Source organism: Glycomyces tritici, from assembly GCF_030403505.1.
The window spans coordinates 889966-947636 of record NZ_JAUEMJ010000001.1 but is presented as its reverse complement, the minus strand read 5'-3'; the positions used below and the strand labels follow the sequence as shown (position 1 = coordinate 947636).

The 57671-nt window shown below is 68.6% G+C and carries 53 protein-coding genes (2 of these 53 only partly in view); 44 read left to right on the top strand and 9 right to left on the bottom strand.

Annotated elements, in window-relative coordinates:
• The 3 genes from QWI33_RS04350 to QWI33_RS04340 all read right to left on the bottom strand — a co-directional run.
• Positions 1-2578: the 5' portion of an ATP-dependent DNA helicase gene (locus tag QWI33_RS04350; protein ID WP_289955271.1), read on the bottom strand. It extends 515 nt beyond the left edge of the window; only the first 2578 of its 3093 coding nucleotides appear in the window; it begins with the start codon at positions 2576-2578; the stop codon falls past the left edge of the window.
• Positions 2579-3038: 460 nt separating this feature from the next.
• Positions 3039-4676 carry an ABC transporter permease gene (locus QWI33_RS04345; protein WP_289955268.1) on the bottom strand — a complete coding sequence of 546 codons (1638 nt, stop codon included), beginning with the start codon at positions 4674-4676 and terminating at the stop codon, positions 3039-3041.
• Positions 4673-5593, bottom strand: a complete 921-nt coding sequence (locus QWI33_RS04340) for an ABC transporter ATP-binding protein (RefSeq protein ID WP_289955266.1) — start codon at positions 5591-5593, stop codon at positions 4673-4675. Before QWI33_RS04340 ends, QWI33_RS04345 begins: the two co-directional genes overlap by 4 nt.
• A 93-nt stretch (positions 5594-5686) precedes the next feature.
• Here QWI33_RS04340 and QWI33_RS04335 point away from each other — a divergent pair, with 93 nt between their 5' ends.
• From QWI33_RS04335 to QWI33_RS04160, 36 genes are all read left to right on the top strand, one after another.
• Complete coding sequence (locus QWI33_RS04335; protein ID WP_289955264.1) at positions 5687-6205, top strand: GbsR/MarR family transcriptional regulator; 519 nt, start codon at positions 5687-5689, stop codon at positions 6203-6205.
• A 72-nt stretch (positions 6206-6277) separates the two neighbouring features.
• Entirely contained in the window at positions 6278-6565 is a 288-nt protein-coding gene (secE, locus tag QWI33_RS04330; protein WP_289955262.1) for a preprotein translocase subunit SecE, read from the top strand.
• Between the two features lie 266 nt (positions 6566-6831).
• The gene (gene nusG, locus QWI33_RS04325; protein WP_289955260.1) at positions 6832-7560 is read left to right on the top strand and encodes a transcription termination/antitermination protein NusG; all 729 of its coding nucleotides are present in this window, start codon (positions 6832-6834) and stop codon (positions 7558-7560) included.
• A 147-nt stretch (positions 7561-7707) separates the two neighbouring features.
• On the top strand, positions 7708-8136 hold the full coding sequence (rplK, locus tag QWI33_RS04320) for a 50S ribosomal protein L11 (RefSeq protein ID WP_136528430.1): 429 nt from the start codon (positions 7708-7710) through the stop codon (positions 8134-8136).
• A 104-nt stretch (positions 8137-8240) separates the two neighbouring features.
• The gene (rplA, locus tag QWI33_RS04315; RefSeq protein ID WP_289955256.1) at positions 8241-8936 is read left to right on the top strand and encodes a 50S ribosomal protein L1; all 696 of its coding nucleotides are present in this window, start codon (positions 8241-8243) and stop codon (positions 8934-8936) included.
• Positions 8937-9218: 282 nt separating this feature from the next.
• Positions 9219-9755: a 50S ribosomal protein L10 gene (rplJ, locus tag QWI33_RS04310; protein ID WP_289955255.1), complete on the top strand. Its 537-nt coding sequence runs from the start codon at positions 9219-9221 to the stop codon at positions 9753-9755.
• Positions 9756-9791: 36 nt separating this feature from the next.
• Positions 9792-10169 carry a 50S ribosomal protein L7/L12 gene (gene rplL, locus QWI33_RS04305; RefSeq protein WP_270115001.1) on the top strand — a complete coding sequence of 126 codons (378 nt, stop codon included), beginning with the start codon at positions 9792-9794 and terminating at the stop codon, positions 10167-10169.
• Positions 10170-10366: 197 nt separating this feature from the next.
• Positions 10367-11650: a hypothetical protein gene (locus QWI33_RS04300; protein WP_289955249.1), complete on the top strand. Its 1284-nt coding sequence runs from the start codon at positions 10367-10369 to the stop codon at positions 11648-11650.
• Positions 11651-12960: 1310 nt separating this feature from the next.
• Positions 12961-16395: a DNA-directed RNA polymerase subunit beta gene (gene rpoB / locus QWI33_RS04295; protein WP_289955247.1), complete on the top strand. Its 3435-nt coding sequence runs from the start codon at positions 12961-12963 to the stop codon at positions 16393-16395.
• 95 nt (positions 16396-16490) lie between these two features.
• Positions 16491-20381: a DNA-directed RNA polymerase subunit beta' gene (locus tag QWI33_RS04290; protein WP_289955246.1), complete on the top strand. Its 3891-nt coding sequence runs from the start codon at positions 16491-16493 to the stop codon at positions 20379-20381.
• 200 nt (positions 20382-20581) lie between these two features.
• Positions 20582-20749, top strand: coding sequence for a hypothetical protein (locus QWI33_RS04285; RefSeq protein ID WP_289955243.1), 168 nt, complete (start codon positions 20582-20584; stop codon positions 20747-20749).
• Positions 20750-20970: 221 nt separating this feature from the next.
• On the top strand, positions 20971-21333 hold the full coding sequence (locus QWI33_RS04280) for a hypothetical protein (protein ID WP_289955241.1): 363 nt from the start codon (positions 20971-20973) through the stop codon (positions 21331-21333).
• A 699-nt stretch (positions 21334-22032) separates the two neighbouring features.
• A complete protein-coding gene (gene rpsL, locus QWI33_RS04275; protein WP_270114993.1) occupies positions 22033-22404 on the top strand; it encodes a 30S ribosomal protein S12 in 372 nt (123 codons plus the stop codon).
• Between the two features lie 3 nt (positions 22405-22407).
• On the top strand, positions 22408-22878 hold the full coding sequence (gene rpsG / locus QWI33_RS04270; RefSeq protein WP_030155149.1) for a 30S ribosomal protein S7: 471 nt from the start codon (positions 22408-22410) through the stop codon (positions 22876-22878).
• 21 nt (positions 22879-22899) lie between these two features.
• Positions 22900-25005 carry an elongation factor G gene (fusA, locus tag QWI33_RS04265; protein WP_289955235.1) on the top strand — a complete coding sequence of 702 codons (2106 nt, stop codon included), beginning with the start codon at positions 22900-22902 and terminating at the stop codon, positions 25003-25005.
• Positions 25006-25133: 128 nt separating this feature from the next.
• Positions 25134-26327, top strand: coding sequence for an elongation factor Tu (tuf, locus tag QWI33_RS04260; protein WP_270109021.1), 1194 nt, complete (start codon positions 25134-25136; stop codon positions 26325-26327).
• A gap of 463 nt (positions 26328-26790) precedes the next feature.
• Positions 26791-27099, top strand: coding sequence for a 30S ribosomal protein S10 (gene rpsJ, locus QWI33_RS04255; protein WP_026922761.1), 309 nt, complete (start codon positions 26791-26793; stop codon positions 27097-27099).
• Between the two features lie 7 nt (positions 27100-27106).
• Positions 27107-27754, top strand: a complete 648-nt coding sequence (gene rplC / locus QWI33_RS04250) for a 50S ribosomal protein L3 (protein WP_289955228.1) — start codon at positions 27107-27109, stop codon at positions 27752-27754.
• Positions 27755-27756: 2 nt separating this feature from the next.
• Entirely contained in the window at positions 27757-28407 is a 651-nt protein-coding gene (rplD, locus tag QWI33_RS04245; RefSeq protein WP_289955226.1) for a 50S ribosomal protein L4, read from the top strand.
• On the top strand, positions 28404-28718 hold the full coding sequence (gene rplW, locus QWI33_RS04240; RefSeq protein ID WP_030155137.1) for a 50S ribosomal protein L23: 315 nt from the start codon (positions 28404-28406) through the stop codon (positions 28716-28718). Before rplD ends, rplW begins: the two co-directional genes overlap by 4 nt.
• A 12-nt stretch (positions 28719-28730) precedes the next feature.
• Positions 28731-29573 carry a 50S ribosomal protein L2 gene (gene rplB / locus QWI33_RS04235; RefSeq protein WP_228094838.1) on the top strand — a complete coding sequence of 281 codons (843 nt, stop codon included), beginning with the start codon at positions 28731-28733 and terminating at the stop codon, positions 29571-29573.
• 3 nt (positions 29574-29576) lie between these two features.
• Positions 29577-29858: a 30S ribosomal protein S19 gene (gene rpsS / locus QWI33_RS04230; RefSeq protein ID WP_208496280.1), complete on the top strand. Its 282-nt coding sequence runs from the start codon at positions 29577-29579 to the stop codon at positions 29856-29858.
• Between the two features lie 38 nt (positions 29859-29896).
• A complete protein-coding gene (rplV, locus tag QWI33_RS04225; protein WP_205326518.1) occupies positions 29897-30361 on the top strand; it encodes a 50S ribosomal protein L22 in 465 nt (154 codons plus the stop codon).
• Positions 30361-31170, top strand: coding sequence for a 30S ribosomal protein S3 (rpsC, locus tag QWI33_RS04220; RefSeq protein ID WP_289955211.1), 810 nt, complete (start codon positions 30361-30363; stop codon positions 31168-31170). The genes rplV and rpsC overlap by 1 nt, the downstream gene beginning before the upstream one ends.
• 5 nt (positions 31171-31175) lie before the next feature.
• On the top strand, positions 31176-31601 hold the full coding sequence (gene rplP / locus QWI33_RS04215; protein ID WP_136528409.1) for a 50S ribosomal protein L16: 426 nt from the start codon (positions 31176-31178) through the stop codon (positions 31599-31601).
• A gap of 2 nt (positions 31602-31603) precedes the next feature.
• Entirely contained in the window at positions 31604-31837 is a 234-nt protein-coding gene (gene rpmC / locus QWI33_RS04210; protein WP_205326516.1) for a 50S ribosomal protein L29, read from the top strand.
• Positions 31834-32103 carry a 30S ribosomal protein S17 gene (gene rpsQ / locus QWI33_RS04205; RefSeq protein WP_289955202.1) on the top strand — a complete coding sequence of 90 codons (270 nt, stop codon included), beginning with the start codon at positions 31834-31836 and terminating at the stop codon, positions 32101-32103. Before rpmC ends, rpsQ begins: the two co-directional genes overlap by 4 nt.
• Before the next feature lie 12 nt (positions 32104-32115).
• Positions 32116-32481, top strand: coding sequence for a 50S ribosomal protein L14 (gene rplN / locus QWI33_RS04200; RefSeq protein ID WP_270114987.1), 366 nt, complete (start codon positions 32116-32118; stop codon positions 32479-32481).
• 3 nt (positions 32482-32484) lie between these two features.
• Positions 32485-32799, top strand: coding sequence for a 50S ribosomal protein L24 (rplX, locus tag QWI33_RS04195; RefSeq protein ID WP_289955198.1), 315 nt, complete (start codon positions 32485-32487; stop codon positions 32797-32799).
• On the top strand, positions 32799-33374 hold the full coding sequence (gene rplE / locus QWI33_RS04190; RefSeq protein WP_289955196.1) for a 50S ribosomal protein L5: 576 nt from the start codon (positions 32799-32801) through the stop codon (positions 33372-33374). Before rplX ends, rplE begins: the two co-directional genes overlap by 1 nt.
• On the top strand, positions 33367-33552 hold the full coding sequence (locus tag QWI33_RS04185) for a type Z 30S ribosomal protein S14 (protein WP_030155111.1): 186 nt from the start codon (positions 33367-33369) through the stop codon (positions 33550-33552). Before rplE ends, QWI33_RS04185 begins: the two co-directional genes overlap by 8 nt.
• An 85-nt stretch (positions 33553-33637) precedes the next feature.
• On the top strand, positions 33638-34045 hold the full coding sequence (gene rpsH / locus QWI33_RS04180) for a 30S ribosomal protein S8 (protein ID WP_270114982.1): 408 nt from the start codon (positions 33638-33640) through the stop codon (positions 34043-34045).
• Positions 34046-34060: 15 nt separating this feature from the next.
• Positions 34061-34600, top strand: coding sequence for a 50S ribosomal protein L6 (gene rplF / locus QWI33_RS04175; RefSeq protein WP_289955182.1), 540 nt, complete (start codon positions 34061-34063; stop codon positions 34598-34600).
• Complete coding sequence (gene rplR / locus QWI33_RS04170) at positions 34600-34995, top strand: 50S ribosomal protein L18 (protein ID WP_289955180.1); 396 nt, start codon at positions 34600-34602, stop codon at positions 34993-34995. Before rplF ends, rplR begins: the two co-directional genes overlap by 1 nt.
• Before the next feature lie 133 nt (positions 34996-35128).
• Positions 35129-36925, top strand: coding sequence for a glycoside hydrolase family 3 protein (locus tag QWI33_RS04165; protein WP_289955179.1), 1797 nt, complete (start codon positions 35129-35131; stop codon positions 36923-36925).
• 254 nt (positions 36926-37179) lie between these two features.
• Positions 37180-37860 (top strand): GH25 family lysozyme, encoded by a 681-nt coding sequence (locus tag QWI33_RS04160; RefSeq protein WP_353895391.1) that lies wholly within the window; start codon positions 37180-37182, stop codon positions 37858-37860.
• Positions 37861-37910: 50 nt separating this feature from the next.
• On the opposite strand, the gene QWI33_RS04155 is transcribed toward QWI33_RS04160, so the two are convergent.
• Complete coding sequence (locus QWI33_RS04155; protein WP_289955175.1) at positions 37911-38792, bottom strand: MurR/RpiR family transcriptional regulator; 882 nt, start codon at positions 38790-38792, stop codon at positions 37911-37913.
• A gap of 102 nt (positions 38793-38894) precedes the next feature.
• On the opposite strand from QWI33_RS04155, the gene murQ reads away from it, so the two are divergent.
• Entirely contained in the window at positions 38895-39824 is a 930-nt protein-coding gene (gene murQ / locus QWI33_RS04150) for an N-acetylmuramic acid 6-phosphate etherase (protein WP_289955174.1), read from the top strand.
• 207 nt (positions 39825-40031) lie between these two features.
• Here murQ and QWI33_RS04145 read toward each other — a convergent pair whose 3' ends face one another.
• Positions 40032-40985, bottom strand: coding sequence for an N-acetylglucosamine kinase (locus QWI33_RS04145; protein ID WP_289955171.1), 954 nt, complete (start codon positions 40983-40985; stop codon positions 40032-40034).
• 136 nt (positions 40986-41121) lie between these two features.
• On the opposite strand from QWI33_RS04145, the gene QWI33_RS04140 reads away from it, so the two are divergent.
• The 5 genes from QWI33_RS04140 to QWI33_RS04120 all read left to right on the top strand — a co-directional run bounded on the left by QWI33_RS04140 (position 41122) and on the right by QWI33_RS04120 (position 46932).
• Positions 41122-42051, top strand: a complete 930-nt coding sequence (locus tag QWI33_RS04140; RefSeq protein ID WP_289955169.1) for a MurR/RpiR family transcriptional regulator — start codon at positions 41122-41124, stop codon at positions 42049-42051.
• A gap of 58 nt (positions 42052-42109) precedes the next feature.
• Complete coding sequence (gene ngcE, locus QWI33_RS04135; protein ID WP_289955167.1) at positions 42110-43516, top strand: N-acetylglucosamine/diacetylchitobiose ABC transporter substrate-binding protein; 1407 nt, start codon at positions 42110-42112, stop codon at positions 43514-43516.
• Between the two features lie 30 nt (positions 43517-43546).
• Positions 43547-44470: a carbohydrate ABC transporter permease gene (locus tag QWI33_RS04130; protein ID WP_289955165.1), complete on the top strand. Its 924-nt coding sequence runs from the start codon at positions 43547-43549 to the stop codon at positions 44468-44470.
• An 8-nt stretch (positions 44471-44478) separates the two neighbouring features.
• A complete protein-coding gene (locus QWI33_RS04125; RefSeq protein ID WP_289955163.1) occupies positions 44479-45390 on the top strand; it encodes a carbohydrate ABC transporter permease in 912 nt (303 codons plus the stop codon).
• 66 nt (positions 45391-45456) lie between these two features.
• Entirely contained in the window at positions 45457-46932 is a 1476-nt protein-coding gene (locus QWI33_RS04120; protein ID WP_289955161.1) for an AAA family ATPase, read from the top strand.
• Between the two features lie 182 nt (positions 46933-47114).
• Here the strand turns inward: QWI33_RS04120 and QWI33_RS04115 are convergent, their stop codons facing one another.
• Genes QWI33_RS04115 through QWI33_RS04100 form a run of 4 tightly spaced genes read right to left on the bottom strand, consistent with a single transcriptional unit; the run spans position 47115 to position 54846 of the window.
• On the bottom strand, positions 47115-50621 hold the full coding sequence (locus tag QWI33_RS04115) for a PQQ-dependent sugar dehydrogenase (protein ID WP_289955159.1): 3507 nt from the start codon (positions 50619-50621) through the stop codon (positions 47115-47117).
• Positions 50622-50634: 13 nt separating this feature from the next.
• Positions 50635-52074 (bottom strand): glycosyltransferase family 2 protein, encoded by a 1440-nt coding sequence (locus QWI33_RS04110; RefSeq protein WP_289955157.1) that lies wholly within the window; start codon positions 52072-52074, stop codon positions 50635-50637.
• Positions 52071-54410, bottom strand: a complete 2340-nt coding sequence (locus QWI33_RS04105; RefSeq protein ID WP_289955155.1) for a glycosyltransferase — start codon at positions 54408-54410, stop codon at positions 52071-52073. The genes QWI33_RS04110 and QWI33_RS04105 overlap by 4 nt, the downstream gene beginning before the upstream one ends.
• Positions 54346-54846: a GtrA family protein gene (locus QWI33_RS04100; protein ID WP_289955153.1), complete on the bottom strand. Its 501-nt coding sequence runs from the start codon at positions 54844-54846 to the stop codon at positions 54346-54348. The genes QWI33_RS04105 and QWI33_RS04100 overlap by 65 nt, the downstream gene beginning before the upstream one ends.
• 524 nt (positions 54847-55370) lie before the next feature.
• Between QWI33_RS04100 and QWI33_RS04095 the strand changes: the two genes are divergently transcribed.
• Positions 55371-56828, top strand: a complete 1458-nt coding sequence (locus QWI33_RS04095) for an RICIN domain-containing protein (RefSeq protein WP_289955150.1) — start codon at positions 55371-55373, stop codon at positions 56826-56828.
• A gap of 255 nt (positions 56829-57083) precedes the next feature.
• Positions 57084-57671 carry the 5' portion of a 30S ribosomal protein S5 gene (gene rpsE / locus QWI33_RS04090; protein ID WP_353895352.1) on the top strand. The gene runs 75 nt beyond the window's last position, so 588 of the gene's 663 nt are visible here — the first part of the coding sequence; its start codon is at positions 57084-57086; its stop codon lies beyond the right edge, outside the window.

The following is a 57671-nucleotide window of genomic DNA, read 5'->3' as shown; positions in this document are numbered from 1 at the left end:
CGCCGGAGACGCGCTGGCGCTGCTGCTCGGCGTGCCACGGCGCTTCGAACGGGAGCCGGTCGAAGTGCTCGCCCACGACCTGCTCCATCACCGTCTTCGGGTCGGCGGCGGGGTCGACGGTGACGGCTTCGGCGGCGGCGTGCAGGAGGGTGCCGAGGTGGCGGGGGAGGAGGTCGCCGGAGTCGCCGCCGTGGGCCTCGAGGACCCACCGCAGCCCGCACTGCTGCGTCTTCTCCACTTGGGACGGTGAGATGCGGATCGTCTCACCGGCGAGCGCGAGGGCCCGTTCGTCGGAGACCTCCGCGAGCCCCCACCACTTCGCCGGGTCGGCGCCCGGCACGTCGGAGGCGGCCAGGCGCCGCAGGGCCGCGGCGGCGGCGTCGCGTTCGGCATGGCCGGAGTCGACCACGGCCTCGCGCAGGCGCGCAGTGAGCGCGGCGAGGCTCAGCGGCCGCCCGCGGCGGGGCGCGGTGACCGGTTCGACGCCGAGTTCGGCGCTGAACCGGCTCGGTTGCGCCTCTTCGGAGTCCACGGCGGTCACGAGCAGCCGCACCCGCGCGCGGGTGCACGCGCTGTAGAACAGGCGCCGCTCCTCGTCGAGGAGCTGCGCCACCTGGTCAACGTCGGCGCGCCCGTCGATCACGTCGACGAGCGCTTCGGCCCCGAGGAGGGACCCGCGCGGCCGCAGGTTCGGCCAGGCACCCTCCTGCGCGCCCGCGACGACCACGAACTCCCAGCGGCGCCCGTGCGCGGCGTGCGCGGTCGCGAGGGTGACCGCGTCGCCCAGTTCCGCACGCGCGGAGAGGAAGTCGCCGGGGAGCTGCTGGTGGAGCACGTGCTCGCAGAAGACCTCGACGCCCGCGCCGGGCTGCTTCTTCTCGTAGTCGGCGGCCAGGTCGAACAGGGCGATCACCGCGTCCAGCTCGGCGTCGGCGCGCTGCGCCCGCCGGTCGCCCGAGAGCGCGCGCCGCCGCAGCCGCTCGCTCATCGAGGAGGCCTCCCAGACCGCCCACAGGGTGCCGCTCAGGCCGGTGCCCTCCTTGGCGGCCTTGAAGAGCGCGCCGAGACGCCGCGCGGGCTCGGCCCAGTCCTCGTCGGGCAGCGCGGCGGTGCGCTCGGGGTCGCGCAGGGTCTCCACGAGGAGGTCCGCGCCGGGGGAGAAGTTGTCGGCGGCGACCGCGAGCCGCCGCAGCTCCTGGCGCAGGCGGCGCTCCTCGAACGGGTCCGCGCCGCCGTACGCCGAGTGCAGGAGCCCGGCCGCGTTCGACTCGTCGAGCCGTTCGCGCCCGCGCCCGACCAGGACGAGGTGCAGGAGGTTGCGCACGGTGGGGTGCGCGGGCAGCGGCACGTCGTCGGCGGCCTGGCGGGTCGGGACGCCCGCGTGCTGCATGGCCCGGCGCAGGCGCGGGATCTCCGAAGCCGATTTGACCACGACCGCCATGTCCCCGTAGGGAATCCCGTCGAGCAGGTGCGCGCGGCGCGCGACGTCGGCGAGGTACACGGCCTCGCGGGTCGGCGACGGCAGGTAGACCACGTCGACGCGGCCCTGCTCCTCGGAGGCGGTGCCGCGCTTGCGGTCGCGGTCGTGCCCGCGCAGCCGCCGCGAGAGCGCGGTGGTGGCGTTGAGCGGTGCGAGCGCGACGTCGTGCGTGTCGTCCAGCTGCACCACGGGCGCTTCGGCGCCGCCGCGCCCGGTGAAGCGGAACGGGAAGTCCCGCACCGATTCGGGGTCGCCGCCCTGGTAGCCGAACACGGCCGCGTCCGGCGTGCCGGCGGCGACGAGGTTCGCGCCGTCCCCGGCGAGCAGGTCGAGGAGCCGCAGGTGCGCGGGCGTGGCGTCCTGGAGGTCGTCCACGAACACCCAGGCGGGCCTGGGGAACAGCGTGGGGTCGCGGCGCAGCGCGGCACCGGCGGCGCGGACGATCTCGGCCGAGTCGTACAGGGCGCTCGACATCGACTGGAGCGCGAGGGTGGTCACGTACCGGTCGTAGAACCGCGCCGCCGAGATCCACTCGGGACGGTCGTGCTCGCGGCCGAGGCGGGTCAGCTCGGGCGCGGACAGGCCCCGCTCGCCGCAGCGGAGCACGAGGTCGCGCAGCTGCTGCGCGAACGCGTAGGTGCGCACGGCCTCGTCGAAGCCGGGGGGCCAGGCGAAGTCCTCGCCTTCGAGCATGGAACGGATGAGCGCGTCCGCTTCGGGGCCGGTGAGCAGGCGCGGCTCGTCGCGGCCCGCGGCCACCGCCGAGGCGCGCAGCAGCGCGAACGCGAACGCCGCGAACGTGTAGACGCCGACCTCGGCGGACGAGAACCCGGCGGTGGCCGTGTTCAGTCGCGAGCGGAGGTGGGCGGTGTCCTGGCGGCGCAGGCCGAACACGAGGATCGAGGCCGGGTCGACCCCGGCCTCGACTTTCGCGGTGACCGCGCGCAGCAGCGCCTCGGTCTTGCCGGTGCCGGGGCCGCCGCGCACGAGCAGCGGTCCGGAGGCGTGCTCGACCACCGCCCGCTGCCGGGCGTCGAGGTCGAAACCCGGCTCGGCCGCGGCGGGCGGATCCGTGAGCTCATACCGAAGGTCGGACACGCACCCTATGGAACCACGGCCCCACGACAATTCGAATCGGCACGGCGAGTCGGGCGCCCTCGGCGGTTCGCCGCGCCCCGCGGCGCCGTCCCGCGCCCGGCCCGCCGGCGGTCTGAGCGGCGCCGATTGCGCCACCGCGGTGCGCCGCCGGTCGACCGTGCCCGGCGTTCACGCTTTCGAGTGAACTCGGGCGCCGTGACGACTCGTAACCCGATTTCTTGTCGGACCCCGCGGCGACGATTGAGGCAGGCTGGTCGGCCCCCAGGGTGGGTGGGGTGGGTTCAGTGAGTTCAGCGAGATCAGTGAGTTCAGCGCGTGTGGGCCCCAGGCCCCCGCGGACTCGCGCGCGCCGCCGGCCGACCCGGACAACATCGAGGTTTCCGATGGTCTTCGCGGACTCGCGCGCAGCGCCGCCGGGCCCGATCGGGCCCGGCGGCGCTCGGTTTCCTTGGTGTCGAAGCTAACTGAAATGCAGGTCCCGGCGGCGCGCTCCCGCGTAGCCGAGCGCCGTCAAGGCCCCGGCCGCCGCGGTCACCAGGGCCGCCGCGAGCCAGTCGACGTCGTTCGCCGGGTACTTCGCCAGGTGCTCGAACGGCGAGACCGCCCGCGCCCACTCCGGTAGGTCCAGGAGGTTCGCGAAGTACAGCACCACGAACAGCCACACCCACGCGAGCCAGCGCAGCCAGCCCAGCCGCGGCAGCCACGTGTACGCCGCGAACGCGAACGCCGTGAGCGCCCACACCGCCGGCAGCTGCAGGAGCGAGGCCCACAGTGCCGTCCGGAAGTACGACCAGTCGTCGAGCGAGGCCGAACCGGACAGGGCCAGGAACACCCCGGCCGTCACGGTCGCGATCGTCACGGTCCACAGGGCCGCGGGCAGGTACGAGCCCGGCCAGCCCGAGCGGGAGACCGCGGAGGCGGCGATGAGTTCGCCGCGGCCCTGGGTCTCCTCCTTGCCGGCACGGCCCACGACCAGCAGCCCGAACAGGCCCGCGAACAGGCCGTTCAGCGCCACGAACGTCGCGGTGATGTTCTCCTCGATGCTCGCGCCGCCTTGGTCGAGCACGGCCCGCTCGGTCTCCGAGAGGCCTTCGAGCATCTCGTCGGCTCCGCCCATGAGCGAGCCGTACGCGGCGCCGAGCAGCAGCATCGTGATGACCCCGGCCAGGGTCATGCCGCGCGTCAACCGGAACGTCAGGGCGGTGGCGCTGTCGAGGCCCGGCTTCGCCTCGCCGCGCCCGAGCCGCCCGGCGAGCATCCCGATCCCGAAGTCGCGCCGAGTGACCAGCGCGAACGCCAGCCCGACCGCGAGGACCGCGACCCCCGCGCTCATGACGAGCGGCCACCACCGCTGCTCGGGGGTGTACACGAAGGTCAGCTGCGACCAGCCGATCGGCGAGAGCCAGGTCGCCCAGTTCTCCTGGGCGTTGCCGATGCCGGCGGTCAGGGCCGACCAGCCCAGGACCATGAACGCGAGCCCGTTCGCGCTCGAAGCGAAGCCGGCGAGCTGGGCCGTCACCGCCGCGACGGCGGCGAAGACCATGGCGATCGCGGTGTGCGCGAGTCCGAAGAGGAGCGCGCTCGCGCCCTGGTCGCCCGGGAGCGCGGCGACCGCGGCCGCCATGAGCGCGCCGAGCACCACGGCCGCGATCCCGGCGAGCGACAGCGCCGCGGCGAGGTCGGCGCGGCGGCCGATCGGGTTGGAGCGGAACACCTCCGAGCGGGAGGTCTCCTCGTCGGCGCGGGTGAGCCGCACGATGAGCAGCAGGAACATGACGGCGGTGAGCGCCCCGGTCCACAGGATCATCTGGTGGGCGAACATCGCGCCGGTGCTCTCGCCGTAGGCCTGGATGTACTCGACGGGCCCGGTCATGGAGCGCATCGCGGGCGTGTTCACGGTGACGCCGTAGGCGACGCGGCCCTCGGCGTCCGGGTAGAGGCCGGGGAAGGAGGCGGCGACCATCCAGGTGCCCCCGGCGAGGCCGGCGAGCCAGCCCAGGAGGTACAGGCGCGAGCGGCGGGCCTGGAAGCGCAGGAGTTTGCCGGTGCCGGCGAGCGTGCCCAGGCCGTCTTCGAGCTCGGCGACCGCGGTGGTCATTTCGACTCCCCGTTGGCGACGCCCTTGGCGGCGAGCTCGTCGCCGTAGAAGCGCAGGAAGATCTCCTCGAGCGACGGCGGCTCGCAGGTGAGGCCGGCGACGCCGGCGACGGCGAGCTGGGCCAGCACGTCGTCGAGGGCGGCGGTGTCGATGCTGCACTCGATGTCGAGGCCGTCGGTCTTGAGGTCGTGAACGCCTTCGTGGTCTTCGAGGCCGCGCACGGGGTTCTTGAGGGTGGCGCGCAGGCGGGAGCGCGAGAAGTGGCGCATCTCGGCGAGGGTGCCGGTCTCGACGATGACGCCCTTGCGGATGATGCTCACCCGCTCGCACAATGCCTCGACCTCGCTCATGATGTGGCTGGAGAGGAGCACGGTGCGCCCGGCGGCCGAGGCCTCCTTGACGCATTCGTTGAAGACGGCGCCCATGAGCGGGTCGAGTCCGGAGGTGGGCTCGTCGAGCAGGAGCAGGTCGACGTCGGCGGCGAACGCGGCGACGAGCGCGACCTTCTGCCGGTTGCCCTTGGAGTAGGAGCGGCCCTTCTTGCGCGGGTCGAGGTCGAAGCGCTCGAGCAGCTCGTCGCGTTTGGCCTTGTCGACGCCGCCGCGCAGGCGGCCGAGGAGGTCGATGGTCTCGCCGCCGGTGAGGCCGGGCCAGAGGGCGACGTCGCCGGGGACGTAGGCGAGGCGCTTGTGGAGGGTGGCGGCGTCCTTCCAGGGGTCGGCGCCGAAGAGTTCGGCGCGGCCCTCGTCGGAGCGGAGCATCCCGAGGAGGACGCGGATGGCGGTGGACTTGCCTGCGCCGTTCGGGCCGAGGAAGCCGTGCGTCTCCCCTTGGGCCACTTCGAGGTCGAGGCGGTCGAGGGCGGTCACGTGGCCGAAGCGCTTGACCAGTCCTTCAGTGCGGATCACTGCGTTCATGCGCTCAAGCTATCATAGTTTTCATGAATTTGTGAAATCTATAGCGTGTCAAGATAACATCAAGACCTGATCGGCGGACCGCGAAGGGGAACGATGGAAGAGCACACCGAACAGTGCAAGGCCCTGCTGGAGTACGTGGAGCGGTTCGCCGGGCTCCTCATCGCCAGCGGCCTCCAGCGCATGTCGGCGCGGATCTTCTCGTACATCCTGGTCGACGACGCCGACACGTACACCGCCGCGGAGGTCGCCGAAGGACTCGGCATCAGCCTCGCCGCCGTCTCCGGCGCCGTCCGCGAACTGACCACGGCCGGACTCCTCATCAAGGGCCGCCGCACCTCCACCCGCGCCGACGTGTACCGCCTCAACGACGACGACATCTGGGGCTCGATCATGCTCGACCGCGGCCCGATCATCGACCGCTACCGCGAGCTCGCGATCGTCGGCATCGACACGATGCCGGAGGGCCCCGGCCGCGACCGGCTCATCCAGACCGCCGCGTTCATGGAGTTCGTCGACCACGAGATGGCCGCCATGCGCGCACGCTGGAACGAGTGCCGCGGCGAACTCGTCGCCGCGTACGCCGAGCGACGCCGAACCATGCCGCCGCGATAGTGACGAGCCATACCGTTCCGGTATGCTGCTAGCCTGACCGCCCCGATCAGAAGAACCCTGGAGGAAGCCGACGTGGCCGACGACACCAGCAGCTCCGATGCGGATGCGACCGCTGAAAAGGGTCGTCCCACTCGCAAGCAGGGCGAGAAGACCGCGTCGCGCAACCCCGTGAAGCGGCTCGGCCGCTTCCTCAAAGAGGTCGTCGAGCAGCTGCGCAAGGTGGTCTACCCGACCCGGCGCCAGCTCATCACCTACTCCGTCGTCGTCCTGGTCTTCGTCGGCATCATGATGGCCTACATCGGCGGCCTCGACCTGCTCTTCGGCGACCTCGTCCGCCGGGCCTTCGGCGCCGGCTCCTAGCCCCCCGTTCCATTCGCCCCGCCCACCGGGCCCGCGGGCGGATTGCGTGACCTGCGCCGGTTCGCCGGTGCCTGAGGCGCGCCGCCGTCCCGAGCGGCTACCCTAGGGGGTATGACGCGCGCCGGTTCCGCCGGCGCGCGACTTCACAGGCGGGGATCGCCGCATCCGAGAAGCCGGTCGCGAAACCGGTCCGGAGCGTGCACCATCGCAGAGAATCAGTCGCAGTACCTCGCCGTTGCGAGGTCGAGCCGGAATGAGAGTTGAGCGTGTCTGAGTTCGACGAGGCCCTGAAGGTCGAGGTCGCGGCGCAGGCTGCTGCGGCGCAGGTCGCGGACGTCGAAGCGGAGCCGGAGATCGACGAGGACGCCGTTCCCGGCGAGCCCGAGGTCGACCCGGCAGAGGCGCTCCGCGCCAAGCTGCGCTTCGCGCCGGGCGAGTGGTACGTGCTGCACTCCTACGCCGGCTTCGAGAACCGCGTGCGCTCCAACCTGGAGAACCGGATCCAGTCCTTCGACATGGAGGACTACATCTACCAGATCGAGGTCCCCACCCACACCGAGGTGGAGATCAAGAACGGCAAGCGCTCGAAGGTGGAGGCCAAGGTCTTCCCCAGCTACGTGCTCGTCCGCATGGAGATGACCCCCGAGTCGTACTCGGTCGTGCGCAACACGCCCGGCGTGACCGGCTTCGTGGGCGTGGTCGACCGCACCGACCGCCCGAGCCCGCTCCCGCTCGACGAGGTCATCCAGTGGCTGCTCCCTCCGGAGCAGAAGCCCAAGGAAGAGGGCCAGGCCGACTCCGGCGGCGGCGACATCGACATCAAGGTCGACTTCACCGAGGGCGAGTCCGTCACCGTCGTGGACGGCGCGTTCGCCTCCATGCCGGCCACCATCGCCGAGATCAACGCCGAGCAGCAGAAGCTCAAGGTGCTCGTCTCGATCTTCGGCCGCGAGACCCCGGTGGAGCTCAACTTCAACCAGGTCTCGAAGCTGTAGCACGAGCTACAGCTCACATACCTCCTTCAGAGTGCCCGCCACCTGGGCGAGTACCCTGGATGAGTTGCGCGCAGGCCGCTGGCGTGCGCGCGCATGGAAGGCGGGGGCGCAAGCCTCCGCATAGCCCAGGATCAAGAGAAGGACACGATGGCTCCCAACAAGAAGGCCGTTGTGACGTTCAAGCTGGAGCTCGCGGGTGGCCAGGCCACCCCGGCCCCGCCGGTGGGTCCCGCCCTCGGCCAGCACGGCGTCAACATCATGGAGTTCTGCAAGGCCTACAACGCGGCCACCGAATCCCAGCGCGGCGAAGTCCTCCCCGCTGAGATCACGGTGTACGAGGACCGTTCGTTCACGTTCGTCCTCAAGACCCCGCCGGCCGCCAAGCTCCTGCTCAAGGCCGCCGGTGTCGCGAAGGGCTCTGGCGAGCCCCACCGCGTCAAGGTCGGCAAGGTGACCCAGGCCCAGGTGCGCGAGATCGCGGAGAAGAAGCTCCCCGACCTCAACGCCAACGACCTCGACGCCGCGTCGCTCATCGTCGCGGGCACCGCCCGCTCCATGGGCATCACGGTCGAATAGGCACCGTCGAGTAATCGTCGGGCCGCCGAGCACTCGGCAGTCACCAGACCAACCCAGTGGAAGGGCGCGCGCCCGCCCTCACCACGACATCCGAAGGATGGAACATGAAGCGCAGCAAGAAGTACACCGACCTCGCCAAGAAGGTCGACCGCAACCAGCTCTACGCGCCCTCCGAGGCGACCGGGCTGGCGAAGGAGACCTCGCCGACCACGTTCGACGCCACCGTCGAGCTGTCGATCCGACTCGGCGTCGACCCGCGCCAGGCCGACCAGCTGGTCCGCGGCACCGTCGCCCTGCCCCACGGCACGGGCAAGACCGTCCGTGTCATCGTCTTCGCCGAGGGTGACAAGGCCGAGGCCGCCGTCAACGCCGGCGCCGACGAGGTCGGCTCCGACGAGCTCGTCAAGCGCATCTCCGAAGGCTGGCTCGACTTCGACGCCGCCGTCGCCACGCCCGACCAGATGGCCAAGATCGGCCGGATCGCGCGCATCCTGGGCCCGCGCGGTCTCATGCCGAACCCGAAGACCGGCACCGTCACGCCGGACGTCGCCAAGGCCGTCACGGAGATCAAGGCCGGCAAGATCTCGTTCCGCGTCGACAAGCACGCGAACCTGAACCTGCCGATCGGCAAGACCAGCTTCACCGCTGAGCAGCTCACCGAGAACTACAACGCCGCCCTCGAAGAGGTGCAGCGCTTGAAGCCCGCCAGCTCCAAGGGCGTGTACCTCAAGAAGACGGTCATCTCCACCACGATGGGCCCCGGTATCCCGGTCGACCCGTCGGCGGTCAAGATCAAGTAATCACCGCAAGGTGTGACGTGGCCCCAGTGCGGACTCCTGCGCTGGGGCCACGCTCATGCCCCGTGCTAATTTAGAGGCCACAACCCAAAGACCGTTCGGTTACCGCCTTGTGCGGTTGTAAACCACCCGGAACCGACGTAGGGCGACTACTCGAAGCGACCATGGTGTGGGCCAACTCAGTTGGCCTCAGGTCCCAGTGATGAGGCGTCCCGCAGGGGCGCCTTTTTTGTTTGTCGCCTCCGCGAACGGTTGAGGATTGATCAGCCGAGAAAGGAGGGAATTATGGCTGAACGGGAATACCCGGCGGGTAAGCAGACCGCCATCGCCGAACTCGCCCAGGACTTCTCCAACGCGAACGCCACGGTGCTCACCGAGTACCGCGGCCTCACTGTTGCGGAAATGCGCGAGCTGCGGCGTTCCCTCGGCGAGGGGACGCACTACCGCGTCGCGAAGAACACCCTTGCCAAGCGCGCTGCCAACCAGGCCGGCGTCAACGGCCTGGACGAGCTGTTCGTCGGCCCCACCGCGATCACCTTCATCGAAGGCGACCCGGTGGAAGCCGCGAAGAGCCTCCGCGCCTTCGCCAAGACGCACGAAGCCCTGGTGATCAAGGGCGGTTACATGGAGGGCAAGCCCCTCACCGTCGAAGAGATCACCAAGCTCGCCGACCTCGAGTCGCGCGAAGTGCTGCTGGCCAAGCTGGCCGGCGCGATGAAGGCCACCGCGCAGAAGACCGCCTCCGTGCTCGCCGCCCCTGCCTCGCAGGTGGCCCGGCTCGGTGCAGCGCTGCAGGACAAGAAGGCGGCCAGTGGGGAGTAACCCCACTAGCCCGAGACTTTAAAGAAAGGACACACCATGGCTAAGCTTTCCACCACTGAACTGCTCGACGCGTTCAAGGAGATGACCCTCCTCGAGGTCTCCGAGTTCGTCAAGGCGTTCGAGGAAGAGTTCGACGTCACCGCCGCCGCTCCGGTCGCCGTTGCCGCCGCTGCCGGCCCGGCCGCCGAAGCCGCTGTCGAGAAGGACACGTTCGACGTCGTTCTCGAGTCTGCAGGCGAGTCGAAGATCAAGGTCATCAAGGAAGTTCGCGGCCTCACCGGCCTCGGCCTCAAGGAAGCCAAGGAGCTCGTCGAGAGCGCCCCCAAGGCTGTCGTTGAAGGCGCGAAGAAGGAAGACGCGGAGAAGGCCAAGGAGGCCCTCGAGGGCGCCGGCGCCACCGTCACCCTGAAGTAATCGCGACTGCCGTGATTTGAAAGAGGGGCCTCCCAGCCCTTGTACGTGGACCGGGTCCGCACGCCGTCAGGCGGTGCGGGCCCGGTCTTCTGCTTTTCCGGAGAATTCTTGGAAGAATTCGCACCGGGCGCAACGAAATCCGCCCACGCCCGCGTCTTTGCGAGTAGACACACCCCACGCACTCAAGGAGATGGACGATGTCCGCAAGGAGATGGGCTGCCGGGCTCGGCGGAGCGACAGTGCTCGCGCTGACCGCCGGCTGCGGGATGCTCGGTATCGGCGGCGGCGAGGACGAGAAGTCCGATGAGGACCGCCTGCTCACGATCCTCAACGAGAGCAGCCGCATCGAGTCCGAGCTCGTCACTGCCGAGAACCGCATCGTCCAGAACTGCCTGGAGGAGGCCGGGTTCACCGTCCACGAGCCCTACTCCTTCCAGGACTGGGGGGTGTACGAGCAGGACACGCTCGCGGGAGGCTACCCCCACGAGGAATTCCTGATCGACCCTGAAGAGGCCAAGGAGTACGGCTTCGGCGCCTGGGCGGACAGCCCCGAGGCCCAGGAGAACGGCGAAGCCGAGGACTACTGGGCCGCCCAAGAGGAGAAGTGGGAAGAGGAAGAGGGCGGCGACGACGAGTGGGTCGAGCCCGACACCACCGACTGGGATGCCCTCGAGCCCGGTGAGCAGTACGACTGGTACGTCGCCTACCAGGGCGCCGAGTACACCGAGAACATGAACGGCACGCGCGACCAGTACATCTCGTCGATGTCCGAGGAGGAGCTCACCGAAGAGGAGTGGGAAGCCCTCGAAGGCGAAGAGGGCGCCGAAGAGGAGATCGTCGACGAAGGCGAGATCAACGTCGACGAGGAGGCGTACGTCGAGCCCAAGCCCGGCGGCTGCCAGCTCGAGATGATCGAGGCCCTCTACGGCGAGCCCACCCTGGTCGAGGAGCACTACGAGGAGGACGAGGGCGGCGACTACTCCTACTGGACGTACCGCCCCGAGAACCCCACGTACGGCTCCGGTGAAGAGGACACGATGTGGGACGCCATCTCGGCCGACTACGCCGCCGCCATCGGAGACCTCCAGGGCAAGTACCTCGACTGCCTCACCGAGCGCGGCTACCCCGACTTCTCGTTCGACGAGTACAACAGCGTGCAGGTGCGCGCCTGGCTGTACGAGATCTACTACGACGGCGTTCCCGAAGAGGAGCGCATGGTCTCCTACGGCGACGAGGACATGGACCTCCCGCCGCTCCCCGACGACATGCCCGCCGACTACGAGGCCAAGAAGGCCTTCGAGATCCAGACCGCGGTCGAATTCGCCGAATGCGGCGAGGAGACCGGGTTCGCCGAGGCCTCCGAGAAGGCCTACGACGAGGCGACCGTCAAGGCCTACGTCGCCGTTGAAGAGGACCTCTACGGCTGGCAGCAGGAAATGCAGGACGCGCTGACCAAGGCCCAGGAGATGCTCGACAAGTAACAAGCCACCTCTCTATCGGGGAAGAAAGGCCCGGGCCGCGCAGATGGGGCGCAGCCCGGGCCGCCCTGTATCCGCTCGCCTTCACGGGCGCACTACCGGCCGGCACGGCAGTGGGGCACCCTGTTGCCCACGCCCCCAACGGGTCTGCCGGCCCTCCTCGCCTCGGTCGCGGCCGCCGACCGCCGGGTCCGGCTTCTTGCCCTCCCTGAACGAGGAGCGGTACGCCTGCCAGGACGACCTGCCCGCCGCCATCGGGGACCCCTGGGAGGCCTCTCGGTCCACCATCGCGATGAGCCCGCGTCACCTTCGGGGCGCGGGCTCGTTGTACACGTCGAGGCGGTCGGCCCGTTCGCGGACCTGCCGCCCCGAAGGTGCGAGGCCGGGACGCCGCATTGCGGCCGGGCGCCGGGACGCGCGAGCGATCCGGCACCGGCGGCAGGCGACGCAAAGGCGTCCCGTGCCCGCACCGAATCCGAATCGCCCCGCGCTCGCCGCGGCGCTCGGACACCGGGCGCTCCGCCGGCACCGCCCGCCGGGCCCGCGCCGCGCGGAAGCCGCACCGGATTCGGCTCCGCAGACGCGACGCCGCGTCCGCTGCCGCGAGTACGACGGCCATCGCCGTCACCCCGGCCTCGGCGCGACACGCCCGGGCTCCGAAGCTTGTGCGGCCCTTCGCAACGGCCGCGCGACCCCGCCGCGCCCCGCCCCGTGTCCGCCGCCGCGCCCCTGCTGCGCTGGGATTCGAACGCCCGCCGCGGCCTGCCGGAGCACCGGTTCAGGCGCTGGGGCCGAAGGGGCGCATCCGGGCGAATTAGACGCCTGACTTGACGAACTGTGACTTGATCCTGCAAACTAGTTCCTCAAGCGCCACTGCGTGGCGCGCGCAACGTTCGCCCCCACCGGGCCGGTCCCGGCACCGCGGACGGAGCGCCAGGGCCGCCGCGGGGCGGCCCGGAGGCAGGACTGAACCGGCGAGCGTGCGAACCGGACTCGGAGCGATGTACGGAAGGAACTTCGGCAGCGGGAGAGATTGTCGTCACCCCTTACCCCACCACCCGGTGGGGAAGTTGACAGTTGCCGGAGCGTACATTAAGCTATTAATTTGCGCTGCCTCCTTCACGCCTTCTTGACGCGGTGAGGGTCGTGGACGGTGGGGATTCCAGGCAATCGACCGACGTTGGACGCCGCTTTTCGGCTGCTCCGCCTCGATCTGATGCCCGACTCCGGCTGTCCTCGTCTATCCCGCATCGGTGCGGAGACTGCGGCATGCGCCGGCCGTCGTAACAATCAGGTCCTCGGAAGGACGAATCTTGGCAGCTTCCCGCACTGGCAAGACCAGCTCCAGCAAGAGCAAGCACGCACCTCGCCGTATCTCGTTCGGCAGGATCGAAGAGAAACTCGAAGTCCCGAACCTTCTGGCGCTCCAGACCGACTCGTTCGACTGGCTCGTCGGCAACGAGGCCTACCGCGCCCGCGTGGGCGAGGAGGCGGTCAGCGGCCTCGACGAGATCCTCGAGGAGATCAGCCCGATCGAGGACTTCTCGGGCACCATGAGCCTGTCCTTCTCCAATCCTCGCTTCGACGAGGTCAAGGCCCCCATCGAGGAGTGCCGCGAGAAGGACCTCACCTACTGCGCCCCGCTGTTCGTCACGGCGGAGTTCATCAACCACACCACCGGTGAGATCAAGAGCCAGACGGTCTTCATGGGCGACTTCCCCATGATGACCCCGAAGGGCACCTTCATCATCAACGGCACCGAGCGCGTGGTGGTCTCGCAGCTCGTCCGTTCGCCGGGCGTGTACTTCGACAAGCAGCCCGACAAGACCTCGGACCGCGACCTCACCAGCGCGAAGGTGATCCCGGGCCGCGGTGCGTGGCTCGAGTTCGACATCGACAAGCGCGAGACCGTCGGCGTGCGCGTGGACCGCAAGCGCCGCCAGGCCGTCACCGTGCTGCTGAAGGCCATCGGCTGGGACAACGACCGCATCCGCGAGCGCTTCGGCTGGTCCGAGCTCATGATGACGACCTTGGAAAAGGACACCATCAACTCGCAGGACGAGGCGCTGCTCGACATCTACCGCAAGCTCCGCCCGGGCGAGCCGCCGACCAAGGACAACGCGCAGTCGCTGCTGGAGAACCTGTTCTTCAACAAGAAGCGCTACGACCTCGCGAAGGTCGGCCGCTACAAGGTCAACAAGAAGTTCGGCCTCGACTCGCCGATCTCGACGGGCGTCCTCACCGAGGACGACCTGGCCGCGACGATCGAGTTCATGCTGCGCCTGCACTCGGCCGAGCCCGGTTACGGCCCCGACGACATCGACCACTTCGGCAACCGCCGCCTGCGCACCGTCGGCGAGCTCATCCAGAACCAGATCCGGGTGGGCCTCTCCCGCATGGAGCGCGTCGTGCGCGAGCGGATGACGACCCAGGACGTCGAGGCGATCACGCCGCAGACCCTGATCAACATCCGCCCCGTGGTGGCCGCGATCAAGGAGTTCTTCGGTACTTCGCAGCTGTCGCAGTTCATGGACCAGGTCAACCCGATCACGGGCCTGACCCACCGCCGACGCCTCTCGGCGCTCGGCCCGGGTGGTCTGTCCCGCGACCGCGCCGCCATGGACGTGCGCGACGTTCACCCGTCGCACTACGGCCGCATGTGCCCGATCGAGACGCCGGAAGGCCCGAACATCGGCCTCATCGGCGCCATGTCGACCTTCGCGCGCGTCAACCCGTTCGGCTTCATCGAGACGCCGTACCGGAAGGTCGTCGACGGTCACGTCACCGACGACATCCAGTACCTGACGGCCGATGAAGAGGACCGGGTCGCCATCGCGCAGGCGAACCAGCTGCTCAACGAAGACGGTTCGTTCATCGACGCGCAGATTCTGGCCCGCGGCCGCGACGGCGGCGAGGCCGAGCTGCTCTCCGCCGACGAGATCGACTTCATGGACGTCTCGCCGCGCCAGATGACCTCGGTCGCGACCGCGCTGGTGCCGTTCCTCGAGCACGACGACGCCAACCGCGCCCTCATGGGCGCGAACATGCAGCGTCAGGCCGTCCCGCTCATCAAGACGGACTCGCCGCTGGTGGGCACCGGCATGGAGTACCGCGCCGCGGTCGACGCCGGCGACGTGGTCGTCGCCGAGGCCGACGGCACCGTCGAGGACTCCAGCGCCGACTACATCACCATCGCGCAGGACAACGGCATGCGCCGCACCTACCTGCTGCACAAGTTCCGCCGCTCCAACGCGGGCTCGTGCATCAACCAGGTGCCCCTCGTCACCGAGGGCCAGCGCGTCGAGGCCGGCCAGCCGATCGCCGACGGTCCGTCCACGGACAAGGGCGAGATGGCGCTGGGCAAGAACCTGCTCGTCGCGTTCACCACCTGGGAGGGCCAGAACTTCGAGGACGCCATCGTGCTCTCCTCGCGGCTGGTCGAAGAGGACGTGCTCACCTCGATCCACATCGACGAGCACGAGGTCGACGCCCGCGACACCAAGCTGGGCCCGGAGGAGATCACCCGCGACATCCCGAACGTCGGCGAGGAGATGCTCTCCGACCTGGACGACCGCGGCATCATCCGCATCGGTGCCGAGGTCGAGGACGGCGACATCCTGGTCGGCAAGGTCACGCCGAAGGGCGAGACCGAGCTGACCCCGGAGGAGCGCCTGCTCCGCGCGATCTTCGGCGAGAAGGCCCGCGAGGTCCGCGACACGTCGCTGAAGGTCCCGCACGGCGAGGCCGGCACGGTCATCGGCGTCCGCACCTTCTCGCGCGAGGACGGCGACGAGCTGTCCCCGGGCGTGAACGAGATGGTGCGCGTCTACATCGCCCAGAAGCGCAAGATCGGCGTCGGCGACAAGCTCGCCGGCCGCCACGGCAACAAGGGCGTCATCTCGAAGGTCGTGCCGCAGGAGGACATGCCGTTCCTCCCCGACGGCACGCCGGTCGACATCCTGCTCAACCCGCTGGGTGTGCCGGGCCGAATGAACATCGGCCAGGTACTGGAGGTCCACCTCGGGTGGGCGGCCAAGACCGGCTGGAAGCTGGAGGGCTTCGACGAGGCCTGGCAGCAGGCCCTCAAGGCCATCGGCGCCGACGAGGCCCCGGCCGACTCCAAGGTGGGCACGCCGGTGTTCGACGGTGCGCACCCGGACGAGGTCCAGGGCGTCCTGGCGAACACGCTCCCCAACCGCGACGGCCAGCGCATGGTCGCCCCGACGGGCAAGGCGCAGCTGTTCGACGGCCGCTCCGGCGAGCCGTTCCCGGACCCGATCTCGGTCGGCTACATGTACATCCTGAAGCTGAACCACATGGTCGACGACAAGATCCACGCGCGTTCGACCGGTCCGTACTCGATGATCACCCAGCAGCCGCTCGGCGGTAAGGCCCAGTTCGGTGGCCAGCGCTTCGGTGAGATGGAGTGCTGGGCGATGCAGGCCTACGGCGCCGCTTACGCGCTGCAGGAGCTGCTGACGATCAAGTCCGACGACGTGGTCGGCCGCGTGAAGGTCTACGAGGCCATCGTCAAGGGCGAGAATGTGCCTGAACCGGGCATTCCGGAATCGTTCAAGGTGCTGCTCAAGGAGCTCCAGTCGCTCTGCCTCAACGTGGAGGTGCTGTCCGCCGACGGGCAGGCCATCCAGATGACGGAGAGCGACGACGAGGTCTTCCGCGCCGCTGAGGAGCTGGGGATCGACCTGTCCCACGAAGAGCCCTCGAGCGTGGACTTCGAGAGCGCCTGACGTCGAGAGGGAGCGGGCGGCATAGATCTGCAAGAGCTGCCCGCTCTCCCCAACGTCTCATCCAATCCTTAAGAACCATCAAGGGGAAGAGTTCAGTGCTCGACGTCAACTTCTTCGACAAGTTGAAGATCGGCCTCGCCACCGCCGAGGACATTCGGCAGTGGTCGCACGGCGAGGTGAAGAAGCCCGAGACCATCAACTACCGCACTTTGAAGCCTGAGAAGGACGGTCTTTTCTGCGAGAAGATCTTCGGTCCGACCCGGGACTGGGAGTGCTACTGCGGCAAGTACAAGCGGATCCGCTTCAAGGGCATCATCTGTGAGCGCTGCGGCGTCGAGGTGACCCGTTCGAAGGTTCGCCGCGAGCGCATGGGCCACATCGAGCTCGCCGCGCCCGTGACCCACATCTGGTACTTCAAGGGCGTTCCCTCGCGCTTGGGCTACCTGCTGGACCTGGCGCCGAAGGACCTGGAGAAGGTCATCTACTTCGCGGCGTACGTGATCACCGCGGTCGACGACGAGGCCCGCCAGCGGGACGTCCCGACCCTGGAGAACGAGATCGTCGCCGAGAAGCGCCACCTCGAGCAGCAGCGCGACGCCGCGATCGAGGAGCGCGCCTCGAAGCTCGAAGGCGACCTGGCCGAGCTGGAGGCCGAAGGCGCCCGCGCCGACGTCCGCCGCAAGGTCAAGGACGGCGGCGAGCGCGAGATGCGCCAGATCCGTGACAAGGCGCAGCGTGAGATCGACCGTCTCGACGAGGTCATGGACACGTTCCGCAAGCTCGAGGTGCGCCAGCTCATCGGCGACGAGATGCTCTACCGCGAGCTGCAGCAGCGCTTCGGCGAGTACTTCACCGGCGGCATGGGCGCGGAGTCCATCAAGAACCTGCTGGAGAACCTGGACCTGGACGCCGAGGCGATCAGCCTGCGCGAGACGATCGCGACCGGCAAGGGCCAGAAGAAGCTCCGTGCGCTCAAGCGCCTGAAGGTCGTGGCCGCGTTCCAGGCCACGGGCAACTCGCCCCTGGGCATGGTCCTCGACTGCGTGCCGGTGATCCCGCCGGAGCTGCGCCCGATGGTGCAGCTCGACGGCGGCCGGTTCGCGACCTCGGACCTGAACGACCTGTACCGCCGCGTCATCAACCGCAACAACCGCCTCAAGCGCCTGATGGACCTCGGTGCGCCCGAGATCATCGTGGCGAACGAGAAGCGGATGCTGCAGGAGTCGGTGGACGCGCTGTTCGACAACGGCCGCCGCGGCCGCCCGGTGACGGGCCCCGGCAACCGTCCGCTCAAGTCGCTGTCCGACATGCTCAAGGGCAAGCAGGGCCGGTTCCGCCAGAACCTGCTCGGCAAGCGCGTCGACTACTCGGGCCGCTCGGTCATCGTGGTCGGCCCGCGCCTGAAGCTGCACCAGTGCGGTCTGCCCAAGCAGATGGCGCTGGAGCTGTTCAAGCCGTTCGTGATGAAGCGCCTGGTGGACCTGAACCACGCGCAGAACATCAAGTCGGCCAAGCGCATGGTCGAGCGGGCTCGCCCGGTCGTGTGGGACGTGCTCGAAGAGGTCATCTCCGAGCACCCGGTCCTGCTCAACCGTGCACCTACGCTGCACCGCCTCGGCATCCAGGCCTTCGAGCCGCAGCTGGTCGAGGGCAAGGCCATCCAGCTTCACCCGCTGGTCTGCACCGCCTTCAACGCCGACTTCGACGGCGACCAGATGGCCGTGCACGTGCCGCTGAGCGCCGAGGCCCAGGCCGAGGCCCGCATCCTGATGCTGGCGTCGAACAACATCCTGAAGCCTTCGGACGGCAAGCCGGTGGCCCTGCCCACGCAGGACCAGATCATCGGCCTGTACTACCTGACGCACCTCTCCGAAGGCCGTCCCGGTGAGGGGCGCGCGTTCGCGAACGAGGGCGAAGCGCAGATGGCGAAGGACCGCGGCGAGCTGGACCTCCAGGCGCCCATCCGGATCCGCCTGGAAGACATCGAGACCATCAACAACGGTCCCGGTGCCGAGCCGTGGACGGCCCCTGAGGGCTGGACCCCGGGCGAGCCGCTGCTGGTCGAGACGACGCTGGGCCGGGTGTTCTTCAACGAGTGCCTGCCGCCGGACTTCGAGTTCGTGAACTACGAGGTCCGCAAGGGCCAGCTCTCGGAGATCATCCACGACCTGTCCGAGCACTACTCCAAGGTGCAGCTGGGCGCCTGCCTGGACGCGTTGAAGTCCGCGGGCTTCAAGTGGGCCGGCTGGTCCGGCGTCACCATCGGCATCGAGGATGTCGTGGAGCCGGAGCACAAGGCCGAGATCCTGGAGAAGTACGAAGCGGACTCCGCCAAGATCGACAAGCAGTACGTGCGCGGTCTCATGACCGCTGAAGAGCGTCGCGGCGAGCTGACGGAGATCTGGACCAAGGCCACGGCCGAGGTGCTGGACGACCTGAACCAGACGCTGCAGCCGGAGAACCCGCTGTGGCAGATGATCAACTCGGGCGCGCGAGGCAACATGCTGCAGCTGCGTCAGATCGCCGGCATGCGCGGCCTGGTGGCGAACCCGAAGGGCGAGATCATCCCGCGCCCGATCAAGTCCTCGCTGCGCGAGGGCCTGACGGTGCTGGAGTACTTCATCTCGACCCACGGTTCCCGCAAGGGCCTCGCCGACACCGCGCTGCGCACCGCCGACTCGGGTTACCTGACCCGTCGTCTGGTGGACGTCTCGCAGGACGTCATCATCCGCGAGGACGACTGCGGCACCGACCGCGGCCTGGAGTTCCAGGTCTCGGTCGAGATCGACGGCCGCCGCATCGAGTCCGACCTGGTCGACTCCTCGATCGACGCCCGCAACCTCGCGGACGACGTCGAGGTCGACGGCAAGGTCATCCTCGAGCGGAACACGCCGCTGAACTCGGACCACATCGCCACGCTGGTCGCCGCAGGCGTCCAGGACGTGAAGATCCGTTCGGTGCTCACGTGCGAGTCCCGCCAGGGCGTCTGCGCGGCCTGCTACGGCCGGTCGATGCCGACGGGCGAGAAGGTGGACCTCGGCGAGGCCGTGGGCATCATCGCGGCCCAGTCGATCGGTGAGCCGGGCACGCAGCTGACCATGCGTACCTTCCACACCGGTGGCGCGGCGACCGCGAACGACATCACGCAGGGTCTGCCCCGTGTGCAGGAGGTCTTCGAGGCGCGTGTCCCGAAGGGCAAGGCGCCGATCGCGGAAGCGAGCGGCACCGTGCGCATCGAGGACGCCGAGAAGAGCCGGAAGATCATCATCACCCCGGACGACGGTTCCGAGGAGATCGTGGTCGAGAAGGTGCCGCGTCGTCTGCGCCTGCGCTTCGGCGACGGCGAGCACGTCGAGGTCGGCGAGAAGCTCGTCGAGGGCACCATCGACCCGCACGAGCTGCTGCGCGTGCTCGGTCCGCGCAAGGTCCAGCGCCACCTGGTGGAGCAGGTCCAGGACGTGTACCGCTCGCAGGGCGTGATGATCCACGACAAGCACATCGAGATCATCGTGCGCCAGATGCTCAAGCGCGTCACGATCATCGACTCGGGCACCCTGGAGTTCCTCCCGGGCTCCCTGGTCGACCGCCTGGACTTCGAGGAGCAGAACCGCAAGGTGCTGGCCGACGGCGGCGAGCCGGCCTCCGGCCGCCCGCAGCTCATGGGCATCACCAAGGCCTCGCTGGCGACGGAGTCGTGGCTGTCCGCGGCCTCGTTCCAGGAGACCACCCGCGTGCTCACCGAGGCCGCGATCTCCGGCAAGTCCGACTCGCTGGTCGGCCTGAAGGAGAACGTGATCCTGGGCAAGCTGATCCCGGCCGGTACCGGCATCGCCAAGTACCGGAACGTGTCGGTCGAGCCCACCGAGGAAGCCAAGGCCGCGGTCTACTCCCTCGGCGGCTACGAGGACACGACCGCCAACGCCTTCGCCTACGGCGGCGGCCCGGCGGTCAGCCTCGAGGACTCGTACGACCTGGGGTCCTTCTAGCTACAACCTGCCGATTCCCGACGGCATGAAGAAACCGGTGGGGCGGGGGGGGGGTGGGGGCCCCCCCCCCCCCCCGGTTTACAAAACCCATTTTAGCTGACGGAGCAATGAGAAAACGGGGCCGGTGGCGCTTTCGCGCCACCGGCCCACCGGCGTTTCCCAACACGATGTTCAGCTGCGGAAGCATGTAGAACTCGGGCATGGTGAACATCGAGATTCGTGATGTGCCGCAGGAAGTCTGGGATGTCCTCGTGGCAGATGCCGAGGCGCGCGGGCTTTCCATGCAGGACCACCTCCTCGGAATCTTGGTGGAGGAGGCGCAGCGCACACGGAGCGGGACGAAGCGGGAGCGGCGGGACGCTCAGTAGAGGTCGAGGTGCATCCGCAGGCCTTCATCGACATGAGCGAGCAGTTCGGCGTTCAGCCCGCCGATCCGGTGGAGGAACCTACCTCAAGGTGAGGCTCGAAAGGGATATCCGAGGGTGTGTCGCGGGTGGGCGGCGGATCGGGGCGGCGGCGAATGCCGTTGGTCCTGAACCGGCGGGTAGCGCGCCGCGCGATGGAGCCCGACGGCCAATAGGATGGGCGGGTGGTTGAGGTGCAGCGGGTGTTCGGGGTTCGGCATCCGGATGATCCGGAGCCGGTGGAGTCGACGAAGATCGTGGCGGCACGGCTGCTCGCGGCCGTCGGGGTCGCCTTGTCGCCCTTTGTGGGCGGTGCGATCCCCGCACTGATCGCCCTGATGCTGGCGCGGCAGGCCGAGGCCGATATCCGTGCGTCCGAAGGGTTCCTGCTCGGCGCCTCGCGGCTGCCCCTGGTGCGGCGGCTCTCCTGGATCGCCATCGGGATCGCCTCGGCGGTCGTCGTGGCGGGCCTGCTGATCTGGATCGTCTCGCTCGCGCGCGCCGCCGGAGGCCCGGGCTACGACGGGGGCGTCGCGGTTTCGGTTTGACACCTCGGGGAACTGCTGGTGAACAGCGCCTCCAGTAGGGCATCCCGCGCGGGCCCGTCCCGCATAGCGAGCTAATATAGGCCACGGTGTGTCTACCGCACCGAACGAACTGGTCAGGGTCCGAACGCGGCGAAGCTTGCGAGCCGCACTCGTGCACAGCGGTGAAGCTTCCAAGCCGAACAACTGGCCGCCCTCAGGCTCCGTGACACTGAACACGGATGCCTTGCGGGGCGAAAACGGCTTTGACCTTGTTCGTTAGGCTAGGTAGGCTTCTCCCTTGCGCCTGGACACCGCTTTGAGCGGCATGGTGGCCCTGTCAACTCCGGCAGCTCGGTCCCCGTGAGAGCCAGGCCAGGTTGCGTGCCTGCAAGACGGCGGGATCTGATCCCGCCGGCTGGCGTCACCGGCACGCATCCCTCGCACTGGGGGCTTCGTGAACACGGTCGTGATGGCCGGCCCTGACGGGTCCGTTCGCGAACGCGTCTGAATCTGCACGACGGTACGACCCGGGTTTCGGCCCTGGCCTGCCGGTTGGGCGGATATGGGTCCGGAGAGACGCGACACGCCCGAACGCGGGGGACGGGAACCCACGCCGCTGACCTGGGCCGTTATACGGCTCCGGAGAGGCGCGCGGGTGAACAGGTGACGCCGCAGAGTCAGGAATACGCAACCGTCGACTGTTGAGAGGGGTTCGCCTCAGTGCCAACCATCCAGCAGCTGGTCCGAAACGGCCGCAAGGCCAAGACCAGCAAAACCAAGACGCCCGCGCTGAAGGGCAGCCCGCAGGCTCGCGGTGTGTGCACGCGTGTGTACACCACGACGCCGAAGAAGCCGAACTCGGCCATGCGCAAGGTCGCCCGTGTGCGCCTCATGAACGGCACCGAGGTCACCGCCTACATCCCGGGTGTGGGCCACAACCTGCAGGAGCACTCCATCGTGCTCGTCCGCGGCGGTCGTGTCCGCGACCTCCCCGGTGTCCGTTACAAGATCATCCGCGGCGCGCTCGACACCCAGGGTGTGCGCGACCGCAAGCAGGCCCGCAGCCGCTACGGCGCGAAGAAGGAGAAGTAAGCCATGCCGCGTAAAGGTCCCGCGCCGCGCCGGCCGCTTACCGCCGACCCGGTCTACAACTCGGTGCTCGTCACCCAGCTGATCAACAAGGTCCTCAAGGACGGCAAGCGCCGCCTCGCCGAGCGCATCGTCTACGAAGCCCTCGAGAACTGCCGCAAGAAGGCCGACTCGGACCCCGTGGTGATCCTCAAGCGTGCGCTCGACAACGTCAAGCCCACCCTCGAGGTCCGCTCCCGCCGCGTCGGCGGTGCGACGTACCAGGTCCCGGTCGACGTTCGTCCGCAGCGCGCCACCACCCTCGGTCTCCGCTGGCTCGTGGGCTACTCCCGCGACCGCCGCGAGAAGAGCATGGTCGAGCGCCTCACGAACGAGATCCTGGACGCTTCGAACGGCCTCGGTGCCGCGGTCAAGAAGCGTGAAGACACGCACAAGATGGCCGATTCCAACAAGGCATTCGCGCACTACCGCTGGTAGTCGCAGAGAGACTGAGAGATCGTGGCTAACAAAGCTAACGCGGCGCTCGCCAAGCTCCGCAACATCGGCATCATGGCCCACATCGACGCGGGCAAGACGACCACCACCGAGCGCATCCTGTACTACACGGGCGTGTCGCACAAGATCGGTGAGGTCCACGACGGCGCCGCGACGATGGACTGGATGGAGCAGGAGCAGGAGCGTGGTATCACCATCACCTCCGCTGCTACCAAGTGCGAGTGGGACGACCACATCATCCAGATCATCGACACGCCCGGCCACGTCGACTTCACCGTCGAAGTGGAGCGCTCGCTGCGCGTGCTGGACTCCGCCATCGCCGTCTACGACGGTGTCGCGGGCGTCGAGCCGCAGACCGAGAACGTCTGGCGCCAGGCGAACAAGTACGACGTTCCGCGCATGTGCTTCGTCAACAAGCTCGACCGCACCGGTGCGAACTTCTTCCGCTGCGTCGAGATGATGCAGGACCGCCTCAACTCCAACACCGCGGTGATCCAGCTGCCGATCGGGAACGAGGCCGACTTCATCGGCGTCGTCGACCTGGTCGAGATGCACGCCAAGGTGTGGCGCGGCGAGACCGGTCTGGGCGAGGAGTACACGGTCGAGGAGATCCCCGCGGACCTGGCCGACCAGGCCGAGGAGTACCGCGAGAAGCTCCTGGAGACCCTCTCGGACGTCGAGGACGAGTTCGCCGAGAAGTTCCTCTCCGGCGAGGAGATCACGACCGCCGAGATCAAGGCCGCGATCCGCAAGGCCACGATCGCCAACCAGATCAACCCGGTGCTCTGCGGCACCGCGTTCAAGAACAAGGGCGTCCAGCCCCTGCTCGACGCGGTCGTGGACTACCTGCCGAGCCCGCTCGACATCCCCGCGATCGAGGGCACGCTCACCGACAACGAGACCCCGGCGCAGCGTCACGCGGACGTCGAGGAGCCCTTCTCCGGTCTGGCCTTCAAGATCCAGACGGACAAGCACCTCGGGCGCCTGACCTACGTCCGGATCTACTCGGGCACGGTCTCCACCGGCACCCAGGTCGTGAACTCGACCAAGGGCCGCAAGGAGCGCGTCGGCAAGATCTACCAGATGCACGCCAACAAGCGTGAGGAGCGCTCGGAGGCGCAGGCGGGCGACATCATCGCGGTGCAGGGCCTCAAGGCCACCACCACCGGTGACACGCTCAGCGACTCCAGCGACCAGGTGATCCTCGAGTCGATGATCTTCCCTGAGCCGGTCATCGACGTGGCCATCGAGCCGAAGTCGAAGGCCGACCAGGACAAGCTGGCCACCGCGATCCAGCGCCTCGCCGAAGAGGACCCGACCTTCCGGGTCAAGACCGACGAGGACTCCGGCCAGACGATCATCTCGGGCATGGGCGAGCTCCACCTCGACATCCTGGTCGACCGCATGAAGCGGGAGTTCAACGTCGAGGCCAACATCGGCAAGCCGCAGGTGGCCTACCGCGAGACGGTCACCCAGCGGATCGAGAAGGTCGAGTACCTGCACAAGAAGCAGACCGGTGGTTCCGGTCAGTTCGCGCGCGTGCTCGTCAACCTCGAACCGCTGGAGATGAAGTCCAACGAGGACGAGATCTTCGCCTTCGAGGACAAGATCACCGGTGGCCGCATCCCGCGCGAGTACATCCCGTCGGTCAAGGCCGGCGCGGAGTCCGCGCTCGAGGACGGCGTCCTGGCGGGCTACCCGCTGGTGGGCGTCAAGATGGAACTGATCGACGGTCAGTACCACGAGGTCGACTCCTCGGAGATGGCCTTCAAGATCGCCGGCCGCATGGCGCTCAAGGAAGCCGCCAAGCGGGCGCGCCCCGTGATCCTCGAGCCGATGATGTCCGTGGAGGTCATCTGCCCCGAGGACAACATGGGCGACGTCATCGGCGACATCAACTCCCGTCGCGGCATGGTCCAGGAGATGGGCGAGCGCGGCAACGACCGTACGGTCAAGGCCGTCGTTCCGCTGTCGGAGATGTTCGGTTACGTCGGCGACCTGCGGTCGAAGACGGCCGGGCGTGCGAACTACTCGATGCAGTTCGACACCTACGCCGAAGTCCCGGCGAACGTCGCCAAGGAGATCATCGCCAAGGCGACAGGCGAGTAAGCGTTTCGGGCGCCCAAGCCTGGGCGCCCGGCGCTGACCACCTGTTGCCAGCAGAGGCGCTGAGTTCCAAAGCGACGCAATAGGTCAGATAAGTCAAACCAGATTTAACCAGTCCACAGGAGGACGAAGTGGCAAAGGCAAAGTTCGAGCGGACCAAGCCGCACGTCAACATCGGCACGCTGGGTCACGTCGACCACGGCAAGACCACGCTCACCGCGGCGATCACCAAGGTCCTGCACGACAAGTTCCCGGACCTGAACCCGTACACGCCGTTCGACGAGATCGACAACGCTCCCGAGGAGCGCCAGCGCGGTATCACGATCTCGATCTCGCACGTCGAGTACCAGACCGAGGCTCGTCACTACGCGCACGTCGACTGCCCCGGCCACGCCGACTACATCAAGAACATGATCACCGGTGCGGCGCAGATGGACGGCGCGATCCTGGTCGTGTCCGCCGCTGACGGCCCCATGCCGCAGACCCGCGAGCACGTCCTGCTCGCCCGCCAGGTCGGCGTTCCTTACGTCGTCGTGGCGCTCAACAAGTCCGACATGGTCGACGACGAGGAGATCCTCGAGCTCGTCGAGATGGAGGTCCGCGAGCTGCTGTCCGACCAGGGCTTCCCGGGCGACGACGCTCCGGTGGTCCAGGTCTCCGCTCTGGGCGCCCTCGAGGGCGAGCAGAAGTGGGTCGACGCCGTCGCCGAGCTCATGCAGGCCGTCGACGACTCGGTCCCGGAGCCGGAGCGCGCGACCGACCTGCCGTTCCTCATGCCGATCGAGGACGTCTTCACCATCACCGGCCGCGGCACCGTGGTCACCGGTCGTGTGGAGCGCGGTGTGCTCCTCCCCAACGAGGAAGTCGAGATCGTCGGCATCCGCGAGGGCGCGATCCAGACCAAGGTCACCGCCATCGAGATGTTCCGCAAGACCCTCGACGACGCGCGCGCCGGTGAGAACGTGGGGCTCCTGCTCCGCGGCACCAAGCGCGAAGAGGTCGAGCGCGGCATGGTCGTCGTCAAGCCGAAGACGACCACCCCGCACACGGACTTCGAGGCCGCGGTCTACATCCTGTCCAAGGACGAAGGCGGCCGTCACACGCCGTTCTTCAACAACTACCGTCCGCAGTTCTACTTCCGGACCACCGACGTGACCGGCGTCGTGACCCTCCCCGAGGGCACCGAGATGGTCATGCCGGGTGACAACACCGACATGAAGGTGGAGCTCATCCAGCCCATCGCCATGGACGAAGGCCTGCTCTTCGCGATCCGCGAGGGTGGCCGCACGGTCGGTTCCGGCCGCGTCACCAAGGTCCTCAAGTAAGACCGCACACCGGGGTGGCCCGACGCCCTAGGCGACGCTCACGAGCCGAGCCGAAGCCAAGGGCCACCCCGGTTCACTTGCGTCTCATACCGAACGCATGGTGACCGGGGGCATCCTCCGGTCCGGCGCATGAGACGTGCACGAAGCGCATACGCGTAACCTGTCCCACTGTTGCCCGACCCCAGCTTGCTGGGCGAATGGGGGAGCAGGCATAATATTCAGGTTGCGTACGCTCCGGCGTTCCCAGTGCTGTGCACTGCGAAGGACACCGGTGCTCACGCCCGGCCCGCGGGCCCGAGTAGGCACTTAGCCGTGCTGAGAGGGACCGTTTCATGACGGGCAGGCGGGCGAGCCAAAGAGACCGGCAAGGGGGACAGCTGTGCCCCCAGGCAAGTCTTAAACTCGCGACACGCCCGACCGCGTGGAGCGGTCTGAACAGCCAATTTACGTTAGGTTAGGAATCATGGCGGGACAGAAGATCCGCATCAGGCTGAAAGCCTACGACCACGAGGTCGTAGACTCCTCGGCCCGCAAGATCGTGGAGACGGTCACCCGTACCGGTGCTGCCATCTCCGGGCCGGTGCCGCTGCCGACTGAGATCAACCGCTTCTGCGTGATCCGGTCGCCGCACAAGTACAAGGACTCGCGCGAGCACTTCGAGATGCGCACGCACAAGCGCCTCATCGACATTCTCGACCCGACCCCGAAGACGGTCGACTCGTTGATGCGCCTTGACCTCCCGGCCGGCGTCGACATCGAGATCAAGCTGTAGGGGACCAATGGACAGGCAGATCAAGGGAATCCTGGGCACCAAGCTCGGCATGACCCAGGTTTGGGACGAGAACGGCCGCGCCGTTCCCGTCACTGTGGTGCAGGCCGGCCCGAACGTGGTCACCCAGGTTCGCAAGCCCGACGTCGACGGCTACTCGGCCGTCCAGCTGGGCTTCGGCGACATCAAACTCAAGAACGTGACCAAGCCGCTTCAGGGCCACTTCGAGAAGGCCGGTGTCGCTCCGCGTCGCCACCTCGTCGAACTGCGCACTGCGGACGCCGCCGACTACGACCTCGGACAGACCGTCGAAGCCACCATCTTCGAAACCGGTCAGCTCGTGGACGTCACCGGCACGACCAAGGGCAAGGGCTTCGCCGGTGTGATGAAGCGCCACGGCTTCGGGGGTCTCCCCGCCAGCCACGGTGCTCACAAGGTCCACCGCGCGCCCGGCTCGATCGGTGGCTGCGCCACCCCGGGCCGCGTCTTCAAGGGCATGCGCATGGCCGGCCGGATGGGTCACTCCCGACACACGACGCAGAACCTGCGCATTCAGGCGGTCGACGCCGAGCGCGGTCTGCTGCTCATCGTGGGCGCCATCCCCGGGCCGAAGAACGGCCTGGTGCTCGTCCGCACGGCAGTCAAGCAGGTGGCATAACCATGAGCCTCGAAATCAACGTGAAGAACGCCTCTGGTGAGGCGACGGGTAAGACCATCGAGCTCCCGGCGTCGATCTTCGACGTCGAGCCGAACATCCCGCTCATGCACCAGGTCGTCACCGCGCAACTGGCCGCCGCCCGCACCGGTTCGGCGAAGACCAAGACCCGCGGCGAAGTCCGCGGCGGTGGCAAGAAGCCGTACCGCCAGAAGGGCACCGGTCGCGCCCGTCAGGGCTCGATCCGCGCGCCGCAGTTCAACGGCGGTGGCGTCGTCCACGGCCCGCAGCCGCGGTCGTACGCCGAGCGGACCCCCAAGAAGATGAAGGCGGCCGCTCTCGCGGGCGCCCTCACCGACCGGGTGCGCGGCGAGAACGTGCACGTCATCGACGCCTTCGTCGAGGGCGAGTCGCCCAAGACGAAGTCCGCGCAGGCCGCTCTGGCCACGATCACCGAGTCCTCCAAGGTCCTGGTGGTCCTCACGCGCGACGAGCAGACCGCGGCCCTGAGCCTGCGGAACCTGCCCGAGGTGCACCTCCTCGACTGGGGCCAGGTCAACACCTACGACGTGCTCAACAACGAGGACATCGTGTTCAGCGAGGCCGCCATCGAGGCGTTCATCGCTGACCGGACTGAGCAGGAGGTCGCGGCGTGAGCGAAGTGACCGTCGCCGACCCGCGCGACATCATCATCAAGCCGGTCATCTCGGAGAAGACCTACACCCTCCTCGGCGAGGGCAAGTACACCTTCGAGGTCGACCCGCGCGCCAACAAGAGCCACATCAAGATCGCTATCAAGCAGATCTTCAACGTGGACGTCAAGAGCGTCAACACCCTGAACCGGTCGGGCAAGCGCAAGCGCACCCGCACGGGCTGGGGACAGCGCAAGAGTGTCAAGCACGCGATCGTCACCGTGGAAGGCGACCCCGGTCGCCTGGGTGAGATCTTCGGCGGACAGATCTCGTAGGAGCTAGAAGAGATGGCTATTCGCAAGTACAAGCCGACGACCCCGGGTCGTCGCGGTTCGAGCGTCTCCGACTTCGCCGAGATCACCCGCTCGACTCCTGAGAAGTCGCTGCTCCGTCCGATCTCCAAGACCGGTGGACGCAACAACTCGGGCAAGATCTCGACCCGTCACCGCGGCGGCGGCCACAAGCGCCGTTACCGCGTGATCGACTTCCGTCGTCACGACAAGGACGGCGTGCCGGCGAAGGTCGCTCACATCGAGTACGACCCCAACCGCACCGCCAACATCGCGCTGCTGCACTACGCGGACGGCGAGAAGCGCTACATCCTGGCCCCCAAGGGCATCAAGCAGGGTGACGTGATCGAGAACGGCCCGGAGGCCGACATCAAGCCCGGCAACTCGCTGGAGCTGCGTCACATTCCGGTCGGTACCACGATCCACGCGGTGGAGCTCAAGCCCGGCGGCGGCGCCGCTCTGGGCCGTTCCGCCGGCGCCTCGATCCAGCTCCTCGCCCGTGAAGGCAAGTACGCGCACCTGCGCATGCCTTCCGGTGAGATCCGCCTGGTCCAGGTCACCTGCCGCGGCACCGTCGGTGAAGTCGGCAACGCCGAGCAGGGCAACATCAACTGGGGCAAGGCCGGCCGCATGCGTTGGAAGGGCTGGCGCCCGACCGTCCGCGGTGTCGTCATGAACCCGGTCGACCACCCGCACGGTGGTGGTGAAGGCCGTACGTCCGGTGGTCGCCACCCGGTGAACCCGCAGGGCAAGCCCGAGGGCCGCACCCGCAAGCGCAACCACCCGAACGACCGGCTCATCGTCCGTCGTCGCAACGTCAACCGGAAGCGAGGGAAGTAGTCCATGGCTCGCAGCCTCAAGAAGGGCCCGTTCATCGACGACCACCTGCAGAAGAAGGTGGACGTTGCGATCGAGACCAAGAGCAAGAACGTCATCAAGACGTGGTCGCGCCGCTCGACGATCACCCCGGACTTCATCGGGTTGACCTTCGGCGTGCACGACGGTCGCAAGCACGTTCCGGTCTACGTCACGGAGAACATGGTCGGGCACAAGCTCGGCGAGTTCGCTCCCACCCGCACGTTCCGCGGGCACGAGAAGGACGACCGGAAGAGCCGTCGCCGCTAGGCCACGGGCTATGAGAAACGAACGAAGGATTTAAAACGATGGCAACAGTGGAGCAGGAGGCTCCGAAGGCGCGCGCGGTGGCGCGGTACGTCCGCGTAGCACCTCGCAAGGCGCGCCGCGTCGTCGACCTCGTGCGTGGTCTGCCCGTGGACGAGGCCTTGACGACTCTCGAGTTCGCGCCTTTCAGCGCGGCCGAGATCGTGTACAAGGTCATCGCGTCGGCTCAGGCGAACGCCGAGAACAACCTCGGTCTCGACCCGGAATCGCTTCTGGTGTCCGAGATCAAGGTCGACGAGGGCCCGACCATGCGTCGGTACCGCCCGCGCGCCCACGGTCGCGCCTACCGGATCAACAAGCGCACCAGCCACATCACCGTGGTGGTCGAGTCGGTCCAGGCCAAGCAGTCCGCCGCTCCCTCGGTTCGCCGGCCCAAGGCCGCCGCCCCGAAGCCGGTCGAGGCTGACGTGAAGTCCGAGAACGCTGAGAAGGAGGAGACCGCCTAATGGGTCAGAAAATCCACCCGCACGGGTACCGCCTCGGCATCAGCGCCGACTGGACCTCGCGTTGGTACGCCGACAAGGAGTACGCCGACTACATCGGCGAGGACGTCAAGATCCGCCAGCTCATGACCAAGGGTCTCGAGCGCGCCGGCATCTCCAAGGTGGAGATCGAACGCACCCGCGAGCGGGTCCGCGTCGACATCCACACCGCCCGCCCGGGCATCGTCATCGGCCGCAAAGGCGCCGAGGCCGATCGTCTGCGCGGCAACCTGGAGAAGCTGACGGGCAAGCAGGTCCAGCTGAACATCATCGAGGTCAAGAACCCCGACATCGATGCGCAGCTCGTCGCCCAGGGCGTCGCGGAGCAGCTGTCCAGCCGTGTCAACTTCCGTCGCGCGATGCGCAAGGCCATTCAGTCGGCCATGCGCAACCCGACCGTGAAGGGCATCAAGGTCCAGTGCTCCGGCCGCCTCGGCGGTGCCGAGATGAGCCGTTCCGAGCAGTACCGCGAGGGCCAGGTCCCTCTGCACACGCTGCGCGCGAACATCGACTACGGCCTGTTCGAGGCCGCCACGACCTTCGGCCGCATCGGCGTGAAGGTCTGGATCTACAAGGGTGAGGCCACGCTCAAGGAGCAGGCCGAGCAGGTGCAGCGTCGCCGGGACTCCGGTCCCGACCGCGGCGGCCGTGGTGGCCGCGGCGGAGCCGGCGCCGCCCGTGGCGGACGCGGCCGTGGTGGCCGTGGCACCGCCGCTCAGCCTGCGGAGGCCGTTGCCGCCGCGCCCGCCGAGTCTGAGAAGCAGGAGGGCTAAGCGACATGCTCATGCCACGGAAACCGCCGCGCGGTTACCGGAAGCCTCACGCTCCGAAGCGCAAGGGCAAGGCCACTCGCGGCACGAAGGTCTCCTTCGGCGAGTACGGCATCCAGGCGCTGGAGCACAGCTATGTGACCAACCGCCAGATCGAGTCCGCTCGTATCGCCATGACCCGCCACATCAAGCGTGGCGGCAAGGTCTGGATCACGATCTTCCCGGACCGTGCGATCACGAAGAAGCCCGCCGAGACCCGTCAGGGTTCCGGTAAGGGTTCGCCCGAGTTCTGGGTGGCGAACGTCAAGCCCGGCCGCGTCATGTTCGAGCTTTCGTATCCGACCGAGGAGATCGCCCACGAGGCGCTCCAGCGGGCGATCCACAAGCTGCCGATGAAGTGCCGCATCGTCTCTCGTGAAGGGGCAGGTGAGTAGCAATGGCTACTGGTATCGACACCGGTGAGCTGCGCGAGCTCAACGACAAGGAACTCCAGGCGAAGCTCGTGGAGAAGAAGGAAGAGCTGTTCAACCTGCGGGTCCGTAACGCTACGGGCCAGCTGGAGAACAACCACGAGCTCGGTCTGGTCCGCAAGGAGATCGCGCGGATCTACACCGTGATGAACGAGCGCCGGTTGGGCCTCAGCGCCGCGCCGGAGGAGGTTGAGAAGTGAGCGAGGAAACTCAGACTCGCGGTCGGCGCAAGGTCCTTGAGGGCTTCGTGACCGGCGACAAGATGGACAAGACCGCTGTCGTCGAGGTCGAAGACCGCAAGAAGCACCCGCTGTACGGCAAGGTCATTCGGTCCAACAAGAAGTACAAGGCTCACGACGAGAACAACGAGGCCGGCATCGGCGACCGCGTCTCCATCATGGAGACCCGTCCGCTGTCGAAGACCAAGCGTTGGCGCATCGTCGAGATCCTCGAGAAGGCGAAGTAGGGGGATCGGGACGTGATTCAGCAAGAGTCGCGGCTCAAGGTCGCCGACAACACCGGTGCGCGGGAGATCCTGTGCATCCGTGTCCTCGGCGGCTCCGGCCGACGCTACGCCGGTATCGGCGACACGATCGTGGCGACCGTCAAGGACGCCAACCCCGGAGCCGGGGTGAAGAAGGGTGACGTCGTCAAGGCGGTCATCGTTCGGACGGTCAAGGAGACGCGCCGTCCCGACGGCACGTACATCAAGTTCGACGAGAACGCCGCCGTCCTCGTCAAGGACGGCGAACCGCGAGGGACCCGTATCTTCGGGCCGGTCGCCCGCGAACTGCGCGACAAGCAGTTCATGAAGATCATCTCCCTCGCACCGGAGGTGCTGTAAGAGATGAAGATCAAGAAGGGCGACCGAGTCCGCGTCATCGCGGGCAAGGACAAGGGAGCCGAGGGCCTGGTGCTGGAGTCGTACCCCGACCGCGAGCGCGTGCTCGTCGAGGGCGTCAACCGCATCACCAAGCACACCAAGGCCGGGCAGACCGCGCGCGGTTCGAAGACCGGTGGCATCGTGGTGCAGGAATCCGCGATCCACATCTCGAACGTGCAGGTCCTGGACGCCGACAACCAGCCCACCCGCGTGGGCTACCGGTTCGGCGACGACGGCCGCAAGGTCCGCGTTTCGAAGCGGACGGGTAAGGACCTGTAATGACTGACGTTGCAGAGAAGGTCCAGCCGCGCCTGAAGGAGACTTACCGCTCCGAGATCAGGCCCGCGCTGCAGGACCAGTTCAAGTACGTGAACATCCACCAGATCCCCGGTCTGACGAAGATCGTGGTCAACATGGGTGTCGGCGAGGCCGCTCGCGACTCGAAGCTCATCAACGGTGCGCTGGAGGACCTGACCACCATCACCGGTCAGAAGCCTCTCGTCCGTCGGGCCAAGAAGTCGATCGCGCAGTTCAAGCTGCGCGAGGGCCAGGCGATCGGCGCGAAGGTGACCCTTCGCGGCGACCGCATGTGGGAGTTCCTCGACCGCCTTCTGGCGATCGCGCTGCCGCGCATCCGCGACTTCCGCGGTCTTTCGGACCAGCAGTTCGACGGCAACGGGAACTACACCTTCGGTCTCACCGAGCAGAGCGTGTTCCCCGAGATCGACCAGGACAAGATCGACCGGGTTCGCGGTATGGACATCACGCTGGTGACCACTGCGAAGACCGACGACGAAGGCCGGGCGTTCCTGAAGCTGCTCGGCTTCCCGTTCAAGGAGAACGACAATGGCTAAGAAAGCCCTCATCGCGAAGGCCAAGCGGAAGCCGAAGTTCGCCGTGCGCGCCTACACCCGCTGCCAGAAGTGCGGCCGGCCGAAGGCCGTCTACCGCAAGTTCGGCCTGTGCCGCGTCTGCGTGCGCGACATGGCCCACGCGGGTGAACTCCCGGGCGTCCACAAGGCTTCCTGGTAACTCCAGGGCCCATAGCTCCGATCGCCACAGGCCCCGCCAGTCTTCATAAGGCGGGGAACCGGGGTGAGAAAGGTAAACAACGCTAATGACAATGACCGACCCGATCGCAGACATGCTGACCCGTCTGCGGAACGCCAACCAGGCGTACCACGACGAGCTCAAGATGCCGCACTCCAAGATGAAGGCCTCCATCGCGGAGGTCCTCAAGCAGGAGGGCTACATCGCCGAGTGGAAGGTCGTGGACCCTGAAGAGGGCAAAGTCGGCAAGACCTTGGTGATCGACCTGAAGTTCGGCGAGCGCCGCGAGCGGTCCCTTGCGGGCCTGCGCCGCGTCTCCAAGCCGGGCCTGCGGGTCTACGCCAAGTCCACTGAGCTGCCGCGCGTCCTCGGCGGCCTGGGTGTGGCCATCGTGTCCACCTCCCAGGGCCTGCTGACGGACCGCCAGGCTCGCAAGCGCGGCGTTGGCGGCGAAGTCATCGCCTACGTCTGGTAGCAGGAGGGTATAAGCATGTCCCGCATTGGGAAGCAGCCGATTCTGGTGCCCTCCGGCGTCGAGCTCAAGATCGATGGCGCGACGGTGACCGTGAAGGGCCCCAAGGGCCAGCTCAGCACTGAGCTGCCCGAGCCGATCACCATCGAGAAGAACGAGGACGGGACCTTCGCGGTCACCCGCCCCAACGACGAGCGCAAGTCCCGGGCCCTGCACGGCCTGGCCCGCAGCCTCGTCAACAACATGGTCGTCGGCGTCTCGGAGGGCTACAAGAAGTCCCTCGAGATCAACGGCACCGGTTACCGGGCCGTCGCCAAGGGCAAGGGCGTGGAGATGAGCCTCGGCTTCTCCCACACCATCCAGGTCGACGCTCCGGAAGGCATCTCGTTCAAGGTCGAGAAGCCGACCCTGCTGCACGTCGAGGGCATCGACAAGCAGCTCGTCGGTCAGGTCGCGTCGAACATTCGCCGTCTGCGTCCGCCGGAGCCCTACAAGGGCAAGGGCGTCAAGTACGTCGACGAGCGCATCCGCCGCAAGGCCGGAAAGGCTGGTAAGTAATGGCGAGCAAACTCGAAAACCGCCGCCCGTCCGGCTCGGTCTCCGAGCGTCGCCGGATCGGCAAGAACCGGCGCCACTTCCGTGGCCGCAAGAAGATCACGGGTACGGCCTCGCAGCCGCGCCTCGCGGTCTTCCGGTCCTCGAAGCACATCGTGGCCCAGGTCATCGACGACGTCACCGGCCACACGCTGGCCGCCGCGTCGACGGTGGAAGCCGGCCTCCGTGCGTTCGAGGGCGACAAGACCGCCAAGGCCAAGGAAGTCGGCAAGCTGGTCGCCGAGCGCGCCAAGGAAGCCGGCGTCGAAGCGGTCGTGTTCGACCGCGGTGGTGTCAAGTACCACGGCCGCGTTGCGGCCCTGGCCGACGCCGCCCGTGACAACGGCCTGAAGTTCTAGGACTTCAGAACGGTTTCGAAGCCGGGAAGGAGCATCTGCTCCTTCCCGGCTTTCGTCGTATTCGGTGTGATTTGCGACGGGACCGCCGCGGGTCGCGTCGGCGGCGGTCGCGGGTCTGGGTCAGGATGGGCGGGTGCGTTCGCCGAAGCTCTCCCGCAAGACCGTGCTCGTCTCGAGCGTCGCCGGGGCCTTCGCGGTCGTCGGCGGCGGTGCAGTGCTCATCGAGGCCGCTTCGCGGCGCGGCGAGGAGCAGCCGCAGGGCGACGAGCCGGCGGCCCCGACCCCGGAGCGGGTCGAGACGCAGCTCGCCGAGATGTCCCTGGAGGACAAGGTCGGCCAGCTGTTCATGGTCTACGTGCACGGCGAGTCGGCTGACACCGGCCAGGCCGATGCGGTCGCCTCGAACATGGAGCGGCTCGGCGCGGCCAACGGCGCCGCGTTCATCGCCGCCTTCAAGCCCGGCGGGATCATCTACTTCGACTGGTCCAACGGACTGTCCGATCCTGACCAGGTCGCGGCGCTCTCGAACGGCCTCCAGGAGGCCTCCGAGATCCCGCTGTTCATCGCCACCGACCAGGAGTACGGCTCGGTCGTGCGGATCGGCGAGCCGGCCACGCAGTTCCCCGGGGCGATGCCGCTGGGGGCGACCCGGGACACCGAGGCCGCGCGCCGGGCGGCCGAGGCCGCCGGCGCGGAGCTGCGCGCGATGGGCCTCAACCTCAACTTCGCGCCGGACTCGGACGTGAACGTGGACCCGCGGAACCCGGTCATCGGGGTGCGGTCCTTCAGCTCGGACCCGGCGCTCGTCGCCGAGTTCACGGCCGCGCAGACGGGCGGCTACCAGGCCGGGGGCGTGGCGGTCGCCGCCAAGCACTTCCCCGGGCATGGCGACACGGGCACGGACAGCCACGTGGGCCTGCCCGTCATCACGCACACCGCCGAGGAGTGGGAGCGGATCGACGCCCCGCCGTTCACGGCCGCGATCGACGCCGGGACCGACATGGTCATGTCAGGCCACCTCCAGTTTCCGGCGCTCGACGACTCGTTGAAGCCCGCCACGCTCTCGGCGCCGATCCTCACCGGCCTGCTGCGCGAGCGGCTCGGCTTCGACGGCGTGGTCGTCACCGACTCCCTCGAGATGGAGGGGGTCCGCGCCGAGTACGGGGACGAGCGGGTGCCGGTGATGGCGCTGCAGGCCGGGGTCGACATGCTGCTCATGCCGCCGGACTTCCAGCTGGCCTTCGAGGCGGTGCTGGCGGCCGTCGAATCGGGGGAGCTGACCGAGGAGCGCATCGACGCCTCCGTGCGGCGCCTGCTCGCCCTCAAGGCCGCCCGCGGCATCATCGCGGAGCCCTCGACCGACCCCGCCGGCACGGACGTGGTCGGCTCGGAGGAGCACCGGCAGGTCGCCGCCGACATCGCCGACCGCTCGATCACGCTGCTCGCCAACGACGGCACCCTGCCGTTCGCGGCCGGGAGCGTACTGGTCACCGGCTGGGGCGAGAACACCACCGCCCGCCTGGCCGAATCCCTGGGTGCCGAAGGGCTGCAGGCGGAAGCGCTCGTCACCGGCGAGGAGCCGAGCGCGGACCAGATCAAGGCCGCCGTCGCCGCCGCCGCGGGCCGCGACCTCGTGGTCGTCACGACGTACGGCGTGCAGGCCGGCGGGGCCCAGGCCGACCTGGTCGCCGAACTGCTGAACGCCGGGGTCCCGGTCGTCCACGCAGCGGTCGGCACGCCCTACGACGCCGCGCACCTCGGCTCGGTCAACGCGAGCCTGGCGACCTACTCGTACACGGCCGCCTCCCTGGCGTCCCTGGCGAAGGTGATCACCGGCGCGGTCGACCCGAGCGGGACGCTCCCGGTGGACGTGCCCGGAGCGGACGGCGCGGTCGCCTTCGCGTTCGGCCACGGCCTGCGCTACCCGTAGGGCCGTTCACCTGCGCGTAGCAGAAAGTTATTTTCACACGCTTGACTCCCTGTGGAACTTCTCTTCATACTGGGTTCCGGGTGCAAAACCGTGCACTCCTCCCATTCCACTGATCTCCTCACAAGCAGGGAGTAATAGTGCTGCGTCTCTCAACCCTCAATGTCCCCACCGGCCGAGCAGGCCTCCGAAACCCCCGCCGGAGCCTGAGGGCGGCCGTCGTGCTCCTCGCGGCCACCGTCCTCACCGTCGCCGGGCTGACCCTCGCGAGCCCGGCCCAGGCGCAGACCCGCGTCGCCGGCATCGACGTCTCCAACTACCAGGGCTCGATCAACTGGACCTCCGTCAGGAACTCCGGCGTCCAGTGGGCCTACATCAAGGCCACCGAGGGCACCACCTACAAGGACCCCCGGTTCAACACCAACTACGTGGCGGCCTACAACGCGGGCGTCATCCGCGGGGCGTACCACTTCGCCCGGCCCGGCAGCTCCAGCGGCACCGCGCAGGCGGACTACTTCGCCAGCAACGGCGGCGGCTGGTCGGCCGACAACCTGACCCTCCCCGGCGCGGTCGACCTGGAGGCCCCGCCCTCGGGCGCGGCCTGCTACGGCCTGAGCACCACCCAGATGCGCACGTGGATCACCGACTTCTACAACCGGTACAAGACGCGCACCGGCCGCGACGTGGTCATCTACACGACCGCCTCCTGGTGGAACTCCTGCACCGGCTCGTGGACCGGCATGGCCTCCAAGAGCCCCTTGTGGATCGCGCACTGGGGCGCGGCGAGCCCGGCCCTCCCGGCGGGCTGGAGCAGCACGACCTGGACGTTCTGGCAGTACACCGCCACCGGATCGGTCTCCGGCATCGCCGGCAACGTCGACCGCGACCACTTCAACGGATCGAGGGACCGCCTCCTGGCCCTCGCCAACAACACCTGACGCGGGTCACGGAGAGGCGGGGGCCCTTGCGGTCCCCGCCTTCGTCGTGCTCAGGCGCGCTGGCGGCCTGAGACCGCCGCCGCCGTGGCGGCGAGGGCTTTGGCGGTTCGCTTGCGCTGCTTGGCCGCCACGCCGACGAAGAGGCAGTCGACGACCATGAGCTGCGCGATGCGGCTGACCGTGGCACCGGAGCGGAACGTCGTTTCCCTTGCGGCGGTGGTCAAGACGAGGTCCGCCGCCTTCGCGAGCGGCGAGCGCGCGTGGTTGGTGATGGCGATCGTGGTCGCCTCGCGGTCGCGCGCGGACTCCAGGAACTCGACGGTCTCGGTGGTCGCCCCGGAGTGGGAGATCGCGACCGCCACGTCCTTCGGGCTCGCGAGCGCGGTCGCCACGAGCGCGGCGTGCACGTCCGGCCAGGAGAACGCGGTGCAGCCGATGCGGTGGAGCTTCTTGACGAGGTCCGAGGCGACGATCCCCGAGGCCTCGACGCCGAAGACGTCGATGCGGCCCGCGGCCGCGAGGGCGGCGACGGCGGCTTCGCAGGCGGCCGTGTCGAGGGCGTTCGCGGTGTCGGTGATCGCGCCGACGTCCGCGTAGGAGACGGTGGCGATGATGCGGGACATGTCGGCGCCCGTGGGGATGTCGCCGCCCGCGATCTCGCGGTCCGGGCCCTCGCCGGTGCCGATGACGGCCTGCGCGGCGCGCATGCGAAGCTCTCGGTGCCCGGCGAGGCCGAGGGAGCGGCAGAACCGCACCACGGTGGCCTCGGAGGTGCCCGCGGCGCGGGCGAGCTCGGTGATCGTCCGGGTCGAGGCGGCCTCGGGCTCGCGGATGATCTCTTGGGCGACCTTGGTCTCCGCCTTCGACAGCGAAGGCAGGACGGACTTGATGAGCACCAGGAGGTTGGGCGTGTCGGTGCGGCTGGCAGGCATGACGTCACCGTACACCTGCGCGGGCGCCCCCACGGTACGGCGTGATTCTTCATGTCCAGTCGGTGGGATGAAAATTCATTTCATTGCGCTAGGCTCGCAACTGTGAGTGAGACGACCGAGCGCCTGCGGGCGCGCACGCAGCTGGCCACCTTGGCAACCGAGCAGGCCGACCCCCGCTACGCCGGGATCGAGGCGCTCGCGACCCTCGACTTGGCGCGCACCATGAACGAGGCCGACGCGAGCGTCGCGGCCGCCGTCGCCGCGGTGCTCCCGGACGTGGCCGCCGCGATCGACGCCGTGGCCGAGCGGCTCGCCAAAGGCGGGCGACTGCGGTACGTGGGGGCCGGGACGGCCGGGCGCATGGCGGTCATGGACGCCGCCGAGTGCCCGCCCACGTTCTCGACCGACCCCGAACTGGTGAAGGCGATCCTCGCGGGCGGCAGGGCCGCCGAAGGCGGCGCGGTGGAAGGCACCGAGGACGACGCGGCGGCCGGGGCGGCGGCCATGGCCGCCGAGGACATCGGCCCCGCCGACGCGGTGGTCGGCCTGGCCGCGAGCGGCCGCACCCCGTTCGTGGTCGCGGCGGTCGAGGAGGCCCGGCGGCGCGGGGCGCTGACCGTGGGCCTGTCGTGCAACGCCGGCACGCTCCTGTCGGCTGCGGCCGAGCACCGCATCGAGGTCGAGGTCGGGCCCGAGGTCGTGGCCGGTTCGACGCGTCTGAAATCGGGCACGGCGCAGAAGTTCGTGCTCAACATGATCTCGACGATCACGATGGTGCGCTTGGGGAAGGTCTACCGGAACTACATGGTGGACATGCGGGTCGCCAACTCGAAGCTCGCGGCGCGGGCGGTGCGGATGATCCGCGAGATCACCGGCGCCGACGCCGAGGCCGCAGAGGCGGCGCTGGCCGCCTCCGGCGAGCATGTGAAGACCGCGGTGGTCATGCTCGAGCTCGGTGTCGAAGCGGCCGAGGCGAAGGCGCGGCTGGAGGCGGCCGAAGGCCGCCTCTCGGGGGCGCTCAAGGCGGCCTGAGCGCAGGGTGAGCCTGACTCGCGTGCTGTTCGATGTCGGACCCGTGTGGGAGCGTCATCGCATTTATTCGGTTGGTCGGAGGTGGATGCGGGTGGGAAGGGGCATGCCCTACGCCTGCCGCCAGACGGCCCTCCCGGCCGCCGACGGCCCGCCCCTCCGACAGGCCAGCGCCCGGTTGCCGCGCGCCCCGCTGGAGCCGCTCAGCGGCTAGCGCCAGGCGAGTTGGCGGTGGAGGCGGACGCGGGCTTCGGGGTCGGTGACGAAGGCGCTGGCGGCCATCCAGGCCGCGCCGATCGCGGGGTCGGTGGCCTTGCTGATGCCGGCCTTCGGGTACACGAGCCGGAACCGCTCCTGGAGCAGTGCGGCGATCGGGGTCGGGCGCGTCAGGAGGCTTCCGGCCATGACGATCGGCAGTTCGCGGTCGACCACGTACGAGACGGATTCGGCGAGGTGCCCGACCGCCCTGGCGACGATCGACTCGGCGACCGGGTCGCCGCCGTCGGCCGCCTCGCATACGAGCGCGGAGAAGCGCGAGAGCCGCACCGGCGGGTCCGCCATGCACTTGGCGACGAGCGCGCCCGAGCGCCGCTTGTCCGGTGAGATCGCGGCGATGATGGCCTCGACGAGCCGCCCGCCGGGGCCGTTGCCGTCGATGTGCCGCAGTGTGGCGCGCACGGCCTCGCGGCCGAGCCAGAAGCCCGAGCCGGCGTCGCCGAAGAGCCAGCCGTAGCCGTCGGAGCGCAGGGCGGGGGTGCGGTCGCGGATCGCGAACGCCACCGCGCCGGTGCCCGAGACCACGACGGTGCCGTCCGGTGCGGACGATCCGGCCGCGAAGGCGATCACCGCGTCGGAGACGACCCGGACGTCGCACTGGGTCGCGAAGCGCCGCTTGAGGTCCGCGGAGAGTTCGCGCACTTCCTCGGTGAGCGAGAGCGCTCCGGCCGTGCCGATGCAGACCGAGCCGACCTCGGTAGGGTCGATGCCGCCGAGGGCCCGCTGGAACGCGAGGGCCATGTTGGACAGCGCGATCTCCCGGTCGCCGCCGACCGGATTGGCCGGTCCTGAGGCGCCGGTGCCGAGCAGTGCGCCGGTCTCGTCGATGAGGACGGCGCGGCTGCTGGTCCCGCCGGCGTCGAGGCCGACGGCGAGTCTTGCGTGCATGTTGGGGTCCCCGCTCCTTGCGATACCAGCAGTATCCGCCTTCGGTGCAAATCAGTAAAAATAATTCTCATGAACTTGACACGAGTGTGTCACAGGTAATAGTTTTTCTTGCATCCACCTCCCGAAGGGGATGCCAATGGAGCGAACCAGCCCAGATGCGCCCATCGCACCCGCCGCGGCCGGAGTCCTCGAACGGATCCGGCACGGCGCCAGTGAACTGTCCGAAGCCATGTCCAAAGTGGCCGAACAAGTGCTCGCCGACCCCGAAGCCGCGGCTCGGGCCACGATCATGGACCTCGCTGAAATCTCGGGCACCTCCCCAGGAACCATCACCCGATTCTGCCGTCATCTCGGATATGACGGTTACGCAGCCCTCAGGGTTGCAATCGCAACCGAAACGGGACGCGCCTCCGCCCGCCGCGAGACCGGCTGGGACGTCAACATCGGCCAGGAGATCGCCCCCTCCGACCCCCTCGACCGGGTCCTCAAGCAGCTCATCACCATCGACGCCGCGATGCTCCGCGACACCGTCGACACCCTCGACCTCGCCGCCGTCGAGCGCGTCGCCGCCCGCGTCTGCGACGCCCGCCGCGTCGACGTCTACGGCGTCGGCACGAGTGCCACCGTCGCCCGCGAACTCCAGATGGGCTTCTACCGCACCGGCGTCGCCGCCTGGGTCTGGACCGAGGTCCACGACGCCCTCGCCAGCGCCGCCCTCCTCGGCGCCGGGGACGTCGCGTTCGCCGTCTCCCTCTCCGGGTCCACCGCCGAGGTCATCGAGATGCTCTCCGAGGCCGACAGCCGCGGCGCGCTCACCGTGGCCCTCACCGGCGACGCCGACTCGGCGCTCGCGGACATCGCGGACATCTGCCTGACCTCGGCCACCACCCGCACCGGCCACCGCGCCGACCTGCTCGCGTCCCGGCACTCGGCGCTGCTCGTCGCCGACCTCGTCCACATCGCGGTCGCGCAGCAGCGCTTCCCCGCAGCCCTCGAGGCCCTGGAGTCCCGGGCCCGAGCCGTGGTCGGCCACCGGCCGGCGCGCCAACGCGACGGAGCGGGCTGACCCGCCCGCCGTCCACAGCGGTCTTGCCCAACCTGCAAACCCCCTTGAAGGAGCGACCATGACGAACACGCCAGCCGACAAGCATCCGATGTTCAACCGCCGCAACCTGTTCGGCGCCACCGCTGCCGGCATCGCGGCCTCCTCGCTGGCGGCCTGCGCCACCAGCGGCGGGGACGACGACGCCGACGAGGTCACCGTGGGGGAGGACGCCGAGAACCCCTTCGGCGTCGACCCCAAGGCGCCCTTGGACGTCGTCATCTTCGACGGCGGCTTCGGCAACGAGTACGCCGTCGCGCACCAGGAGATCTACAAGCGGGCCTTCCCCGAGGCCGATGTCGAGCACACGGCGACGCAGGCGATCGCGGAGACGCAGCAGCCGCGCTTCGCCGAAGGCAAGCCCGCCGACGTCCTCGACAACTCCGGCGCGCAGCAGATCCCGATGGACGCGCTCGTGAGCGACGGCGAGCTCGCCGAGCTCACCCCGCTGCTCGAAGCGCCGTCCTACGACGACCCCGAGATGACCGTGCGCGACACGCTCCGCGACGGCGTGCTCGAGGCCGGCACCTTCAACGGCAAGGTCTACGCCCTCAACTACGTGTTCAACGCGTGGACGATCTGGTACGACGCCAAGCTCTTCCGCGACCAGGGCTGGACCCCGCCGACCACCTGGGACGAGATGATCGCCCTCTGCCCGACCATCAAGGCCGCAGGGATCGCGCCGTGGACCTACGCCGGGCAGCACCCGGTGTACCTCTACGACATGTTCCTCATGCTCGCCGGCAGGCACGGCGGCGTCCAGGTCCTCAAGGACATCGACAACCTGAAAGAAGGCGCCTGGGGCCACGAGTCCGTGGCGCTGGCGGCCGAGGCGATGCACAGCCTCGGCGCGTCCGGGTTCCTCCTCGACGGCAGCGCGGGCATCGACCACATCCAGTCGCAGACGGCCTTCAACAACAACGAGGCCGCGTTCCTGCCGTGCGGCTCCTGGCTTCCCAACGAGCAGAAGGCGATCGCCCCGGCCGACTTCGAGTACGCCCCGATGGGCGTGCCCTACCTCGAGGGCAGTGCGCAGCCGGGGCTGATCAGCGCCGGCGGCGACGAGCCGTTCGTGGTGCCGAAGAACGCGACCAACCTCGCGGGCGCGTACGAGTACCTGCGGATCATGCTCTCGCAGGAGGGCTCGCAGATCTTCGGCGACACCGTGCAGGCCACCACCGTCGTCAAGGGCGTGGCGCTCGACAACGAGGCCGCGAAGATGACCGACGCCCTGGTGTCCAACCCGGACGACATGTTCCAGCCGCAGTTCCGGTACTGGTACACGAAGATGAACGAGGAGGTGCGCCCCGCGCTCGGCCAGCTCATCAACGCCGAGTCGACGCCCGAGGAGTTCATCGAGCGGATGCAGACGGTCGCGGACGAGACCGCCGCCGACGACACCGTGGAGAAGTTCACCCACGACGACTAGCCGCGACGAACCGAGAGGAGGGCCTGGGCTGTGAAGCACGGCAAGTACCCGTTCATTTTGAGCTTCCTGGCACTGCCGGTGGGGCTGTACGCCTGGCTGGTGATCCTGCCGTTCGCCCAGGCCTTCCAGATCTCCCTGACCGACTGGTCGGGGTCGTCGAACTCGTTCGAGTACATCGGGTTCGACAACTACGTGAACCTCTTCAAGGACGAGCGGCTCGTCCTGCCCGCCTTGCGGCACACCGGGATCATCCTGGTGGTGCTGCCGGTCGTGACGATCACGCTGGGCCTGTTCTTCGCGTTCATGCTCAACCTCGGCGGGCGGGTCCGCCGGGGCCGCATCGAGGGCGTGCGCGGGGCCCGGTTCCACAAGATCGTGTACTTCTTCCCGCAGGTGCTCTCGGTGGCGATCATCGGCATCCTCTGGAAGCAGGTGTACGCGCCCGAGAACTTCGGCGGCCTCATCACGGGGGCGCTCACCGCGGTCGGGCTCCCGGCCCCGGTCAACGGGTTCCTCGCCGACAAGCAGTTGGTGCTGGCGGCGGTGATCGGCGTCCTGGTGTGGAGCGCGGTCGGGTTCTACCTGGTGTTCTTCTCATCGGCGATGGCCTCGATCCCGCGCGACCTGTACGAGGCGGCGGTCATCGACGGCGCCGGGCGGGGTCCGATGTTCTTCCGGATCACGCTGCCGCTCCTGTGGGACTCGGTGCAGACCGCGTGGATCTACCTCTCGATCGTGGCCCTGGACGTGTTCGTCCTCATCTATGTGATGACGCCCGAGCGCGGCGGGCCCGACGCGGCGAGCGAAGTGGTCGGCGGGGTCATCTGGAAGTACGCGTTCAACCACGGCGAGCAGGCGTTCGCGTCGGCGCTGGGCGTGGTCCTGTTCTTCGCCGCCCTGTCCTTGGCGGTCGTGTCGCTGCGGTTCGGCCGCCGCGAGCGGATCGAGTTCTGAGGAGCGACATGGCAACCGACACCGCCCCCGAGACAGCACCCGAGACGACCGAGGCCGGTCCCGCCAGGGCCCCGCAGCGCGCCCCGCGGCCCGAGGGGAACGTGCTCAACGTGTTCTCGCAGGGCTTCCTGTGGCTGTGGGCGCTCATGGTCATCATCCCGGTGGTCTGGATCGTCATGTCCTCCTTCAAGACCACCCGGGAGATCGCGTCGAACCCGCTCGGCCTGCCCGAGGCGATGCACTGGGCGAACTACGTGAACGCCTGGACGAACGGGAACATCGGCGGCTACTTCCTCAACACCCTGCAGGTCATGGTCTTCAGCGTCGCCGGCACCATGCTGCTGGGCGCGATGGCCGCGTACGTGCTGGCGCGCTACGAGTTCCCCGGGAACCGCGCCATCTACCTCGGGTTCGCCGCGGGGATGATGTTCCCGGTGTTCCTGGCCCTGTTCCCGCTGTTCAAGACGTTGCAGAACGTCGCACTGCTGAACACCTACACCGGTCTCGTGCTCGTGTACATCGCCTACTCGCTGCCGTTCACGGTGTTCTTCCTGACGGCGTTCTTCCGCACGCTCCCGACCGGGGTCGCCGAGGCCGCGGTCGTGGACGGCGCCGGGCACTACCGGTTGTTCTTCCAGGTGATGCTGCCCATGGCGAAACCCGGCCTGATCGCCATCACGATCTTCAACATCATCGGGCAGTGGAACCAGTTCCTGCTGCCGCTGGTGCTCCTGGGCCGCAACCCCGAGGACGCGATGATCTCCCAGGGGCTCGCGAACCTCGCACTGCGCCAAGGCTACGAAGGCGACTCGGGCGCGCTCTTCGCCGGCACCGTGCTCGCCATGATCCCGATCTTCGTCGCCTACCTCCTCTTCCAGCGCCAGATCCAGGCCGGCCTGACCGCGGGCGCCATCAAGTAGGCGGCGCGCCGAGGTTTATAGAAGTATAGTTATAAAAACTGTAGTTCTATAAACCCGGGAGCTTTCGTGGACAAACCGCAAGAAATGTTCGACCGCGATAGCGAATGGGCTGCTCTGTCCGCTTTCGTGACCGACGATCGGCCTGGAGCAACCCTCGGCGTGGTGTCGGGACGCAGGCGCCAGGGCAAGACCTTCCTGCTCGACGCGATCACCAGGGCGGCGGGCGGCTTCTACTTCGGCGCGACCGAAGCTACGAACGCCGAGTCGCTGCGGCGGTTCAGCGATGCCCTCACCCGGTTCTCGTCCCCACCATCCGCCTACCACTTCGAGGACTGGGTCGAAGCGGTCGACGCACTCCTTGCGCTCGGAGTCGCCCGCCCGATCCCGATCGTCATCGACGAATTCCCGTACCTTGCCAGGGCCAACCCCGAACTGCCGTCGATCCTTCAGCAGGCTTTCGGTCCGCTGCGGCCGGAACGCACCGGCTCCCGTGCGCGGCTCCTGCTGTGCGGGTCGGCCATGTCCTTCATGGGCCGGCTCCTGTCCGGCAGTGCGCCTCTGCGAGGCCGCGCAGGTCTGGAGCTGGTGGTTCCGCCGCTCGAATACCGGATGGCCGCTCAGTTCTGGGGCATCGAGGACCCCGAGCTCGCGATCAAAACCCACGCGATCGTCGGCGGTACCCCCGCGTATCCGAATGAATTCCTCCGCGGCGACGTGCCTCGGGGACCCGAAGACTTCGATGCATGGGTGGTCCGCACGGTTCTCAACCCGCAGACACCGTTGTTCCGCGAAGGACGCTACCTGCTGGCGGAGGAGGCCGATGTGCGCGATCCGGCCATCTACCTGTCGGTGCTCTCCGCGGTCGCGGACGGCAATACGACGCGGGGCGGTATTGCGACATACCTGGGGCGCAAGGCCATTGATGTCGCCCATCCAATCGCGGTACTAGAGGACATCGGCCTCCTGCGGCGTGACGGTGACGCCTTCCGAAAGAACCGTTCGGCCTTCCGCATCGCCGAGCCTCTGGTCGCCTTCTACGCCGGCATCATGCGCCCGGTTTGGGACCAGCTCCAGCGCCCCGGCATGGCTGAGCGGGTATGGAAGGCGTCCGGCCACCGCTTCGCCAGCAAGATCCTCGGCCCGCACTTCGAGCAACTGTGTCGGGAATGGGCGCTGTTCCATGCTGATCCGGAAGTCTTCGGCGGTATGCCGACCTCGGTGGCCAGCGGAGGTGTCAATGACCCCGACGCCCGCACGCTGCACGAGGTCGACGTCGTCACCATCGAATCGACCGGTTCAGGCAAGCCGCGCTTGCTCGCCATCGGGGAGGCGAAATGGCAGGACACCATGGGCCGCGCCCATCTGGAACGGCTCGAACACATCCGGACGATCCTCAGGAAGTCGGGTTCCTTCGACACGACCGAGACGCGGCTGCTCTGCTTCAGTGGCGCGGGATTCAACGACCACCTGCGAGAAGCGTCCGAGTCCCGGAACGACTTGCGGCTCATCGGGGCCGCCGATCTCTACCGAGCAGTGGGATAGGTCAAGCCGAGAAGAGTATAGAAGTTGGTACTCACAATTTTGGTACTCTCCGCTCGCAGAGTACCAAAATCTATACTCTTCTCTTCCTGACCGCTTCGGCATCGGAAAGCCGCCCGGAACACCCCCTTCGCGTCCCGGGCGGCGGAAGGCACCGGAGGCCTAGTGGGGCCCCCGGTGCCGGTCTAGGTGACGGTGACCGAGTCGAACACCGCCGTTCCTGGATCAGATCCGTCGTGGGAGGTCACGAAGAGCCCCACCGTGGCGTCTCCGGCAATCGGGGCGGTTCCCAGCAAGGTCCAAGCCTCGCCGTCGGCCGAGTACTCGGCCGTGACCGTGTCACCGGTTCTGGTGAGCCGCAGCCACATCGGTGCGCCTGTGTCCGGGCCGTCGACATCCGTGTCGAAGGCCGATTGCAGGTGCACCCCGTTCTGCGGCGTCACCATCAGCGCGGCGTAGTCGGACCCGGCCGTAGTGCTGGACTTGATCATCACCCCGGCCTTGGCCCAGTCGTTCGTGTCCTCCTGCGAGACCACCCGGGCCGTGATCTGACCATCGCCCGCGAGCGGCTGGTGGCAGTAGTGGAACTGGTCCGCATCGCCCCAGATGTCGTCGCCGGCGCCCACCACGGTCCAGGTCCCGCCGTCGTACACGGCGTCGCCGGGCATCCTCGGGTTCCCGACGTCGGCGCACGACCACGGCTCGGGGACCGCCGGCGCGTCGTCCCGGAAGGCGATCGAGTCGAACACGGCCGTGGCCGCCTCGCTCCCGTCATGGGAGGTCACGAACAGGCCTACCGTCGCTGGGCCCTCCAGCGCGGCGCTGGCGAACGGCTCCCAGGCCAGGCCGTCCGCGGAGTGGTAGGCCGTGACGGTCGTTCCCTCCCGTACGAGTCGGACCCACACCGGTGCGTCGGTGACCGGGCCGTTCACATCGCGATCGAAACCGGTCTGGAAATGGACCCCTTCCGCGGCGGTCGCCATGGCCGCCGCGTAGTCCGCGCCCTCCTCAGGCGCGGTCTTGATCATCACGCCGGCCTTGGCCCAGTCGTTCGTGTCCTCCAGCGACGCCACGCGGGCAATGATCTCGCCGTCGCCCGCGAGCTCCTTGTGGCAGTAGTGGAACTGGTCCGCGTCGCCCCAGATGTCGTCGCCCGCGCCGGTCATCGTCAGCGTGCCTTCGGGGTCGAACGACGCGGAGCCCGCGATGGCCGGGTCGCCCACGTCCTCACACGTCAACTCCGGGTCCGCCGCCGCGACCGCGACCGAGTCGAAGACCGCCGTGGAGAACTGCGTGTTGTCGTGCGCGGTCGCGAACAGGCCGACCTGCGCGCTCGCGGACATGGGCACCGCGGCCGAGCCGATCACCGTCCACGCCACGCCGTCGGGTGAAAGCTCCGCGGTGAACTCGTCCCCGGCCCGCGTCAGCCGCAGCCAGGCGCTGCCTTCGGTGTACGCGAAGCCGCCGCCGTCGGTCCCGAAGTCCGCCTGGAAGTGCGCGCCGTGCTCAGGGGTCACCGCGATCGACGCGTACGTGGCGCCCTCATCGGTGGACTCCTTGATCATGACTCCGGCCTTCGCCCACGGGTTCGTGTTCCCCTGCGACGTCAGCCTGGCCGTGATCGACCCGTCCCCGGTGAGCGGCCGGTGCGCGAAGTGGAACTCGTCGGTCGCGCCCCAGATGTCCCAGCCCGCGCCGGTCACCGTGAATTCGCCGTCGTCGAAGCTGCTGAGCCCCAATTGGGTCCGCTCCCCGACATCGGTGGACTCCCACGGTTCCGGCGGGTACGGCAGCTCCTCGAACTGGGCCGTCACCGCCGTGTCCTCGCCCGGCACGGTGAACACGTGCTGCTGCTCGGCCCCCGTCGACCAGCCGGAGAAGCGGAACCTGGAGCCGTCCGCGTACTGCGGCGACTCCGCGCCCAGCACGTACTCGGTGCCCACGACCATCCGCTTCGTCGCCGATGCGAGCGGGCGCCCGTCGAGCGTGAACTCCAGCCCCGCAGGGTCGGTGGCGATCGCGACTTCGACGGTGTTCGGGTGCACGTCGACGTACGCGGTGTCGGTGAGGCCCCCGGCATCCGTGGCGGTCAACGCGATCCGGTAGAACGTGTTGTCCCCGCCGTGCGGCGCGGTCGGGATCTCGATCTGCCCCGAGGCGCCTTCGGCCGGTCCGTAGAACGGGTGCACGTGGTCGGCATGGTGGAACTGCACCGTCCACGACAGCGAGGCCGCGTCGAGCGCCCCGTCCTCGGGGTCCTGGGCCGAGCCCGAGAATGACACGACGTCGCCCCCGTCGTACGTCAGGCCCGCTTCGGGCGTGAGCACCACCGCCTCGGGCCGGGTGTTCCCCACCTGTATCTCCACGGTGGACTGCGCCGACTTCTCGCCGTCCGAGACCGTGAGCACCGCCTGGTAGACCCCGTCCTCGGTGTAGGTGTGCACGGGGTCCGCCTCAGCTGAGGCCGCCCCGTCGCCGAAGTCCCACGCGTAGGTCAGCGCATCCCCGTCCGCGTCCGCGGAGCCCGCCGAGGAGAACTCGACCTCCAAGGGCGCGTAGCCGTTGTCCGGGGTCGCCGCCGCCTGCGCCACCGGCGTCCGGTTCCCGCCCGAGGGCGCGATCCGGTACAGCTCTCCGGGGTAGATGTTCAACTGGTACAGCGCCCCGTCCGGCCCGGTCTGCAACTCCACGGGCGTCCCCGCCTCGGTGTCGAAGTCGTGCACCGACACCACGGACTCGAAGGCCTCGTCCATCACCAGGTACTTCACGAACCCGAGCGTGTAGTCCGCGAAGAACACCGCCTGCTCGTACTCCTCGCCGAGCAGCCCGCCCTCGTACACCTCCACCGCCGAGATCGAGCCCGCGCTCGCGGGCGGCGCCGTGTGCGGGTAGGCGTACACCGGCTGCGCGTACGGGCAGTCCGCGCACACCCCCTCCACGTGCGGCCAGCCGTAGTTCGCGCCGCGCTCGATGAGGTTGAGCTCCTCCCACTCCGAGCCGCCCACGTCGCCGGCCAGCATGCTCCCCGCGTTCGGTCCACTGGGGACGAAGTCCCATCGGAACGAGTTCCGCAGCCCGTACGCCCACACCGAAGGCTCCGCCCCCGGCGTGTCCGCGAACGGGTTGTCCGGCGGGATCGAGCCGTCGGCGTTGATCCGGTGCATCTTGCCGTGCACGTTGCCCAGGTTCGGCGGGTTCTGGTTGTTCGTGTTCATCCCGAGGGTCCAGTACAGCTTCCCGTCCGGACCGAACTTGACGCTCCCGGAGTGATGGAACACGTTCGCGTCCTGCTGCGACTGCAGCAGCACCAGCTCCGAGCCCGGGTCGATCGCGTGCCCGGTCATCGTGAAGCGGCTCAACCGGTCCAGGTTGTCCGCCGCCGTGTACCCCACGTACACGTACCCGTTGACCGCGAAGTCCGGGTCCAGCTCCATCCCCAGCAGCCCCCGCTCGTCAGAGCCGGCCGTGGCCAGCTCGATCAGCGGGTGCTCGTGCAGCACGCCGTCGTGCAGGAGCTGGATCGCCCCGTTCTTCTCCGCGATCAGCACGTCCCCGTCCGGCGTGAACCGGAACGCGGTCGGCTCCTCCAGCCCGCCGACGACGAGCAGCTTCTCGAACTCCACCGGGGGCGCGGCCTGCGCTCCCCCCGGCACCACCAGCAGCGCGGCTCCCACCAGCGCTCCGACCGTCAAGCGGCCCAAGCGTTCACCGAGCACGTACGACCTCCGCATCCACCTCGTCCGATGTGTCCAACCCGTGTTCGGTCAGCTCCCAGAAATGGCGCTTGCTGGGCTGCAGCAGCTGCCCGAGCGCCTTGTACGCCGCCACGCTCATCAACCCCCAGTACAGGGGCACCGTGAGCATCGCCCGCACCGCCGCGTACAGCCCCCGCTTGAGGCAGCCCAGCATCAGCGCGTAGCACATGAGGGCGTTGCCCGCGATCATCGCGAACATCCCTCCATAAAGGACTACCGGCGGGAACAGCGGCTCCATCCACTGCGGCCCGAAGACGAAGTACGACAGCGTCAATGCCCACATCAGCGGGTTCACCAGCGTCGTCACCGTCGAGAACCCCAGCGTCAGATGGATCGCAAGGGTCTTGCGGGTCCCCAGCTCCCGCCACAGCTTCACCGGCTCCCTCGAGTGCACCAGCCACGTCTGCATGTACCCCTTGATCCAGCGGCTGCGCTGGCGGATCCAGTTGCCCAGGCGGGAGTTCGCCTCCTCCTCGGTGACCGAGACGAACATGCGCACGTCCCAGCCGCGGCGGGCGATGCGGATGCCGAGGTCGGCGTCCTCGGTGACGTTGAACGGGTCCCAGCCGCCGAGGTCGCGCAGCGCGTCGATCCGGAAGTGGTTCGACGTGCCGCCCAACGGGATCGCCAGCCGGTGCCGGTCCATGCCGTGCAGGGTCAGGCTGAAGTTCGTGGCGTACTCGGCCGAGAAGCACCGCGTCAGCCAGTTCGTCCACGGGTTCCAGTACTGGAGTTCGGCCTGCACGCACACCACCCGGTCGGGCAGCACCCGGAACGCCAGCGCCGCCTTGCGCAGCTGATCGGGATCGGGCCGGTCCTCGGCGTCGAAGATGACGCAGAGCTCGCCGGTGGCCTGGGCCAGGCCCACGTTGCACGCCTTGGGCTTCGTCTTCGGCAGCGTGTCGGGCACGACCACCGTCCTGAAGGCCGGGCCGAGGCCCTGCGCGGCGAGGGCGGTCCGGGTCTCGCCGTCGTCGGCTTCGACCAGGAGCAGGATCTCGAGCTTGTCGGCCGGGTAGTCCAGGGCCGAGAGGCGCCGGACGAGCCCGGGGACGACGGCCGCTTCGCGGTACAGCGGCACGAGGACGGTGTACCGGGGCAGTTCGGAGTCGGGGAACGTCTGCAGCGCACCGGGTTCGAACCGCATCGCGGTGGACCGGCCGGAGCCGAGGACCATCGCGAGCTTGAACCCGATCACGGCGAGGTAGAGCAGGATGAGGGCGAACATGCCGCCCTGGGCCCACTGGAGCGGGCCGGGACCGAAGCCGGTGAGCAGGTCGAGCGCGATCGCGGCGGCGATGAAGCCGACGACGCCGATCGCGAGGCCGGCCTGGCCGGGGGAGAGGAGCCGCTGGGCGCTGAGGCCGGAGGGCGGGGCGTCGGGGTTCACGCGGCGCCTCCGTCCTCGGCGCGGTACACGAGGCGGTCGCCTTCGTCGTAGACCAGTTCGTAGTGGTCGGCGAGGACCTCGGTGCCCCACAGGGCCTCCCAGACGTCGTCCTCGCTGCCCGGGGTCGCGCGCATGTAGATCCATTCGACGCCCGCCGCGTGCGGGTCGGCGAGCGACGCCTCCCAGATCCGGTAGGAGCCTTCGTAGACGAGGGACCCGGTGGGGACCTGGGACTCGAAGGTCACCGACTCGTTCTCGAAGGACATCATGAGCGTGGTCCCGCCGTCGTGGTGCTCGCGCAGCCACGCGGAGACGGCGGCGTTGTCGACCTCCCAGCCGCTGGCGCGGTACTCGACGGCCTCGTCGAGGGTGACCGCGCCGTCGACGGCCACCGTGGCGCCCGCGACGGCGGCCGCGGCGAGGGTCCCGGCGGCGAGGCGCCGCCCGGGGAGGCGCTTGGCGAGCGTCCCGATGAGGAACCCGGCGAAGACGGCGGCGGGGATGAGCATGATGAGCCCGAAGCGCACGTTGTAGAGCGCGCCCATGACCTCCTTGACGTGGAGGGGCCGCTCGCCGCTGTAGAGCGCCCACACGAAGAACGGCGCGAACACGAGCATGGCGTAGGGCACGAGCGCCCGCGACCGCAGCCGCTTCTGGACCGCGTAGAGGATGAGCCCGGCGACGCCCAAGGCGACCGTCGCGATCCCGAGGTTGTGCAGGGACGCGAGGCCGTACGTCTCGGCGGCGGTCGGCAGCGAGCCGACGTTGGCCTCGCCTTCGGAGACCCACAGCGAGGAGTCGCCGTACTCGCCGGACTTCCAGTTCAGCGGGTCGCCGAAGATCGCGAGGTTCCAGGCCAGCCAGCCGATGATCCCGGCGCCGGCGATGAACCCGAACACGACGACCGAGCCTTCGGTGTGCGAGTAGCGGCGGTGGCGGCGCAGCGAGGCGTAGGCGACGATCGCGCCGGCGACGGCGCAGAGGATCCAGCCCTCGTAGCGGGTGAGGGTCGCGGCGAAGACCGCGCCGGAGGCCAGGGAGAGGTCCCGCAGGCGGCCTTCGGTGCACCACTCGTGCAGGTAGTGCAGTGCGACGATCGCGCATGCGAACAGCAGCAGCTCGGTCATGGCCGTGGCCTGGAGGTACAGGACGTTCGGGTTGAGCGCGAAGAGCCCTGCGGCGGTGAGGCCGCCGGCCCAGTGGCCCGAGAGCGACCGGGCGTGGGCGAACAGGAACCGCACGGCGACCACGTAGGAGGCCATGGAGACGAACGCCCCGGCGAACCCGTTGAGGTACAGGGCCTCCCAGGTCGCGAGTGGGGCGGAGAGCAGGTGCGGGAGCGGCAGCCAGACGCCGCCGAGCTGGGCGAGCCCGGCCGTGGGGCTGTCGACGACGCGCCGGGCGATGAGCAGGTGCGAGTTGGCGTCCTTGTACGCCAGGAGGTACCCGTGGTCGGCGAAGTAGAGGTACGCGGCGACCGCGGCGACGCAGGCGGCGAGGGCGATGAGGGCCGCGCCGGGGTCTTTGGGCGAGGCGAGGCGGCGGACCCAGCCGAGGCGGCGGGCGTCGCGGACCATGTGGCCGTAGACGACCGCGAGGCTGATGAGGGATTTGGCGACGACGGAGAGGCGCGCGCCGGTCTGCTCGCCGTGCTCGCGCGGGTAGTGCTCGACGGGGTGCTCGACGATGCGGGCGCCGTCGCCGCTGATGCGGCACAGGAGTTCGGGGGAGATCGCGGCGGCTTCGCCGCTGAGCCGCAGGTCCTGGAGGAGCGAGCGGTCGATGAGCTTGTAGGCGCAGTCGACGTCGCGGCCGGGGACCTGCAGCAGCGTCTTGCACAGCAGGGTCCACACCTTGGCGTTGAGGCGGCGGCGCCACGGGTCGGCGCGCTGGCGGCGGTAGCCGATGACCGCGTCGGCGCGCTCCTCCCTCTTGAACTCGCGCAGGCGGACCAGGTCCTCGGCGTGGAACTGGCGGTCGGCGTCGGTCAGCAGGATCTCGCGGAACCCGGTGCGGCGCAGGGCGGTCTCGAGTCCGGTGCGCACGGCGGCGCCGTAGCCCTGGTTGTGCTCGTGGTGGACGGCGATGACGCGGGCGGGGTGGGCCGCGGCGAGCCGGTCGATGATCGCTCCGGTGCGGTCGTCGCTGCCGTCGTCGACGACGATGACGGCGTGCGGGATGCCTTCGCGGACAAGAGTGGACAGGAAGTCCTGCACTGTGCCGGCGACGTTCGCCTCCTCGCGGAAGGCGGGCATGACGACGGCGATGCCGTCAGTCGGCGGTGGTGCGGCCGTTCGGACCGGGGAGTGCTGCGGCTGGTCGGCGATGATCGTCAAGGGAGTCTCCAATGTGGTCGGTCGGAGCCGCCTTGCGGCGGCGGAAGACGAGGTGGTCGCTGGCGAGGTAGGTGAGGAGGGCCCCGGCGCACACGGCCACGGCCGCGGCCGCCACCGAGGGCGCGAAGCGCGAGACGAGCGCGAACACGCCGGTGTTGCAGGCCAGGCTGATCGCGACGGTGACCTGGAAGGAGGCCCAGCGCGCCGCGACGGGCCGCGCCCCCGGTCCGGGGAGGCGGCGGTCGGCCCAGGTGAAGGCGGAACTCAGCAGGAAGTTGACCTGCGCCGAGGCGAGGAACCCGGCCGCATTGGCGGCCGTGTCCGGGACGCCGGCCTCGCTGAGGGCGAGGAGTATCCCCGCCTGTATTGCGAAACAGGTGGCTCCGACGACTGAGAATCGGGCGAGCCGCTTTATCGGCGGCCGGTGCCGATGCATTTGATAAGCCTCCATTGGGCACGACGGATAGACGCACCGACTCGTCCTCAATAGAGGAGGTCGTGCGTATGGAATTCGGGTCTGGGGATCGCTATGGGAAGGGGCCGCGGGAGCGCCGTCGCCTGCGGATCTTGCTGTGACTGAACGGGTTGCACTCACTACGCTAGCGGAGATTCACCTGGTGATGGGGTCCCGCAGGCTTACGTCTCTGTTACGTTCAGTCATCGCGCGCGGTCAAATGTCCTTTTTGCGCGATAAGGAATTCGCCGCAGGTCGTGCGTTTCCGATTGAATCGGGCAACTCGCGGTGACAATGTGGTGTGCAAGGAGTCGAATTGCCGACAGAAATACCCACTCGTTCGGGGGACGACGGCGGAGTAACTTTATCGAGTTCTCGCGAAACATGAAATTCCTTGTTCTTATGCCGGTTATACAAAGGGTCTTTACAAGGGGGCGAATCTGTGGAAATATCGAAATGATTCGATCGCACCTCCATCCCCGGGGGTGCTCGTGAAGGAGACGACGATGTCAGCAAGCAAGCGGCTGGGCGCCCTCGCCGCCGCGACCGCCCTCGCGACCACGGCCATCGGCCTCGCCGCCCCGGCCCCCGCGGCGGGCGCGCCCGTGGCGTTCGACAACGGCCAGACCATCACCGACACCTCCGGCAACCTCATGCACGCCCACGGCGGCGGCATGCTCAAGGTCGGCAACACCTACTACCTCGTCGGCGAGCAGCGCGACGACTACCTCTTCGACCAGGTCAGCATGTACTCCTCGACCGACCTCGTGAACTGGACGTTCGAGAACGACATCCTCAGCGCCGAGTCCGACCCCGACCTCTCCCCGGCCAACATCGAGCGGCCCAAGGTCATCTACAACGCCGCCACCGACAAGTACGTCCTCTGGGCCCACAAGGAGAACGGCGTCGACTACGGCGATGCCGAAGTGGCCGTGGCCGTCTCGGACACCGTCGACGGCGACTACGACTACCAGGGCTCCTTCCGGCCCGCCGGCTACGACTCCCGCGACATGACCCTCTTCGTCGACACCGACGGCACCGGCTACCTCATCTCCGCCGCCGACGTGAACTACGACCTCAACGTCTACCGGCTCACCCCCGACTACCTCGCCATCGACGAGCTCGTCCACGTCTTCGACGGGTTCCACCGCGAGGCCCCGGCCGTGTTCCAGCGCAACGGGGTCTACTTCCTGGTGACCTCCGGCGCCACCGGCTGGAACGCCAACCAGACCAAGTACGCCACCACCACGAACTTCCCCGAGGGCACGTGGTCGGGCTGGACCAACGCCGGGAACGGCACCACCTACGGCTCCCAGCCGACCTTCGTCACCACCGTGCAGGGCACCAGCGGCACCAGCTACCTCTACATGGGCGACCGCTGGGGACCGCAATGGGGCGGCAAGCCCATGGACAGCGAGTACGTCTGGCTCCCCATCAGCTTCCCCAGCAACACCAGCATGACCCTCACCTGGTACTCGACCCTCAACATCGACGCCGCCGCGGGCACGGTCCAGGGCGTCGTCGGCAGCGAGGACGGCAGCCCTTACGGCACCAAGTTCGTCAACGCCGCCTCCGGCCGCTGCATCGACGTGCCCAGCGGCTCGGGCACCGACGGCACCAGGCTCATCCAGTACGACTGCTGGAACGGCGCGCCCCAGGCCTTCACCTTCGACCCGGTCTACCCCGGCTCCAAGGTCGGCGCCGTCTCCAACACCGCCACCGGCAAGTGCTGGGACGTGCTCGACGAGGCCACCGCCAACGGCGCCCCCGTCGGCCAGTGGGGCTGCTGGGCCGGCGGCAACCAGCGCTTCTCCCTGCGCGCCTCCGCGAACGGCAACTACGCCATCGTCGCCCAGCACTCCGGGCTCTGCCTCCAGGCCGCCTCGACCGCCAACAACGCCGCCATCGTCCAGAGCGCCTGCACCGGTGCCGCCAACCAGCAGTGGGACGTGACCGGGCTCTAGGTTCCGTCCTCACCTCAAGGACCGCCGCCGACGTTCTGCGCAGCGCCGGCGGCGGTCCGGCTGTGTCCCCGGCCTCAGCCCGACCCCGCCGTTCGCCGATGCACCCCTGACCAGGCATAATCGAGAGGTTGCGCCTAGGCGCAGCGTCCCCAGGTCTTGAATCTGGACGCCCAGGGCCGAAGGCCCGCAAAGGGCACAGTATGCGAGTCAGCCCGGTTTCGGGCTGGCGTTGAGCGAACGAAAGGAATCAGTCTCGTGGCTGATCAACAGCAAGCGGCCGGCAGCCGTGACGGCGCCGCCGCCGGCGGCGACCGCCGCGGCGGTGGCGGTCGTGGCGCCGGAGGCGGACGCGGTGGCCGTGACGGCGGTCGCGGTCGCGACCGCGCCGAGAAGTCCCCGCACGTCGAGCGCGTAGTCACCATCAACCGCGTCGCCAAGGTCGTCAAGGGCGGCCGTCGCTTCGCCTTCACCGCCCTCGTGGTGGTCGGCGACGGCAACGGCAACGTCGGTGTCGGCTACGGCAAGGCCAAGGAAGTTCCCGCGGCCATCGCCAAGGGCGTCGAGGAGGCCAAGAAGAACTTCTTCACGGTCCCCCGCATCGGCGGCACCATCCCGCACGAGGTCTTCGGTGAAGACGCGGCCGGCAAGGTGCTCCTGAAGCCCGCCTCCTCGGGTACCGGTGTCATCGCGGGTGGTCCCGTGCGCGCCGTGCTCGAATGCGCCGGCATTCACGACATCCTGTCGAAGTCCCTGGGCTCCTCGAACGCGATCAACATCGTCCACGCGACGGTTGCCGCGCTCAAGGCCCTCGAGTCCCCGGAGGCCGTCGCGGCCCGCCGCGGC

Bases quoted from the DNA above. Each gene is read 5' to 3' on its own strand.
- QWI33_RS04345 (WP_289955268.1), bottom strand. From the start codon at position 4,676: ATGACCACCGCGGTCGCCGAGCTCGAAGACGGCCTGGGCACGCTCGCC.
- QWI33_RS04340 (WP_289955266.1), bottom strand. From the start codon at position 5,593: ATGAACGCAGTGATCCGCACTGAAGGACTGGTCAAGCGCTTCGGCCAC.
- QWI33_RS04335 (WP_289955264.1), top strand. From the start codon at position 5,687: ATGGAAGAGCACACCGAACAGTGCAAGGCCCTGCTGGAGTACGTGGAG.
- rplK (WP_136528430.1), top strand. From the start codon at position 7,708: ATGGCTCCCAACAAGAAGGCCGTTGTGACGTTCAAGCTGGAGCTCGCG.
- rplA (WP_289955256.1), top strand. From the start codon at position 8,241: ATGAAGCGCAGCAAGAAGTACACCGACCTCGCCAAGAAGGTCGACCGC.
- rplJ (WP_289955255.1), top strand. From the start codon at position 9,219: ATGGCTGAACGGGAATACCCGGCGGGTAAGCAGACCGCCATCGCCGAA.
- rplL (WP_270115001.1), top strand. From the start codon at position 9,792: ATGGCTAAGCTTTCCACCACTGAACTGCTCGACGCGTTCAAGGAGATG.
- QWI33_RS04300 (WP_289955249.1), top strand. From the start codon at position 10,367: ATGTCCGCAAGGAGATGGGCTGCCGGGCTCGGCGGAGCGACAGTGCTC.
- QWI33_RS04285 (WP_289955243.1), top strand. From the start codon at position 20,582: ATGGTGAACATCGAGATTCGTGATGTGCCGCAGGAAGTCTGGGATGTC.
- rpsG (WP_030155149.1), top strand. From the start codon at position 22,408: ATGCCGCGTAAAGGTCCCGCGCCGCGCCGGCCGCTTACCGCCGACCCG.
- rpsJ (WP_026922761.1), top strand. From the start codon at position 26,791: ATGGCGGGACAGAAGATCCGCATCAGGCTGAAAGCCTACGACCACGAG.
- rplC (WP_289955228.1), top strand. From the start codon at position 27,107: ATGGACAGGCAGATCAAGGGAATCCTGGGCACCAAGCTCGGCATGACC.
- rplD (WP_289955226.1), top strand. From the start codon at position 27,757: ATGAGCCTCGAAATCAACGTGAAGAACGCCTCTGGTGAGGCGACGGGT.
- rplB (WP_228094838.1), top strand. From the start codon at position 28,731: ATGGCTATTCGCAAGTACAAGCCGACGACCCCGGGTCGTCGCGGTTCG.
- rpsS (WP_208496280.1), top strand. From the start codon at position 29,577: ATGGCTCGCAGCCTCAAGAAGGGCCCGTTCATCGACGACCACCTGCAG.
- rplV (WP_205326518.1), top strand. From the start codon at position 29,897: ATGGCAACAGTGGAGCAGGAGGCTCCGAAGGCGCGCGCGGTGGCGCGG.
- rpsC (WP_289955211.1), top strand. From the start codon at position 30,361: ATGGGTCAGAAAATCCACCCGCACGGGTACCGCCTCGGCATCAGCGCC.
- rplP (WP_136528409.1), top strand. From the start codon at position 31,176: ATGCTCATGCCACGGAAACCGCCGCGCGGTTACCGGAAGCCTCACGCT.
- rpmC (WP_205326516.1), top strand. From the start codon at position 31,604: ATGGCTACTGGTATCGACACCGGTGAGCTGCGCGAGCTCAACGACAAG.
- rplX (WP_289955198.1), top strand. From the start codon at position 32,485: ATGAAGATCAAGAAGGGCGACCGAGTCCGCGTCATCGCGGGCAAGGAC.
- rplE (WP_289955196.1), top strand. From the start codon at position 32,799: ATGACTGACGTTGCAGAGAAGGTCCAGCCGCGCCTGAAGGAGACTTAC.
- QWI33_RS04185 (WP_030155111.1), top strand. From the start codon at position 33,367: ATGGCTAAGAAAGCCCTCATCGCGAAGGCCAAGCGGAAGCCGAAGTTC.
- rpsH (WP_270114982.1), top strand. From the start codon at position 33,638: ATGACAATGACCGACCCGATCGCAGACATGCTGACCCGTCTGCGGAAC.
- rplF (WP_289955182.1), top strand. From the start codon at position 34,061: ATGTCCCGCATTGGGAAGCAGCCGATTCTGGTGCCCTCCGGCGTCGAG.
- rplR (WP_289955180.1), top strand. From the start codon at position 34,600: ATGGCGAGCAAACTCGAAAACCGCCGCCCGTCCGGCTCGGTCTCCGAG.
- QWI33_RS04155 (WP_289955175.1), bottom strand. From the start codon at position 38,792: ATGCCTGCCAGCCGCACCGACACGCCCAACCTCCTGGTGCTCATCAAG.
- QWI33_RS04145 (WP_289955171.1), bottom strand. From the start codon at position 40,985: ATGCACGCAAGACTCGCCGTCGGCCTCGACGCCGGCGGGACCAGCAGC.
- QWI33_RS04140 (WP_289955169.1), top strand. From the start codon at position 41,122: ATGGAGCGAACCAGCCCAGATGCGCCCATCGCACCCGCCGCGGCCGGA.
- ngcE (WP_289955167.1), top strand. From the start codon at position 42,110: ATGACGAACACGCCAGCCGACAAGCATCCGATGTTCAACCGCCGCAAC.
- QWI33_RS04125 (WP_289955163.1), top strand. From the start codon at position 44,479: ATGGCAACCGACACCGCCCCCGAGACAGCACCCGAGACGACCGAGGCC.
- QWI33_RS04100 (WP_289955153.1), bottom strand. From the start codon at position 54,846: ATGCATCGGCACCGGCCGCCGATAAAGCGGCTCGCCCGATTCTCAGTC.
- QWI33_RS04095 (WP_289955150.1), top strand. From the start codon at position 55,371: ATGTCAGCAAGCAAGCGGCTGGGCGCCCTCGCCGCCGCGACCGCCCTC.